Source organism: Gillisia sp. CAL575, from assembly GCF_000403785.1.
Lineage (GTDB): Bacteria > Bacteroidota > Bacteroidia > Flavobacteriales > Flavobacteriaceae > Gillisia.
The window spans coordinates 115,343-173,013 of record NZ_APHJ01000021.1 but is presented as its reverse complement, the minus strand read 5'-3'; the positions used below and the strand labels follow the sequence as shown (position 1 = coordinate 173,013).

The 57,671-nt window shown below is 34.8% G+C and carries 48 protein-coding genes, 1 tRNA gene and 2 pseudogenes (2 of these 51 running past the window's edge); 43 read left to right on the top strand and 8 right to left on the bottom strand.

Going from position 1 to position 57,671, the window contains the following annotated elements; all coding sequences use genetic code 11:
• From I130_RS03605 to I130_RS03570, 8 genes are all read left to right on the top strand, one after another.
• On the top strand, positions 1-816 hold the 3' portion of the coding sequence (locus I130_RS03605) for a class I adenylate-forming enzyme family protein (protein WP_034919598.1). 708 nt of this gene lie to the left of the window's left edge; 816 of the gene's 1,524 nt are visible here — the last part of the coding sequence; its start codon lies beyond the left edge, outside the window; the stop codon is at positions 814-816.
• The gene (locus I130_RS03600) at positions 794-1,726 is read left to right on the top strand and encodes an alpha/beta fold hydrolase (protein ID WP_051119600.1); all 933 of its coding nucleotides are present in this window, start codon (positions 794-796) and stop codon (positions 1,724-1,726) included. Before I130_RS03605 ends, I130_RS03600 begins: the two co-directional genes overlap by 23 nt.
• Positions 1,723-3,159, top strand: coding sequence for a hypothetical protein (locus I130_RS03595; RefSeq protein WP_034919581.1), 1,437 nt, complete (start codon positions 1,723-1,725; stop codon positions 3,157-3,159). The genes I130_RS03600 and I130_RS03595 overlap by 4 nt, the downstream gene beginning before the upstream one ends.
• 126 nt (positions 3,160-3,285) lie before the next feature.
• A complete protein-coding gene (locus tag I130_RS03590; protein ID WP_034919576.1) occupies positions 3,286-5,769 on the top strand; it encodes a TonB-dependent receptor in 2,484 nt (827 codons plus the stop codon).
• Between the two features lie 16 nt (positions 5,770-5,785).
• The gene (locus tag I130_RS03585) at positions 5,786-6,577 is read left to right on the top strand and encodes an alpha/beta fold hydrolase (RefSeq protein WP_034919573.1); all 792 of its coding nucleotides are present in this window, start codon (positions 5,786-5,788) and stop codon (positions 6,575-6,577) included.
• A complete protein-coding gene (locus I130_RS03580) occupies positions 6,574-7,344 on the top strand; it encodes a 3-hydroxybutyrate dehydrogenase (RefSeq protein WP_034919569.1) in 771 nt (256 codons plus the stop codon). Before I130_RS03585 ends, I130_RS03580 begins: the two co-directional genes overlap by 4 nt.
• Before the next feature lie 183 nt (positions 7,345-7,527).
• Positions 7,528-8,754, top strand: a complete 1,227-nt coding sequence (locus tag I130_RS03575; protein ID WP_034919566.1) for a metallophosphoesterase — start codon at positions 7,528-7,530, stop codon at positions 8,752-8,754.
• A gap of 76 nt (positions 8,755-8,830) precedes the next feature.
• Entirely contained in the window at positions 8,831-9,127 is a 297-nt protein-coding gene (locus I130_RS03570) for a thioredoxin family protein (protein WP_034919561.1), read from the top strand.
• On the opposite strand, the gene I130_RS03565 is transcribed toward I130_RS03570, so the two are convergent.
• Positions 9,124-9,762, bottom strand: a complete 639-nt coding sequence (locus I130_RS03565) for a polysaccharide deacetylase family protein (RefSeq protein ID WP_034919558.1) — start codon at positions 9,760-9,762, stop codon at positions 9,124-9,126. The two genes, I130_RS03570 and I130_RS03565, sit on opposite strands and share 4 nt — an antisense overlap.
• A gap of 17 nt (positions 9,763-9,779) precedes the next feature.
• Positions 9,780-13,073 carry a protein O-mannosyl-transferase family gene (locus I130_RS03560; RefSeq protein WP_034919554.1) on the bottom strand — a complete coding sequence of 1,098 codons (3,294 nt, stop codon included), beginning with the start codon at positions 13,071-13,073 and terminating at the stop codon, positions 9,780-9,782.
• Between the two features lie 191 nt (positions 13,074-13,264).
• On the opposite strand from I130_RS03560, the gene I130_RS03555 reads away from it, so the two are divergent.
• A tRNA-Gln gene (locus tag I130_RS03555) sits at positions 13,265-13,337 on the top strand.
• A 302-nt stretch (positions 13,338-13,639) separates the two neighbouring features.
• On the opposite strand, the gene trxA is transcribed toward I130_RS03555, so the two are convergent.
• Positions 13,640-13,939 carry a thioredoxin gene (gene trxA, locus I130_RS03550; RefSeq protein ID WP_034919550.1) on the bottom strand — a complete coding sequence of 100 codons (300 nt, stop codon included), beginning with the start codon at positions 13,937-13,939 and terminating at the stop codon, positions 13,640-13,642.
• A gap of 519 nt (positions 13,940-14,458) precedes the next feature.
• Between trxA and I130_RS03545 the strand changes: the two genes are divergently transcribed.
• The 28 genes and pseudogenes from I130_RS03545 (at position 14,459) to I130_RS03410 (ending at position 43,435) form a co-directional block, all read left to right on the top strand.
• Entirely contained in the window at positions 14,459-14,932 is a 474-nt protein-coding gene (locus tag I130_RS03545) for a UpxY family transcription antiterminator (RefSeq protein WP_034919547.1), read from the top strand.
• Positions 14,933-15,233: 301 nt separating this feature from the next.
• Entirely contained in the window at positions 15,234-16,235 is a 1,002-nt protein-coding gene (locus I130_RS03540) for a mannose-1-phosphate guanylyltransferase (RefSeq protein ID WP_034919542.1), read from the top strand.
• A gap of 2 nt (positions 16,236-16,237) precedes the next feature.
• Positions 16,238-16,579, top strand: coding sequence for a phosphomannose isomerase type II C-terminal cupin domain (locus I130_RS03535; RefSeq protein ID WP_034919538.1), 342 nt, complete (start codon positions 16,238-16,240; stop codon positions 16,577-16,579).
• Positions 16,580-16,582: 3 nt separating this feature from the next.
• Positions 16,583-17,695, top strand: coding sequence for a GDP-mannose 4,6-dehydratase (gmd, locus tag I130_RS03530; RefSeq protein ID WP_034919534.1), 1,113 nt, complete (start codon positions 16,583-16,585; stop codon positions 17,693-17,695).
• Positions 17,696-17,730: 35 nt separating this feature from the next.
• Positions 17,731-18,117 carry a GxxExxY protein gene (locus tag I130_RS03525; protein ID WP_034919531.1) on the top strand — a complete coding sequence of 129 codons (387 nt, stop codon included), beginning with the start codon at positions 17,731-17,733 and terminating at the stop codon, positions 18,115-18,117.
• Between the two features lie 141 nt (positions 18,118-18,258).
• Positions 18,259-19,209, top strand: coding sequence for a GDP-L-fucose synthase family protein (locus I130_RS03520; RefSeq protein ID WP_034919527.1), 951 nt, complete (start codon positions 18,259-18,261; stop codon positions 19,207-19,209).
• Between the two features lie 62 nt (positions 19,210-19,271).
• Positions 19,272-20,666, top strand: coding sequence for a UDP-glucose 6-dehydrogenase (locus I130_RS03515; RefSeq protein ID WP_034919524.1), 1,395 nt, complete (start codon positions 19,272-19,274; stop codon positions 20,664-20,666).
• 54 nt (positions 20,667-20,720) lie between these two features.
• Complete coding sequence (locus I130_RS03510) at positions 20,721-22,250, top strand: MATE family efflux transporter (protein WP_034919521.1); 1,530 nt, start codon at positions 20,721-20,723, stop codon at positions 22,248-22,250.
• 46 nt (positions 22,251-22,296) lie between these two features.
• Positions 22,297-23,301, top strand: a complete 1,005-nt coding sequence (locus I130_RS03505) for a hypothetical protein (protein ID WP_034919515.1) — start codon at positions 22,297-22,299, stop codon at positions 23,299-23,301.
• A gap of 64 nt (positions 23,302-23,365) precedes the next feature.
• Positions 23,366-24,346: a hypothetical protein gene (locus tag I130_RS03500; RefSeq protein ID WP_034919511.1), complete on the top strand. Its 981-nt coding sequence runs from the start codon at positions 23,366-23,368 to the stop codon at positions 24,344-24,346.
• A 10-nt stretch (positions 24,347-24,356) separates the two neighbouring features.
• Positions 24,357-25,130, top strand: a complete 774-nt coding sequence (locus I130_RS03495) for a hypothetical protein (RefSeq protein ID WP_198012030.1) — start codon at positions 24,357-24,359, stop codon at positions 25,128-25,130.
• A gap of 93 nt (positions 25,131-25,223) precedes the next feature.
• Positions 25,224-26,165, top strand: coding sequence for an acyltransferase family protein (locus I130_RS03490; protein WP_034919501.1), 942 nt, complete (start codon positions 25,224-25,226; stop codon positions 26,163-26,165).
• A complete protein-coding gene (locus tag I130_RS03485) occupies positions 26,152-27,288 on the top strand; it encodes a glycosyltransferase family 4 protein (RefSeq protein WP_198012029.1) in 1,137 nt (378 codons plus the stop codon). The genes I130_RS03490 and I130_RS03485 overlap by 14 nt, the downstream gene beginning before the upstream one ends.
• Complete coding sequence (locus tag I130_RS03480; protein WP_051119599.1) at positions 27,288-28,595, top strand: hypothetical protein; 1,308 nt, start codon at positions 27,288-27,290, stop codon at positions 28,593-28,595. The genes I130_RS03485 and I130_RS03480 overlap by 1 nt, the downstream gene beginning before the upstream one ends.
• A 23-nt stretch (positions 28,596-28,618) precedes the next feature.
• Positions 28,619-29,428, top strand: coding sequence for a glycosyltransferase family 2 protein (locus I130_RS03475; RefSeq protein ID WP_034920458.1), 810 nt, complete (start codon positions 28,619-28,621; stop codon positions 29,426-29,428).
• A complete protein-coding gene (locus I130_RS03470) occupies positions 29,419-30,300 on the top strand; it encodes a hypothetical protein (protein WP_034919498.1) in 882 nt (293 codons plus the stop codon). The genes I130_RS03475 and I130_RS03470 overlap by 10 nt, the downstream gene beginning before the upstream one ends.
• Positions 30,301-30,324: 24 nt before the next feature.
• Entirely contained in the window at positions 30,325-31,530 is a 1,206-nt protein-coding gene (locus tag I130_RS03465; protein ID WP_034920456.1) for a glycosyltransferase family 4 protein, read from the top strand.
• A 7-nt stretch (positions 31,531-31,537) separates the two neighbouring features.
• Positions 31,538-32,482 carry a glycosyltransferase family 2 protein gene (locus I130_RS03460; RefSeq protein ID WP_083932857.1) on the top strand — a complete coding sequence of 315 codons (945 nt, stop codon included), beginning with the start codon at positions 31,538-31,540 and terminating at the stop codon, positions 32,480-32,482.
• Positions 32,479-32,682 (top strand): annotated as a pseudogene (locus I130_RS16980) (hypothetical protein); the annotation flags it as partial. The gene I130_RS03460 and the pseudogene I130_RS16980, both read left to right, overlap by 4 nt.
• Before the next feature lie 120 nt (positions 32,683-32,802).
• A pseudogene (locus tag I130_RS16975) lies at positions 32,803-32,982 on the top strand (acetyltransferase); the annotation flags it as partial.
• 124 nt (positions 32,983-33,106) lie between these two features.
• Positions 33,107-33,868, top strand: coding sequence for a WecB/TagA/CpsF family glycosyltransferase (locus I130_RS03450; RefSeq protein WP_034919492.1), 762 nt, complete (start codon positions 33,107-33,109; stop codon positions 33,866-33,868).
• A gap of 39 nt (positions 33,869-33,907) precedes the next feature.
• Positions 33,908-35,251, top strand: coding sequence for an exopolysaccharide biosynthesis polyprenyl glycosylphosphotransferase (locus I130_RS03445; RefSeq protein WP_034919488.1), 1,344 nt, complete (start codon positions 33,908-33,910; stop codon positions 35,249-35,251).
• 104 nt (positions 35,252-35,355) lie between these two features.
• On the top strand, positions 35,356-36,405 hold the full coding sequence (locus I130_RS03440; RefSeq protein WP_034919485.1) for a hypothetical protein: 1,050 nt from the start codon (positions 35,356-35,358) through the stop codon (positions 36,403-36,405).
• A 315-nt stretch (positions 36,406-36,720) separates the two neighbouring features.
• Complete coding sequence (locus I130_RS03435; RefSeq protein WP_232224016.1) at positions 36,721-37,476, top strand: YjbH domain-containing protein; 756 nt, start codon at positions 36,721-36,723, stop codon at positions 37,474-37,476.
• The gene (locus I130_RS03430) at positions 37,457-38,584 is read left to right on the top strand and encodes a YjbH domain-containing protein (RefSeq protein ID WP_034919477.1); all 1,128 of its coding nucleotides are present in this window, start codon (positions 37,457-37,459) and stop codon (positions 38,582-38,584) included. Before I130_RS03435 ends, I130_RS03430 begins: the two co-directional genes overlap by 20 nt.
• 99 nt (positions 38,585-38,683) lie before the next feature.
• The gene (locus I130_RS03425) at positions 38,684-39,478 is read left to right on the top strand and encodes a polysaccharide biosynthesis/export family protein (protein WP_034919472.1); all 795 of its coding nucleotides are present in this window, start codon (positions 38,684-38,686) and stop codon (positions 39,476-39,478) included.
• Positions 39,479-39,480: 2 nt separating this feature from the next.
• On the top strand, positions 39,481-41,853 hold the full coding sequence (locus I130_RS03420; protein WP_034919468.1) for a GumC family protein: 2,373 nt from the start codon (positions 39,481-39,483) through the stop codon (positions 41,851-41,853).
• A 1,192-nt stretch (positions 41,854-43,045) separates the two neighbouring features.
• Complete coding sequence (locus I130_RS03410; protein ID WP_034919462.1) at positions 43,046-43,435, top strand: hypothetical protein; 390 nt, start codon at positions 43,046-43,048, stop codon at positions 43,433-43,435.
• Positions 43,436-43,651: 216 nt separating this feature from the next.
• Here I130_RS03410 and I130_RS03405 read toward each other — a convergent pair whose 3' ends face one another.
• The 3 genes from I130_RS03405 to I130_RS03395 form a co-directional block, all read right to left on the bottom strand.
• Complete coding sequence (locus I130_RS03405; protein WP_034920454.1) at positions 43,652-43,981, bottom strand: hypothetical protein; 330 nt, start codon at positions 43,979-43,981, stop codon at positions 43,652-43,654.
• Between the two features lie 136 nt (positions 43,982-44,117).
• Positions 44,118-44,744 carry a metallophosphoesterase gene (locus I130_RS03400; RefSeq protein WP_034919458.1) on the bottom strand — a complete coding sequence of 209 codons (627 nt, stop codon included), beginning with the start codon at positions 44,742-44,744 and terminating at the stop codon, positions 44,118-44,120.
• Positions 44,745-44,859: 115 nt separating this feature from the next.
• Positions 44,860-45,087 (bottom strand): hypothetical protein, encoded by a 228-nt coding sequence (locus tag I130_RS03395; RefSeq protein WP_034919455.1) that lies wholly within the window; start codon positions 45,085-45,087, stop codon positions 44,860-44,862.
• 190 nt (positions 45,088-45,277) lie between these two features.
• Between I130_RS03395 and I130_RS03390 the strand changes: the two genes are divergently transcribed.
• Positions 45,278-46,816, top strand: a complete 1,539-nt coding sequence (locus I130_RS03390) for a hypothetical protein (protein ID WP_034919452.1) — start codon at positions 45,278-45,280, stop codon at positions 46,814-46,816.
• Here the strand turns inward: I130_RS03390 and I130_RS03385 are convergent.
• Entirely contained in the window at positions 46,813-47,643 is an 831-nt protein-coding gene (locus I130_RS03385) for a universal stress protein (RefSeq protein WP_034919449.1), read from the bottom strand. The two genes, I130_RS03390 and I130_RS03385, sit on opposite strands and share 4 nt — an antisense overlap.
• 156 nt (positions 47,644-47,799) lie before the next feature.
• Here I130_RS03385 and rimP point away from each other — a divergent pair, with 156 nt between their 5' ends.
• The 3 genes from rimP to infB are packed head-to-tail and all read left to right on the top strand — an operon-like array spanning position 47,800 to position 52,462.
• Positions 47,800-48,261 carry a ribosome assembly cofactor RimP gene (gene rimP, locus I130_RS03380; RefSeq protein ID WP_034919446.1) on the top strand — a complete coding sequence of 154 codons (462 nt, stop codon included), beginning with the start codon at positions 47,800-47,802 and terminating at the stop codon, positions 48,259-48,261.
• Between the two features lie 12 nt (positions 48,262-48,273).
• Positions 48,274-49,503: a transcription termination factor NusA gene (gene nusA, locus I130_RS03375; protein WP_034919443.1), complete on the top strand. Its 1,230-nt coding sequence runs from the start codon at positions 48,274-48,276 to the stop codon at positions 49,501-49,503.
• Between the two features lie 58 nt (positions 49,504-49,561).
• Positions 49,562-52,462: a translation initiation factor IF-2 gene (infB, locus tag I130_RS03370; RefSeq protein WP_034919439.1), complete on the top strand. Its 2,901-nt coding sequence runs from the start codon at positions 49,562-49,564 to the stop codon at positions 52,460-52,462.
• A 681-nt stretch (positions 52,463-53,143) separates the two neighbouring features.
• Here infB and I130_RS03365 read toward each other — a convergent pair.
• Positions 53,144-53,536, bottom strand: a complete 393-nt coding sequence (locus I130_RS03365; protein ID WP_034919436.1) for an SPOR domain-containing protein — start codon at positions 53,534-53,536, stop codon at positions 53,144-53,146.
• 234 nt (positions 53,537-53,770) lie between these two features.
• Between I130_RS03365 and I130_RS03360 the strand changes: the two genes are divergently transcribed.
• Both I130_RS03360 and I130_RS03355 read left to right on the top strand, forming a co-directional pair.
• A complete protein-coding gene (locus I130_RS03360) occupies positions 53,771-55,108 on the top strand; it encodes a cytochrome c3 family protein (RefSeq protein ID WP_034919433.1) in 1,338 nt (445 codons plus the stop codon).
• Positions 55,109-55,166: 58 nt separating this feature from the next.
• Positions 55,167-57,671, top strand: the 5' portion of a protein-coding gene (locus I130_RS03355) for a TAT-variant-translocated molybdopterin oxidoreductase (RefSeq protein WP_034919429.1). 576 nt of this gene lie beyond the right edge of the window; only the first 2,505 of its 3,081 coding nucleotides appear in the window; the start codon lies at positions 55,167-55,169; its stop codon lies off the right edge, out of view.

Genomic DNA, 57,671 nt, shown 5'->3' with positions numbered 1-57,671 from the left:
TATCTGGAGAGCGAACCTATTTCTTTGTTTTTGGCGGTTCCTACTATGCTTAGAATGATGGCTAAAAACAAGGCTTTTTCAAATTTCACTCCGAATAAGTTGAAGTACATCGTGGTGGGAGGGGAGCCACTCTCAATTCCACTAATTGAAGCATGGGCAGAAAAAGGAATTTTACTTAGCCAAGGTTACGGATTAACTGAAGCTGGCCCTTGCATTACTTCGCTTCATTATCATGATGCATTATGGAAAAAAGGTTCCATTGGCAAGCCTAATTTTTACGTAGATATTAAAATAGTTAATTCAGAAAATGAAGAAGTTGCAATTCAGGAAGCTGGGGAGATCTGCTTGCGGGGAAATATAGTAACTCCTGGGTATTGGAACAATTCTGGTTATTCGCTTAATAAAATAAGGGAAGAGTGGCTGTATACTGGAGATATGGCTAAATATGATGAAGATGGTTTTATTTATGTGCTAGGAAGGAAAACCCAGCTTTATATTTCTGGAGGAGAAAATATTCACCCATCCGAGATCGAACATATTTTATATAAGTATGATCTTGTTCGGGAAGCAGCAGTAGTAGGAATCGAAAATGAAAATTGGGGCGAGATAGGTGTTGCTTTTATAGTTTTAAAAAGCGAGAATCTGGATGTCACAGATATTTTAAGTCATTTAAAAAAGTACCTAGCAGGGTACAAAGTTCCAAAAGATATTATTTGTCTCGATTCTTTACCCAAATCTGGCATTGGGAAGATAGATAGAGAAAAACTCAAAGCATTATATAAAATTCTAGATCATGATAAGAAAAATGTTGTTTAGCATCCTGTTCATCTATAGCTTAAGCATTACCGCACAAACGACCATAAGTGAGACCCTAAATTATGATACTGCCGTGAAAAAGATTCAAATAAAATCAGAAGAAATCGCCTACCTCGAAGAAGGTGCAGGAGATAATGTGTTGTTATTTGTTCACGGACTTTCCAGTAATATGGAAGCATGGAGCAAAAATATAGCTAAGCTTAAGGAAAATTATACAAGCATAGCAATAGACCTTCCGGGTTATGGAAAATCAAGTAAGAATTCCAATCATTATTCAATGGCAGATTATGCTTGCTTTATTAATGAATTCATTCAGCAAAAGGAACTTAAAAATGTCAGCCTAGTTGGGCATTCTATGGGTGGTCAAGTTGCTATACATTCAGTTTTGAATCATCCCGAGAATTTTGAAAAACTTATTCTAATTGCTCCAGCAGGAATTGAAACCTTTAGTCCGCAAGAAGCAGGTATTTTAAAAGTTTCTTATACCGCAGAAATGGTTCAGAATGCTACTGAAGAGCAAATAAGGAATAATTTTAAAATGAATTTCTATGAATTTCCTGCTGAGGCAGAATTCATGGTAAAGGATAGGATTGGAATGAAAGAGGCAAGTGATTTTAAAGAGCATTCTATAATTATCGTGAATAATATCGCAGCTATGTTAGATGAGCCTGTTTTGGAAGATCTTAATAAAATTAAAATGCCTGTACTTATGATATTTGGCAAGGAAGACGCTTTGATCCCGAATAGGTATTTTCATCCAACTCTAGATTTACTGAATTTAAGTAAAACGGCAAAAGAACATATGCAACAGCTAGAGGTAAAGATCATTGAAAAAGCTGGTCATTTTGTGAATTTTGAAAAAGCTGCTGAAGTAAATCGTGAAATTGAAGATTTTATGAATCAGGAATGAAATCTAAACTAAAGATATTTAATGATTTTGCTGAAGGAATTCTCCCTCATGAGGCATCTTTTCTTTTAAAAGAAAACAGGATTAGAGATGAGGAAAAGGAATCAATACTTAAGAAGGTATGCATTAATGCGGAGAGATTTGATAGCGTTGAAAGTTTTGATGAAGACATTGATAAAAGGAAATATGCCTACATCAAAAAATGGATCAACACTAAGCTGGGAACGGTAGATGTAGATGCGCATTTGGAATATTTATCCTTTACCGAAAAACAGATAATCACCGATACCATTACTCCTAAGGAAGAACAAGAGCTTCTGAGTCATATTTCAACTTACAATAACACTTCTTTTTACTTTCAGAAATTTTACGAGCTTTTAAAAGAATTTCAGGACTACTTATTAATTCGTTTTAGATACCAGGACTGTAAGTTCACCGAGAGTTTTCTTCAGGAAAACAAGAAGTTTTACGAAGAGTCTATAAAGGTGAAAGAGCAGCTCTTTTATGCAACTAAAGATCTTACACAGGAATATACGAGCGGCACTTTAAACACGATGCATTGGGAGCAACAATTGCTTTCTTATTTATACAGTGAAGAGCTGGATGGAAAAAACAAATACAATTCCTTTATAAGGTTGGTGTTCCTATACTTTAATTATAAAGAATACCAGAAAGCGATGTTGGTTTTCGATTATATAGATGAATGCTTCAGCGATGGTAAGATGTATTCTAAAAGAGTGCTTTTTAACTATTATGCAAACAGAGTTATTTTACACTCCAATCTGGATGATGCTGAAAAAGCAGAATATTATGCTCATCTTTCAGTAAAACAGGAAAACAGCGATAAGTTATTCTATTTAAATAATCTCATCGCAATTCTATTGAAGCGGGAGAAGAATAAACAAGCTTTAAACATTCTCACAGAGAATTACGCACTGTTTAAAAAGTCCAATAATAATCATCAAAGATTAGGGTTTGCAACGCATTATATTAGAACGCTGGTTAGAAATAAGCGTTTAAAGATCGCGGAAACTTTTGCAGAAAATTTCCTTTTTAATAATAAGCAACATGTCTTCGAGCACCGCTGGAGACATTTCTTTTCCAATTATTTAATGCTGCTCACCGCTACAGAAAAACATGTAGAAGTAGTGAAAATGGTCAACAAATACGAGCTGCTAGAACGAGAGTTGGAAGTGATGAATAAGGAGGATTTCATCCCTAAAATTCATTGGTATTTTTTTCTGGCTTTATACATGAATGGATCTATTCCCGAAGAAAAATTATTAGAAGATCTTATAAATACAACATCAAATTTTAAGCTTACAGATAAAGGAAAAAAAGATCTTTTTGCCTTTGTTAATAGGCTGACTTTTATCCTACCAGATGTCTTTTCTAAAATTAAGTCGCACCTTAAAAAGCAGCTTGTAAGCGCTTAAAAAGTCTAATTTATTAACTTTTCTAATTATAATTTTGTTTTGGTCGCACTTAACTAAAGCGAATCCAAAGATTCAAAAGCGGTTCTACTTGTTAATTTGGTCTTAAAATAATTAAACAATCAACTTATGAAGATTAAAATAATGATGCTTTTAAGCATTTTTTTCAGCCTTGCTTCATTAGCCCAAACGGGTAGTATTAGCGGAACTGTACTGGACGCAGTCACTCAAGAACCTCTTGAGGGAACAAGCGTTGTAATTAGGGGTACAAATACGGGTGTTTCGGCAAATGAAAGTGGAAATTACAGTCTTAAAGATCTAAAGGCAGAAACATATACTATAGATGTATTTTTTATTGGGTATAAATCTGTATCGAAAGAAATAGTAGTAACAGAGGGAGCTGCAATTACAATGAATTTTAGTTTAGAGGCTTCTTCCTCCATGATGGATGAGGTTGTGCTTTCTGCAAACAGAAGACCTCAAAAAGTTACAAGAGCGCCTGCAACTATAGCAATTATTGGAGCACAAGAAATTTCCAATTATGCTGGAAGTGTGGGAGAATTAGCCTCAAGACAAAAAGGGGTAGATTATGTTAGAAGTGGAGTGCAAGGTACAGGAATCAATATCCGTGGATTTAACTCTGCTTTCAATTCAAAGAATTTACAAATTGAGGATTCAAGAATTTCTTCTCTGGTAGCTACTGGCTTACCATTTGGTTCTTTTACAACTATTACAAAAGATGATATTGAAAGAGTAGAGATTATTCTTGGTCCCAATGCGGCATTATATGGGCCAAATGCCCATAATGGATTAGTTGCTACGTTAACAAAAGATCCTAGAACATCTGAGGGTACAGATGTAGCTGTTTCAGCAGGAAATCAAAGTGTATTCAGTGCGAGACTGAGACATGCAATGAAATTAAATGATAGTTTCTCCTTCAAGGTTTGGGGAGAGCACACACAAGGTGAAGAATTTGATTATGTAGATTCTGTTTATGTGGGCACAACTGCGTACCCAGAATTAGAATTAGATAAAGATTTTTCTACAACTAAATACGGAGGAGCTGTTTATTATGGTCTTTCAGATAAAACAGATATTATTGCTTCTTATGGGCACAGTAATAATAGTAACCTAGGAGTTACCAATGCTGGTAGAAACCAGATTAAAGATTGGTCTATAGATTATGCACAGGTAAAATTAGTTTCGCCACATTTTTACGCCAATTTATATCATACTTGGAGTAAGACAGAAGATACTTATGCTATTAATCAGAGAACACAGAATTATGTTTCATTTATTAATAATGGTTTTACTGAGCAAGAGGCACTTCAACGTTCGTTTACAGAGCAGTGGTTCCCAATAGAAGGAATTCCAGATGGAGGAATAAGTTTACCAAGAGGAAGTGTTTTTAAAGATGCTTCTAGAAGATTTAATGCAGAAGCTCAATACAATAATAATCTTGGTGCCCTTTCTTATGTAGTAGGAGCACAATATCAGCAAGATAATGCCGATTCTAAGAACACTTATTTATTAGACTCAGACGGGGCAATTGTTATAGATCAAACAGGAGTATATGGTCAATTGGAATATACTTTTGATGATGCAGATGTAGATTTATTATTTGTAGGTAGATATGATGATCATGAATTATATGGAGGGAATTTTATTCCGAAAGCAGCCATCGTTAAGAACTTCGATTTTGGAAGTTTTAGAGCAACTTATGGAAAAGGAATTGCTGCGCCTTCAATTTTAAACTTAAGCGGAAACCTATTTGGAGGTCTTGTATTAGGAAATGGAGAAGGATTCACTTTAGAAAATGGAACCGTAATAGATCCATTAAAAGTAGAGACCATCAATTCTTACGAGATTGGGTATAAAGGTAAGATCGCTGGAGATAAATTGCTCTTAGATGTAAATGCTTATTACAATCAATCTGAAGATTTCTTAAGTCCACTTATTAATATTTCTGCTACTTCTCCTGTTGCCACAAGAGGAGATACTCCAATTGGAGAATTGATTCCTGGATCTACAGGAGCTTTTGTTTTGACATACTTAAATTTTGGATCTGTAGATACTTATGGAGCCGATCTGGGATTAAATTATTATTTTAATGATAAGCATAGAGTGTCATTTAATTATTCCTACTTCGATTTTGATTTAGATGAAAATGACCTTGCAAACGATGCTAATAAAGATGGAGTGGTTACCAAGACCGATCTACCAATAAATACTCCTAAAAACAAAATGGGATTAGGGTATTATTATTCTTCAGATAAGTTTTACGGATCTGTATATGGTAGATATGTTGAGCAGTATGACTTTTTCTCCGGAATAAATATCGCTGCAGAAACACAAGATCTTAATGGAGATGGTACAAATGATATTTTTGAAAATGCAAGAAATGGAAGAACCTGGAACTATGGTCCATTAGGGGATTTCGTGAATGTAGATTTAAACGTAGGTTATCATATTACTGAAGATCTTGCAATTGGTGCAAGCATCACCAACTTGTTTGGATCTGAGGTTAGAGAATTTGTGGCTTCCCCAACAATAGGGAGATTGTTCCAAGTAGAATTAAAATATCATTTGCCAATTGAAGCTTTACGCAAGTAATCTTAAAGCGGTATAAATGATTAACAAAAAGAAGTTATCAAACGGTATTAGTATAGAATATCTAGACCAAGGAGCAGGGGAAGTAATGCTTCTTCTCCATGGTTTGGGTTCTACTAAAGCAGATTGGGATTTCCAAAAGGAGGCTTTTTCTGAAGCTTTCAGGGTGATTGCTCCAGATCTTAGAGGACATGGAAATTCTACTAAGCCCAGTTTGAAAGAAGACTATGGAATCTCTCAATGTGGAGAAGACATGAAATTGCTCTTGCAGTCTCTTAATATTGAAAAATGCACAGTAGTTGGTTTTTCAATGGGAGGTGCAATCGCTTTTGATATGGCTGTGAAATATCCATCAATATTTAATAAAATGGTGATAGTAAATACAGCACCAGATTTTAATAATCTAGGTGAGTTTGGAGAGCAAATGATTCAGGAAAGGACAACTCTATTAAAATCTGAAGGAATGCAAGCAATGGCCAAGAAAGTTTCTGAGGGTATGTTTCCAGATCCTGAGCAAAAAGAGCTTCAGCAGATATTTTATAAGAGAGCCAGCGAAAATAGGCTGGATCCTTATTATAATTCTTTTATAACATTAATGGAATGGGGATTAGGAGATAATATCGAAAAGATTGCAATTCCAAGTTTGGTGATTGCTTCAGAATTAGATTATACTCCAATAGATTCTAAAGTAAAATATGTTGAAAAAATGAAGAATGCCAAGTTGGAAATTATTAAAAATTCTAGACATGGAGTTACAATGGATCAACCCACAGAATTTAATAAAGTAGTTTTAAACTTTATGAACTCATGAAAAAGACAGCGCTAATAACTGGAAGTACTAGTGGAATTGGACTAGCCATAGCAAAAACCTTTGCAGGTGAAGGTTATAACATCATGTTTCATGGTTTAGAAAAGAATGGCGAGGAAATTTCCCTAAAAGTAGGGAAAGAAAACAATGTAAAAACTGCATTTTCCAATGCAAATCTGCTAGAACCCGAAGCGATAAAGCAACTGGTGGAAGCCGCTATTTCTAATTTTGGAAGTATAGAGGTTCTAATAAATAACGCTGGAATTCAATATGTATCTCCAGTAGCCGATTTTCCTTTAGAAAAGTGGAATGCCATCATTGCAATTAATTTAAGCTCGGTATTTATAGCTTCTCAAGCAGTGTGGAAATCTATGAAAGAAAATAAGTTTGGGAGGATTATCAATATCTCTTCTGTTCATGGGCTACGAGCTTCAGAATTTAAGTCGGCTTATGTGGCGGCAAAACATGGAGTGATAGGTTTAACTAAGGTTTTGGCACTAGAAGGCGCCGGAGATAATATTACTTGTAATGCGATATGCCCGGGATATGTGAAAACACCTCTGGTTGAAGGACAAATTAAAGATCAGGCGAAAGCTCATAATTTATCTGAAGCTGAAGTTGTAAAAAAGATTATGCTTAAAAAGCAAGCTGTAAAAGAATTTATTCCTGAAGAAAAAATAGCTGAATTAGCCGTATTCCTAGCTATGGATAATGCTTCATCAATAACCGGTTCGGCCTACACACTAGATGGAGGATGGACCGCACAGTAATGTTGAGTGATTGTTTTAAGTTTGAATTATTTTTAAGAGCAGATTCATTTTGAATCTGCTCTTTTATTTTCCTCCTTTTCATAAGGATTCTAAGCACTCAAGGCTTTTTTGGCGTTAATTTATCTATAAAATCAAAACTTAAAGCAGTGATTAAAAGTATCTTCGCCAAAAATTGAATACCCCATGCGTTGGTTCCTATTTATTTGTTTTTACATACTAGTTGATATTTATGCTTTTCAGGCGGTTAAAACACTTACCAGACATAATTGGATTCATATCTCTTATGTAATTCTTTCTTTACTTGTATTGGGAAATCTTATTTATCAGTTCTCACAACCAAATCCTAGCGGTGGCTTTGGAAGTGGGAGAGGTTATGCTATGGGAATTGTGCTTGCTTTTGTGGTGAGCAAAATTCTTCTCACATTGTTTATGTTTGGAGAGGACATTGTTCGTTTTGTAATAGCAATCTACAATAAACTGTTTTCCACGAAAGCTGCTTTTGATATGCCTTCCAGAAGAGTTTTCTTAAGTCAGATCGCATTAGGAATTGCGGCAATTCCTTTTGCTTCTTTGCTCTACGGAATGTATAAAGGAAAGTATAATTATAAAGTGCTTAATTATACCTTATATTTTGAAGATCTACCTAGCGCTTTTGACGGTTATCGAATAACCCAAATTAGTGATATTCATAGCGGAAGTTTTGATAATAAAGAGAAGATAGCATATGCAGTAGATCTTGTTAATGAACAAAAAGGAGACACCATTTTATTTACGGGAGATCTGGTGAATAACAAGGCTACTGAAATGGATCCTTGGATGGATACTTTCTCTAAACTTAGTGCAAAAGATGGAGTATTCTCGGTACTCGGAAATCATGATTATGGGGATTATGTACAATGGGAGAGTGATCAGGCAAGATTAAATAATGTTGCAGAATTAAAAAAGGTGCATTCTAAGATGGGCTGGGACCTTTTGCTTAACGAACACAGATTCCTAGAACGAAATGGGGAAAGAATAGCTTTAGTGGGAGTAGAGAACTGGGGAGCCGGCGGATTTAAGAAAATGGGTGATCTGGATCTTGCAGGGAAAGGATTGTCACCACAAGAGTTTAAAGTCTTAATGAGCCATGACCCTTCCTATTGGCAGGAGAAGATAAAAACCGATGGTAATAATTATCATTTAACCTTAAGTGGGCATACTCACGGAATGCAGTTTGGAATTGAAATCCCAGGATGGTTCAAATGGAGCCCGGTGCAATATAGATACGAGAATTGGGCAGGAATCTATGAGGAATTCGGAAGATATATTAATGTGAACCGTGGCTTTGGATATTTAGCATATCCAGGAAGGGTTGGGATCTGGCCGGAAATTTCAGTTATAGAACTTCGAAAAGGCTCAAAACCCGCATAATTCAAAGAAATTACTATATTTGATCTTAGTACTCAACTAGGTATTAAGATCTAATTTAAATTTAGCTTTTAATTTTATGTCAAAATTTGGTGAATTAATAGATTTAAACATTCCGGTGTTATTGGATTTTTATACCGAATGGAACGAAGCCTCTAATGCTATGCACCCTGTTCTTAGGGATGTTGCTGCAGCTTTGGGAGATAAGGCAAAGATCATTAAAATAGATGTAGATAAGAATGCTCAGCTGGCTGAAGCGCTAAGAGTAAAAGGTCTTCCTACGCTTATGATCTATAAAGGAGGAGAAATGAAATGGCGACAAAATGGCGAACAAGACGCCAATACGCTGATTGGACTTTTGCAAGAATACATTTAAAGCCCTTTAAACGTAAATCCTTTGCTTGAATAATACTCCAATACTCTTGGGAGTACAGATTTCAATTTTTTTGAAGCTTTTTCGCTATCATGAAAAACAACAATACTTCCTGCTTTAGTATTTTCAATTACATTGTTATAGCACTCCTCTGCAGTAATACTTGGGTCGAAATCTGCGCTTAAGGCATCCCACATTACAATCTTATAATCAAGTTGTTTCAATCGTTTTGCCTGAGAATGTTTTATTTTTCCATATGGAGGTCTGAAAAACTTTTGATGATTCATGATTCCAGAATAATTGGAAATAGCATCTTCAGCTTTTAGTGTATTCTCAAGATAGTTGGAAGTTGACGTTTCCCAACCTTTCAGATGATTGTGAGTATGATTTCCAAAGGAATGGCCTTCAGCAATTATTTGCTGGAACACCTCAGGAAATTGCAAAATATTCTCTCCTACACAAAAAAAGGTGGCCTTTGCATCATAGGCTTTTAAAGTATTTAGAACCCTTGGAGTGATCTCGGGATGAGGACCATCATCAAAACTAAGGTAGATGGTATTAGTATTGCGTGGCATATTCCATAAAAGGGAGGGAGCTAGAAGCCTCCCTAATTTGGAAATATTTTTTAAGTATGCCATTGCTTTTCTCGCAATTACTATAGTGTACTATCTAATTCTGGTAAGCTTTGCTCTGTTTGAAATTCACTTTCTATAGCAGAATCTGTTGGCAAGGTTCGGGCATCACTTTCTTCTTCACTTTCATCATAGAATCTTGGGAACAGTTTCAAGTAATTATTGAATTCTTCAGCTTTCTCCCTAGCAAATTCTTGCTCTCCATTTCTAAATAATAGATCTATTAAAGATCTATATCTCTCCATGTCTGTAATGATATCATCAGCAAAATTATACTGTCTCTCTTCATCCCAACCGCTATAATATTTAAGGTTCTCTTGGTATTTGGCGGCGATCCTTGTCCATAGTTCCTTTGCTTTTTCTGGTTCACCTACTTCAAAATAACCGTTTATATAAGGTTCAAGAAGAGTATAATATCCATAATAATCTAAAGGCATTTTCTCCATTGCTAGATCTATCATTTCCTTTGCTCTGGCAGTGTCATTCTCAATTAAAAGCTGCTCGATCAACCTTCCTATATTACCTCTATAAGTAATGGAATTTTTTCTGGTTTCAGGGTCATGATAAATGCTAGTGTCTTCCATATTCCCCCAATCCCAATTCTTTGCGATCTTATACATTTTATCTGAATCTACTCTTCCCATTTCATACTGGAAGCGAGGATTTACTTTAGTTTGAATTGGAACCAGCTTATAAGCTACTCCGTCCAACTGAAGGTAATCTTTCATCCATAAATAATCGTCGTCTCCATAACTACCACCTGTAAAGTAGATTGGACGTTCCCAATTATTATTTGCGATAATATCCAGCATTAGTAGTCTGTTCTTGTAGATCACATTTCCATTAAGCTCTAAAAAGATATTATCTACAATAAGATCTGCATCTTTCTGTGCTACAATTCCATTCTTAAGAACAATATTCTTATCTACTGGGATACGAATATTCTTGGTAGGGAAGGTATTCACTACCTGTCCGCTTTGTAGCTGACCTTGAGTTCCAGGATTGTCACTTGCAATCCAATTCATCCAATTCTGGATAGCCATGGTGTCTTTAGTAACCTGCTGATACATTACAAATTCGTTTGTACCCGCTCGGTACTGCTTATATTCTAATTGGCTCGGAATAGGATCACTATCCCATGCTTTTCGCTTCATTTGAGAGATATACCAGTCAGTAGCAAAGAGGCTGGTGTTTACAATGCGCACATCTCTCCTATAGCCTTCAATTTGCTGGGCATACCAAAGAGCAAAAGTGTCATTATCTCCAATAGTAAATAAAATGGCATTTTCATCTACAGAATCCAGATACATTTTAGCCATTGCTAAGGCAGAATACCTGTCCGATCTATCATGATCATCCCAGTTTTGAGACGCTAATACTGTTGGCACAGCTAAAAAGCAGACGGCAATTGCAATTGGAGCAGCAAAGGATGGTTTTAGGTGTTTCCTAATAGAATCAAAGATCGCATAGACCCCAAATCCTATCCAGATAGCAAATACATAAAAAGAACCTACTAGGGCGTAATCACGTTCTCTAGGTTCGAAAGGGCGTTCATTTAAGTAGATCTTTAAAGCGATCCCAGTAAATAGGAAAAACACCATAAGAACCCAAAAACCTTTTTTATCTTTTTTGAAATGAAAGAATAGTCCGATAAGTCCTAGTATGAAGGGCAGGAAGAAATAGGTGTTTCTCGCCTTATTATTCTTCATGTCTGAAGGCAGATCGTCCTGCGATCCTAATCTCATTTCATCTATAAACTTGATTCCGCTTAGCCAATTTCCGTCGGAATCGGAGTACTGACCTTGAATATCATTTTGTCTTCCTGTGAAATTCCACATAAAATAACGCCAATACATATAACCGAATTGATATTCTAATAAGTAGCTTAGGTTAGATCCAAAAGAAGGCTTTTCTATGTTTAAATATTCACTAAACTGATTTAGGAATTGGTGATAAGCTTCGTTGTCTACCCTTCCTAAAGCAATATTTTTTCTAAATTCAGAAATAGCGGTAAGCAACTGGTCTTCACTTTGGTATTCTGGTTTAACGGTAAATTCCAGTGGCCCGGTAAATTGCATATAGTTAGCAGCATGCTGTGTGCTCCACATTCTAGGAAGCACTGTTTTGTGGCTATCGTCTAAGTTTTGTCTTGCGTTTTTATAATCGTTTACAATTACATATTTACCTAGTTCTTTATCCTTTTCGTAGTTTGGAGCATCATCCAAATATGGGTTATCTGCATCCAGTCCGCTGTACATTTCAGAGAATTGAGGACCGTAGAACAAATGAGTTTCTCCATATTGCTCTCTGTTATAATAAGCCAGTAATTCACGGGCATTATCTGGGCTGTTCTCATTGATCACTGTATTTGCATTCGCACGAATAGGAAGCATAGTCCAACTCGAGAAACCAATCAGAATAAACAGAATAAAAAGAAGTAAGGTGTTAAGCTGAAAGTAACTTTTCTTTCGGGTATATTGAATTCCGAAGTAAAAAATAGCGACAATAGCTAAAAGTGCTATAATAGTACCTGAATTAAAAGGAAGGCCAATAGAATTGGTAAAGAAAACTTCAGAAGAAGCAAAAAATGTAAGCGTGTAAGGTAGAAGGAGTTTGAAAATAAACATTAGAACCGCCACTACTGCGAGATTGGCAATAATGAAATTCTTAATAGTTATCTTCTTATAATTCTTAAAATAGTATAAAAATCCAATTGCTGGAATGGTAAGAAGACCCATAAAGTGGATCCCAAAGGAAAGACCAACAACAAAAGAGATGAGAATTACCCAACGATTTCCTCGTGGTGCAAACATATCTCGTTCCCAGAGTAGTCCCAGATAAAATAAAATAGACATCATACAAGCAGCCATGGCATAAACTTCGGCCTCTACAGCATTAAACCAAAAACTATCTGTAAAAGTGAAGGCTAAAGAACCAACAAGGGCACTACCTAAGATAGCCATTTTCTTGCTATCGCTTAAGCTTACTACCGGGCCTGTAACCTTTTGGAGTAAGAGTACAATAGACCAGAACATAAAAAGAATAGTAAAAGCACTAGCTAAGCCAGACATCATGTTTACTAGAAGTGCAATGTTGCTTGCTTCTGGTGCAAAAGTGGCAAAAAAGGCGCCCATCATTTGATAAAGCGGTGCTCCCGGAGGATGTCCTACTTCCAAATTGGCTGCAGTAGCTATATATTCCCCAGCATCCCAGAAGCTTGCCGTGGGTTCAACGGTTAACCAGTATGTAGTAAGAGAAATTACAAATACCAGCCATCCTAGTATTTTGTTCCATTTACCAAAGTTAAAATCTGTCATATTATGCGCATATTGAGTATGATGAGGCGAATTTAAGAATAATTACAAGAAAGTATTTATAACGGGACTTAAAAGCGAATATTTTCTGTTGAGAGAGGAAAAAATAAAATCCAAAAATAATTTATAAAAAAGATGAAAAAATGTTTGCGTAAAATAAAGTTTGTTTTAAATTTGCACCCGTATTGAAATACTGGCCTATGGTGTAACTGGCAACACGTCTGTTTTTGGTACAGAAGAGTCTAGGTTCGAGCCCTAGTAGGCCAACTTCAATAGAAAACCCGCACATTTTTTGTTCGGGTTTTTTTGTGTTCAATTTTGTTTGGTGAGATCTCGATAGTTATCGGAACTCCGAGCGCAAACTAGGAGCCTGACCTTAGTCTAGAAGGAGCTCTAGAGATTATTTTCAATAAAAAAACCCCAAACATTTTTGTTCGGGGTTTGTGTGTGTTATTATCTAATTAGAAATATGTTGTAATTTTTAGGAACTTGAGCAAGTAGAGTACGAGAAAGCCTTTTTTTTTCTAGAAAGACTCTTCATTCTTCACTTTTGTCTCTTCACTCCTCATTTAAGAATGTGACTCAATGATTCTAACGATTTCCTGTTTTGGGACAACTCCAGACTGTCGCCAAAGTTGTTTTCCATCTTTAAATAGTATTAATGTGGGCACACCTTTTACCTGATACTGGGAAGATAGCTCTTGGTTTTTGTCTACATCTATTTTTACGATCTTCACTTTATCTCCAAGAGAAGACTTAGCTTCTATTAAGATAGGAGCCAAAGTTTTACAAGGACCACACCAGTCGGCATAAAAATCTACCAACACAGGAGTCTCTCCTTTAATTATTTCACTAAAATTACTTTTCATTATATGTTTTTTTTACTGAATTAAAATTACAAATTTTAAGTGTGGAGATATGTTGTGGGGATGTTAAAGTGGGAATTAGCCGAAATATGATTAAACCTCAGAATCTATCAAAACCCAGGTTTAAATTAAACCAGATGCTGAAACAATTCCGATAGCTATCGGAACAGCATGACGATACAAGTGAGCTCTTTATACTGTTCGATAGGTATGGAATTTTCAAATTCTAGACAATACTACCCATACATTTCGTCTCTTGATCCCTAAAGATTTTGTGTTATCACTCAAGTTTGTTTATAGAAATATTCGTGCATTCGTGGCAACATTAATCACATTGTATTAAAATATTCAAAACACAATAAATTAATACTCTCAGGATCAATTTTCGAGGATTATTAAAACTTTGTTAATACCTTCGCGCTAGAGAAATAAACTTTTGTTTTTCTCACTCTTTTCGAAGCCCTACTCCGAAATATTTTAAACGAATGCTAACTCACAATTTTGTGAAGAATAAGGAATACTATGCCGTGGTTTGTAATATGCACCAAGTTTAAATCTGAATTTAAAGTGGCAGAAACTTTAGAAAATAATGGGTTTGAGGTTTACTGCCCAAGCATAACTACAGAACGCCAATGGAGCGATAGAAAAAAAAGGGTGAAAACCCCCTTGTTCAACTCCTTTGTGTTTATCAATATTGCCGAAAATTCTCGGGAAAAGGTTTTTGATTTTATCAATAACTCCCGATACCTATTTTGGTTAAGAAAACCTGCGATTGTAAGGGATTCTGAAATTGAAGTTTTAAAGGAATGGATGAGCAATGATCAGGTGGATGAAGCTCGAGTTTTGCAAATTAGCGCTGGCGATAAAATAATAATTGCGAATGGTAATTTTAAGGAACAAGAAGCTGTAGTTAAGGAAATTGGGAAGCAGCGAATGAAACTTATTTTACCATTATTGGGTTTTACCATCAATGTTAAAATTAAAGAAATCGTTTGAGTTGATAAATAGCTTTAAAAGTTAAAATATTTAACATTTAACAATAGTTGATTCTTCATTTAAAATATAGATTTGCCGACTTAAAAAATCATGTCTTTTTATATTGCGGTTATCCGTAATAGTTTTGATGTAAATACGTATAGTTTTGCCTTTTACTATAAAAAAGGAAATTAAATAAACAGATTACCTAAGCCCAAAAAATGGGACTTAGAACGGCGAAGCCGTGAGATTAGCATCCTAAATTTATTATTTTTCATTCTTTTGTTAGCCCTACTTTCAAAAGATTAGCCTACTTTCTAACATGCAACAAATTATTCACGTTCTCCTTACCGGAGGCGTTGGGAGCAGATTATGGCCCCTTTCTAGGCAATCACGGCCTAAACAATATCTTCAACTTTTTTCTAACAATTCTTTATTTGAACTAGCTGTTCAACGAAATTCGGCTTTTTCAAATGGCCTTGTTGTGGTTGGGAATCAACAAAACACGGAACTTTCAGAGGCTAGTTTAAAAAAGCTGAACGTTTTAGATTATACCAATATTGTAGAATCTACTCCACGTAATACGGCTCCTGCAATTGCTTTTGCAGCTTTTGCTGTAGCACCAGAAAGTATATTGCTAATTACCCCTGCAGATCATATCATCAAAGAAGGTGAAGAATATACCAAATCTATAGAAAGAGCTATAGAGTTAGCAAAAGAAGGTTCCATTGTGACTTTTGGAATAGAGCCATCGAAACCTGAAACTGGATATGGTTATATCGAGCATGATGCAGAGAAGGTGTTATCGTTTAGAGAAAAACCGAACAAAGAAGATGCTTGTAATTTTATAGAAGCCGGAAACTTTCTTTGGAATAGCGGGATGTTTTGTGTTCAGGCGGGAGTCTATTTGGAAGAATTAAAAAAATATGCACCGGAAGTTTATAATAAATCTTTAGAGGCATGGCAAGTATCAGAAAATGCACTTTTAGATCTAAATGCCTCCTTGGCAATTCCTTCTGTGAGCATAGATTATGCAGTGATGGAACATAGTGAGAAGATAAAAGTAGTTAAGTCTTGCTTTGAGTGGAATGACATGGGGAGCTTTGAAGCTGTATATGATCATTTAAAAGAAAATGGACAACCTGTAGATGAAGCTGGAAATATGGTAATTGGAAGCGATAAATACACAGCCTTTGTTGGCTTAGAAAACTCCATCCTTGTTTGTACTCCAGATGCAAATCTAGTATTGACTAAAGAAGCCTCTCAAAAAGTGAAAGAAGTTTATCAAATCTTGGAGGATGCTAGTTCTCCACTAATAAAATAAGTATGGAACACGACATAAGACCTTGGGGACAGTATTGGGTGTTGGAAGATGCAGATACTCACAAAGTTAAAAGAATAGAAGTAAATCCAGGTGGAAGACTTTCCTATCAATATCACCATAAACGAGCAGAAGTTTGGACTATGGTAAATGGAACAGGAAGAATCACCTTAAATGGTGAAATTAAAGATTATTCTACGGGAGAAGTGGCAATAATTCCTCTAGGCGCAAAACATAGAATAGAGAACCCATTTAATGAACCTTTAGTATTTGTGGAAGTTCAGCATGGGACATATTTTGGCGAAGACGATATCATAAGAATTGAAGACGATTATAATAGAGAGTAAAAAATGAAAGTAGCATTAATTACAGGTGTAACAGGACAGGACGGTGCCTATTTAAGTGAATTCCTTTTGAAGAAAGGATATGTTGTTCATGGTTTAAAAAGAAGAGCATCGCAATTTAATACAGATAGAATAGATCATTTGTACCAAGATCCTCATGAAGAAAACCAACGTTTTATTCTTCATTATGGAGATATGACAGATAGTACCAATTTAATACGTCTTATCCAGCAAATTCAGCCGGATGAGATTTATAATCTTGCTGCAATGAGTCATGTTCACGTATCCTTTGAAATTCCGGAATATACTGGAAATGCAGATGGATTGGGAACTTTGCGAATTTTAGATGCGGTTAGGATCTTAGGTTTAGAAAAGAAGACTAGAATTTATCAAGCCTCCACTTCAGAATTATATGGAAAGGTACAGGAAGTGCCGCAATCTGAAACTACTCCATTTTATCCAAGAAGTCCTTATGCAGTTGCAAAAATGTACGCCTATTGGATCACGGTTAATTATCGTGAAGCCTATGGAATGTATGCATGTAATGGAATATTATTCAATCACGAATCACCAATTAGAGGGGAAACTTTTGTGACCAGAAAGATCACCAGAGCTACTTCCCGTATAGCATTAGGATTACAGGATAAATTTTATTTAGGAAATTTAGATGCACAAAGAGATTGGGGTCATGCTAAGGATTATGTAAGAATGATGTGGATGATCCTTCAGGCCGAAGAAGCTGAGGATTGGGTGATCGCTACCGGAAAGACAACTCCTGTTAGAGATTTCGTTAGAATGAGTTTTGCAGAAGTGGGGATAGAACTTGAATTTAAAGGAGAAGGAGTAGACGAGAAGGCATATGTAAAATCATGTAGCAATCCTGAATTCCAATTGGAAGAAGGGAAAGAAGTTTTGGCGGTAGATCCAAAATATTTTAGACCAACAGAAGTGGAATTGCTTATTGGTGACGCCACAAAAGCAAATACCAAACTGGGCTGGACCCCGGAATATGATCTTCAAGACCTTGTAAAAGACATGATGCAGAGTGATGTGCAATTGATGCAGAAAGAGCAGCATTTGCAAGAAGGAGGATATAATATTTTAAACTACTTTGAATAAATAAAACATTTCACGGATTAAATCAGATTACGCGGATGAGTAAATTACTTTTTGAAGAAGAAACTTACAAGGTGATCGGTGCGTGTATGACTGTTCATAAAAATTTGGGGAGTGGATTTTTAGAGTCCGTATATGAAGAGGCTTTGAGGAGAGAATTGAAAAAAGAAGAAATACCTTTCGAAACTCAGAAAAAGCTAAAAGTTTTCTACGACGGCTCTGAATTAAGCAAATATTTTATAGCCGATTTCGTGTGTTACGAAAAGATCATCCTGGAAATAAAATCAGTTTCTTTCTTAAATAAGAATCTGGAGAGTCAGGTCATCAATTATCTAAAGGCAACAAATAAAGAAGTTGGATTGCTAATTAATTTTGGAGAAAAAAGCCTAAAGTGGAAACGTTTTGTCAACACGACTCACAGTTAGAGCCAATACGCCTCATCAATAGAACCAATCCGCGGAATCATTTTTTAAATCCGTAAACATTCCGCGTAATCCGCATTAATCCGTGTAATCAGAAGAAGATTTGATCAACGGTCAAGACATCAGGCAAAACGTAAAATTAATATGAATAAGGAATCAAAGATATACATAGCAGGTCACCGTGGAATGGTAGGCGCTGCTATCTGGAGAGCTCTTACAGCCAAGGGGTATACTAATCTTTTAGGGAAGACCAGTAAAGAATTGGACCTTAGGGATCAAACAGCAGTAAATCAGTTTTTCGAAGCAGAAAAGCCTGAGGTAGTTATAGATGCTGCAGCGAGAGTTGGAGGCATCCTGGCAAACAGCGAATATCCTTATCAGTTCTTAATGGAGAATTTACAGATCCAAAATAACTTGATAGATACTGCTCATAAATCAGAAGTAAACAAATTTATTTTCCTTGGTAGCTCCTGTATTTATCCTAAAATGGCTCCCCAACCGTTAAAGGAAGAATATTTGCTTACAGATAGCCTGGAGCCTACCAATGAATGGTATGCGATAGCTAAAATAGCAGGAGTAAAGGCTTGTGAAGCGATTAGAAAACAATTTGGAAAAGATTATGTAAGCCTGATGCCTACCAATTTATATGGAAGCCATGATAATTTCGATTTAAAGACTTCTCATGTACTTCCGGCGATGATCCGCAAATTTCACGAGGCTAAGAACAGCGATAATAAACCTGTCGAACTATGGGGTAGTGGAAGCCCTATGAGGGAATTTTTAAACGTGGATGACATGGCAGATGCTGTTGTTTTTGCCTTGGAAAATAAATTACCCGAGCACCTATACAATATAGGGACTGGAAAAGACCTTACGATAAAAGAACTGGCAGAGGCAATTCAAAAAGTTGTAGGTCATAAAGGTGAAATTATCTGGGATAGTTTCAAGCCAGACGGTACGCCTCGTAAATTGATGAATGTAGACAAAATGAAAGATGCCGGTTGGAAAGCTTCGACTGATCTAGAAGAAGGGATTCAAAAAACTTATCAATGGTTTTTGAATAATCAGGACAAATTCAAAGAAGTTAAAATATAGTAATCTGCGCAATCCGCTCAAATCCGTGGTATCCGCTTTAATCAGCGAAATCAGTAAATAAAATGAAGATTAAGAATATCTGTTGTATAGGAGCCGGTTATGTTGGAGGACCAACAATGTCGGTAATAGCTCAGAAGAACCCGGGAGTCAACGTTACGGTTGTAGATCTTAATGAAAAAAGAATCGCTGCCTGGAATGATGAAGATCTCGACAACTTACCTATTTATGAGCCGGGCTTAGCAGATGTTGTAAAGGAAGCAAGAGGAAGAAATCTTTTCTTCTCTACGGAAGTTGATAAAGCTATAGCTGAAGCAGAAATGATCTTTATTTCGGTGAATACACCTACCAAGACCTACGGAATTGGAAAAGGCATGGCTGCCGATTTAAAATATATCGAATTATGTGCTCGGCAGATCGCCCGCGTCTCTACTACAGATAAAATTGTAGTAGAAAAATCTACTTTGCCAGTAAGAACTGCCCAAGCTTTAAAGAATATTCTCGATAATACTGGTAATGGAGTAAATTATCAAATTCTTTCTAATCCCGAATTTTTAGCAGAAGGTACTGCTATAGAAGATCTGCATAATCCGGATAGAATACTTATTGGAGGAGATATGGATTCTAAAGAAGGCCGAGATGCTATGCAGGCACTGGTAGATGTATATGCTGAATGGGTTCCTAAGGAGCAGATATTGACTACTAATGTGTGGTCATCAGAATTATCAAAATTAACTGCTAATGCCTTCCTTGCTCAAAGAGTTTCTAGCATAAATGCGATGAGCGAGTTATGTGAGAAGACTGGTGCCGATGTAAGTGAAGTAGCCAAAGCTGTAGGGATGGATTCCAGGATAGGTCCTAAATTTTTAAAAGCCTCTGTTGGTTTTGGAGGCTCATGTTTTCAAAAGGATATTTTAAACCTGGTTTACATCGCTAAAAGTTATGGGCTTAATGAAGTAGCCGATTACTGGGAGCAAGTTATCATAATGAACGACCATCAAAAAAGAAGATTTGCAGCCAATATTGTGAAAACACTATTCAATACCGTTTCAGGAAAGAAAATAGCTTTATTAGGCTGGGCCTTTAAAAAGGACACCAACGATACTAGGGAATCTGCAGCAATTTATGTTGCCGATTATTTGTTGAATGAACAGGCAGAGATTGTTGTTTATGATCCAAAAGTAACCGAAGAACAGATCTATGCAGATCTGGATTATATTGGAACAAGAAGTGAGGTTGAAAACCGTAAATTATTAAAGGTAGTTAGAACTCCTTTTCTTGCCTGCGAAAATTCTCATGCAATTGCTGTGCTAACTGAATGGGATGAGTTTAAATCTTTAGACTGGAAAAAGATTTATGAGAATATGTTGAAACCGGCATTTATATTTGATGGACGAAAACTTCTCGATCAAAAGAGAATGAAAGAAATAGGTTTTGAGTATTACGCCATTGGGAATTAAAAAAATGAGTTCTAAACTACTTTTTCTTGCATCTAATATTCTAATTGGTTTTGAATGAGCCAGGCTAACAAAGTAGCTAAAAATACCGCATTTCTATATGTCCAGATGGCCATAACGGTATTTGTTTCACTTTATACCACCAGGCTTATCCTATCTTCCTTAGGAATTAAGGATTTTGGCGTATTTAATCTTGTTGGTGGTGCCATCGCGATGCTTACTTTTCTAAATACAGCAATGGCTTCCGCTTCCCAAAGATTCATGTCTTATGCCCAGGGTGAAGGAGTAGAGATAAAACAAAAGCAAATTTTTAATATAAGTCTCCTTCTTCATATAGGGGTTGCTGTTGTAGTTGTAATATTCCTGTATGGATGTAGTTACTTTTTATTTAGTGGGTTTCTAAATATAGAGCCCGACCGTATTGATGTAGCTAAAGATGTTTTCCAGTTCCTTATAATAAGCACTTTTTTTACTATAATTTCTGTTCCTTACGACGCGGTAATTAATGCGCATGAAAATATGCTCCTGGTTGCTATTCTAAGGATTATAGAAGTAGTTTTAAAACTGGCTATAGCGATATACCTTTCTTTTTCTCCTTATGATAAATTGATGACTTACGGATTGCTTATGGCTTCTTTATCTGTTGTATTGCTTATAGTAAGGCAAGTTTACTGTCATAAAAAATATGAGGAAGTAGAAATAGGTATAAAAAAATATTATAACAAACCGCTGTTTAGGGAAATGACGAGTTTTGCCGGTTGGTCTTTTGCAGGTTCCTCTACAAGTATTGTGGCCAATTATGGGCAAGGAATAGTACTAAATATTTTCTTTGGCACAGCTATAAATGCAGCGCAAGGAATTGCAGCACAGGTTAGTGGTCAGCTGAGCGCTTTTGCGAATGTTATGTTAAGGGCTTTAAATCCGATGATAGCGAAAAGCGAAGGGGCGGGGAATAGAAGTTTAATGTTAAAAGCTTCTTTGATAGGCAGTAAATTAGGCTTCTTTTTATTATTGATATTTTATGTTCCCTTTTTAATTGAAACAAAATATATACTTAAGATATGGTTAATAGATATTCCAAATTTTGCAGTAATATTTTGCCAGCTTTTATTGATGAAAGGACTTATTGAGCAATTGTTCCTTACTTTAGTAACTTCTATTAACGCAGTTGGAAAAATAAAATTATTTCAAATTTGCCAGTCTATATTGACAATTTTGCCTTTACCTATTTCCTATTTATTGTTCTGGATGGAATATCCTCCTTATTATCTTTACATTGTCTTTATTGTTTACGCTCTTTTTAAGGGAGGCATTACATTATATTTCACTAAAAAATATTGCAATCTATCTTTACTACATTTTATTAGAAAAGTTATTTTCCCATGCATACTTACATTCTTGATTACTTACCTTCTTTCTTATTCTACAAGTTTTATTTTTTCACAAGGAATTTTAAGATTATGTATTTCTTTAGTGGTTAGCACAATTTCTTTACTAATGTGTGTGTGGATATTCGGATTGGATGAAGAGGAGAAATTAATATTCAGAAGGCTCTCAATAAATATCTCAAAAAGAGTAAGATTCTAATTTAATTTTTGGGTAACATAGTTATTTTTAAAATACAGTATTTTTTATGAATTCATCGGATTTAGTAAGCAAAGTTAAACGTAAACTATGGCAGAAGACTATTCGCTTATTCCGAAAAAATAAGTTGGATATTTTTATTTATAGATCCTTCTGGCATAAAAAAATAAGCAATTATATAAGAATAGTGAAAGGTAATAATGATAATTATTTTTCAGCAGTACCAAATCCTGGTGCAGGTATTGGGCACCAAATGGCAAATTGGATTGCAGGTTATTGGTTTGCAAGATTTTTTGGATTGAAATTCGCTCATATTCCATTCTCCTCAACAAAATGGGAAGATTTCTTGGGATTTGGAGAGAATGAAATTACTGTAAAGCAATTAGTCAAAAAACAGGGATACAAAAAAGTCTTACTTCCTCTTTTTGACGAAACCAGTGCCAAAGAAATTGAAGTGATAGAGAAAATAATAACTTCTTATAAAGGTAGAAAGGTTGTTTTTATTGCCGAACAGGACCAGTTTTACCGTGCGCAACATGGTGTAATTGACGATTTACAGAGGAAATTCTATAGTTCAAGTTCCAGACAGAATGATAATCTTATTTATTCAAAAAATGAATTTAATGTGGCCATTCATGTACGTCGTGGAGATATTGTTATAGGCCAGGAAAACCAGAATCCCAATTTGCTCATGCGCTTTCAGGATAATGCTTATTTTGAAAAAGTATTAATGAAGGTCTTAAATAATATTGAAACTGAGAAGCCAGTTAAAATTTATCTTTTTTCTCAGGGTGAGAAAAAAGATTTTTCTGAATTTCAAAAATTTAGGAATTTAAAGTTTTGTCTTGACATGACGGCTGTAGACTCTTTTCTTCATATGGTTTACGCCGATTTACTAATTACCAGTAAAAGCTCATTTTCCTATAAACCAGCATTATTAAATAAAGGAATAAAAGTTTGTCCGCGAAACTTCTGGCATGGTTATCCTAAGGGGAAGGACTGGATTTTAGCTGATGATGATGGAACAATTACTAACCTACCAATTCTATGCTAATTTTCTATTTAATTATTCAAAAACCATTTTAATATTTTAGAGGCTTCAAATTTCTATAAAACCCATGAATAAACCACTAATATATACACTGAAAGTCTTCCGAAGATTTTATCAAAAAGTTGATAAACAGCCTTTTAAATATGTGCGTGGTATTCAAGAGCAAGAAATGGCTTCAATAAAAATAAGTGAAAAGTTGTTAGCTCCAGAGCCCTGTATGATTGCTCGTTTTGGGGCATTTGAATTACACATGTTATTAAATTATTTAGCTATAAAAAATTATAAGTATAGAATTAGTTCTTATTTAGTTGGTAAAACGGACCAATGGTGGTGGAATAGAAAGCTAATGAATAGTATGAAGAATAATGCAGGTTTTTTTCCAAATGATGAAAAACATATTTCTCAGTTTTGCGAACTGATGCTAAAAGATATAGCTGAGGTGGATATTTTGGGATCGTGGTTATATACAGAGAAAAACGTAGATATATATAGGTCAAAAAATTCTTTAAATATGCATCTTCGTCTATTGGAGCCATTTTGGTCAGAAACACCTTGGACTTCAGCTTTAAAAGGTAAAAAGGTATTGGTTGTTCATCCATTTAGCGAAACCATTGTACAGCAGTATAAAAAAAGAAGTCTTTTATTTGATAAGGAGATATTGCCAGAATTTGAATTAAGGACAATCCAAGCAGTTCAAAGTTTGGGGGGTGACAGTGCTTTTAAAACTTGGTTTGAGGCCCTTGACTATATGAAAGCAGAAATAGATAAACAAGATTATGACGTATGCTTAATAGGAGCCGGGGCATATGGTTTTCCATTAACTGCTCATGTGAAAAGGCAAGGTAAGAAAGCGGTCCATTTGGGTGGTGCTTTGCAGTTGTTGTTCGGTATTAGGGGTAAAAGATGGGAAAATCCAGATTATGGAGTAATAACCTGGGGCATACCTAAAGGCAGCTATAGTAATTTAATGAACGAGCATTGGGTAAGACCTGGCGAAGTAACAAAACCTAAAAATGCTCAAAGTGTTGAAGGGGCTTGTTACTGGTAAATAAGTGAAGGTGAATAGATACGGAAGATTTGCAGTTAATTTTATAAGGACAATAATTTTCAATTTTAAAGTTCTGAACTATAAAGATGCTTTAAAATTACCGTTCTGGTTGAATCAGAAGGTTATTATCCATGGGAATAGCGGGAAAATTCATTTTACAGTTCCTATTAAACGTAAGATGTTTGTTTTCTCAACTATCCATAGTGAAATTCTTGGTAAGGCACCATCACACTGGACAAATCATGGCGAGGTTTTAATCGGTGGTGAAAATATTAGAGTTGGCACTGGAACATGTATAAGTTGCTTCAAAAATGCTAAGATCCAATTTGGAAATAACGTGACGTTTGGGGGTAAAAATAAAGTGATATCGCAGCAGAAAATTAGTTTAGGTATAAATTTAAGAACGGCGTGGGATGTTCAAATCATTGACACAAATTTTCACTATACAATAGATAGTAGATCCAAGGAAGTTGCTTCAAAACAAAAACAAATTATTATTGGTGATGATTGTTGGTTGGCTAATAGATCTAGTTTGATGAAAGGTGCGATTTTACCCGATAAAACTGTTGTTGCAAGTAATTCGATAGTAAATAAAGAATTTAAAGTGCCTGAAGAGCAAGATAGTTTGGTAATTGGTGGTAGCCCAGCTAAAATTATTGGTTATAATATATCAAGATTAAGATTGACAGGGGAACACGAAATGGTTCTGACTTCAGAATTTGAGAAATTAAATTTGGAAAAAATAATAATAAAGGATACTAATACTCTCAAGTTTGATTATTAAATTTTTAAACCTTTAAGTTGTGAAGTGATAATAAAGTCCTTAATTAAAGCTAAAAATAGTAAAAAAAATAATTTAATCTATGTATAAGCATTTATGAATGTAGAGCGCTTAGGATTTGTGGATATTGCAAAGGGATTAGGTATAATATTGGTTGTAGTGGGGCACATCTCTCCAATAAAACAACTAAATCAATTAATATATACTTTTCATATGCCATTATTTTTTCTAATTTCAGGTATGTTTATTAGAACTAATTATAGCACTAAAGAGCTTGCAAAAAAGCATTTTTACAGGTTGATTATTCCTTTGTTATTTTTTAGCTTATTGTTTTTTCCATATCAGATTTTTAATTTGAAGATGGCAGGTGATTTGACTTATAAAAATGCAATTGCTATAAGTCCTATCTTTGGGGGAAATGGTATTACAACAACATTTTGGTTTCCACAGGTTTTATTTATTTCATTAATTTTAATCAATATTCTAAAAATCAGATTAGGAAAAGAAAGATTAATGCTCCTTTTGTTATCAGTAGTATTATTAATTTTTTCACATATTATTTCTACATTTTCCTTCTTAAAATATTTCCCATTTTCTATATCTGTCATTTTATATGCAATTCCCATGTTACTTATAGGTAATTCGTTGAGAGATTTTGATTTTGAAAAATACAAAGCACCTCTGGTTTTCTTGATGATTATTGCTATTGTATTCTTTTTTATGAAATTAAACTATGAATTCGATATGAAAAATAATATGTATGGTATACCCATTGTTTCGGAATTAATGGCAATTATAACCACGGCAGGTGTACTTTCGTTAAGTGCCTATTTAAAAGAAGGCATTTTAGGGACTGCAATAGCTTATATTGGGAATGCTTCACTAGTAATAATGTTTCTTCATCAGTTTATTCAACTAAGTTTGCCTATTGATATGCCATGGGTTGAAATAGTAATTGCTATTACTTTTTCCATACTTATATTTTATTTTTCTGAAAAACATCCCCTCTTAAATTTATTAATAAATGGGAAACGCTAGTATTAGAATGATGAAGGTTTTACACATATTACACGAATTAAAGTATTCAGGTGCAGAAATTATGTATGTAGATGCTGCCCCAGTCTTTAAATCTTTAGGATATGATCTTTCTGTTGTAGCTACAGCTAAAAATTTGGGTGAATTTTCACCAAAATTTAGGGCGGCTGGATATACCGTTTATCATAAAACTATACCTAAAAAAAAAGCTGTTATTCAAAGATTAGGTTACTATTCAAAATTTATAAATTTCATAAAGCGCGAACAATACGAGGTAATCCACAATCACTCAAGTGCTACCTATTGGGGAATGGCACTTTGTGCTAGGCTTGCCGGAATAAAATGTGTGCATACTTTTCATAATGTCTTTCCAACATCGTGGTATAGTAGATGGTATCATATCTGGATGCGATGGACGGCTAAAAACTTATTCAACTGCACTTTTCAAACTATTAGTGACTCCGTCTACCAAAACGAACACGAAATTTTTTTAAATAATACCACCCTCGTTAATAATTGGTATGGTAATAATCGTTTTTATCCGGCTGCTCAAGGAGAAAAAGAAGTCATAAGAAAGGAGCTGAATATAGATACAGATGCATTGGTTCTTATTTCTGTGGGCGGATGTAGTCATATTAAGAGACATTCCGATATTATCAAAGCCTTACCACGTATTATAGAGAAATATCCTAATACCATTTATTTTCATTTAGGGGAAGGAGATACATTATCAGGAGAAGAAAAGTTGGCAAAAGACCTTAAAGTGGCTAAATATATACGTTTTAAAGGTAATCAGAAAAATGTGCGGAAGTTTTTAATTTCTTCAGATATTTATTTAATGACAAGCAAATTTGAAGGAATTTCTTTAACTACCATAGAGGCAATGGCTTGTAAGATTCCTGCAGTTTTATATGATGTACCTGGATTAAGAGACTTTAATTCAACGCAACAAAACGCAGTACTTATAAAAGCAGATATCAGCGAATTGGTACAAAGCATAAATAAGCTATATAATGATAATTTACTTAAAGAGGATATTATAAGTAAGGCAAAATTTTTCGTTGATGAAAAATACAATATGGAAAAAAATGCACGGAGTATTGCTAAATTGTATAACCAAATATAATGAAACAAAAGCAGAATTGGTTAATATGGCTTCTTTTGTTCTTAACCTTGGTTAGGGTAAATACCTATACTGCTCTACAAATTGGAAATACAACTTTATGGTGGGTGATAGAGTTTTTAATTATTCTACTAGTTGCCAATGTTGGTAAAAAAATAGGGCGTATAGATCCTGGAAAAGACGCTAATTCCGTGAAATATCTATTGATCTGGAATACAATTTGTATTATTCGTGGATTTGTTATTGCTGAAAACTATTGGGAATGGAAGAATCTTGTTGGAACAGGTTTTATGTTGCTTATTCCATTAATTGTTTATATCTCCGGTAATCCTTTCTTTATCCAGAAATTATTGCGCAAATGGTTTAAATATATGCCATGGTTGTTCCTTGTATTTATTCCTTTTACTATTGGTGTGGAGCATGGTGCAGATTTATACGGGAAATATTTTGTGCCTGTCCTATTCTTACTGCCCTTCATATTTTTGTTACCGGTTAGGTATAGATTTTTTATATTATTCATTTCGATGCTTGTCATATTATTTAGCCTTGATGCTCGAAGTAATATTATTCGTTTTTTAGTGGCTGGTATTTTGGGTTGTAGCTTTTATTTCAGACGTTTAATTAGGCCTAAATTTTTGAGAATATGTAGTTTTTGCTTGTTTATAATTCCCATTGTACTATTAGTTCTTGGCATTTCAGGACAATTTAATGTGTTTAAAATGAATGAATACATTAATGGAGACTATACCACACGAGTTGTTGAGAATGGAGAGATGAGAGAAGCTTCATTGACGGCCGATACGCGTACATTTTTATATGTTGAGGTTATTGAATCTGCTCTTAAGAACGAATATGCATTGTTTGGACGCACCCCCGCACGTGGTTATGATTCCATAGCCTTTGGAGACTTTTTAGCAGAAGATCTTGGTACTGGTAAAAATGAGCGTTTTGGATCAGAGGTGGCGATACATAATATATTTACCTGGAACGGCTTAATTGGAGTATTTTTATATTTTTTAGTCTTTTACAAAGCTTCTTTTTTAGCATTGTATAAATCAAATAGCTATACTATGAAACTTTTGGGAGTTTTTGTAGCTTTTCGGTGGCTATTTGCATTTGTAGAAGATTTTACAGTATTTGAATTACAGTATATTTTTCTATGGATCACAATTGGTATTTGCTATTCTACTAAATTTAGAGAAATGGATGATTATGAATTAAAACTCTGGGTACGAGGAATCTTTGATAAGCGATACAGAGAATATTATTCTGATATTCCGGAGACCACCTCATACTTAGTGCAGAATTAAATTATATGATTACTAAATATAAAATGGCCGTTCTTTTAACCTGCCATAATAGGAAAGAAAAAACAATTGCATGTTTAAATGCATTATTTTTTGCAGAATTGCCTCAAGAATTTGATTTTGATGTTTTTCTAGTCGATGATGCTTCTGATGATGGAACAGCTGAGGCTGTTAAGATAAAGTTTCCTAAAGTAAACATTATTAAAGGTACTGGAAATCTTTATTGGAACAGGGGAATGCATCTGGCGTGGGAAAATGCTTCCGAAAGTGATGAATATGATTATTTTCTCTGGTTAAATGATGATGTTATAATTCTTCCAAAAGCTATTATTGAGCTTATAGAGTCGGCTGAGAAATGTCATTCAATAATTTGTGGAACTATGAAATCTCCAAATTCAGGAAAAGCTACTTATGGAGGAAGAGGAAATAATGGTAAAGTAATTCTACCCAATGGAGAACTACAGCAGTGTAATGTTATTAATGGCAACCTTGTACTTGTACCGAAAAAAGTTTTTAGTGTAGTAGGTAATCTTGATCCAATTTTTCCACATGCCATAGGAGATTATGATTATGCCCTGCGTGCCAAATCAAAAGGATTTTTAAGCTACGTATCTCCAAATTATATGGGTTACTGTGAGGAGAATGAATCTTTACCTAAGTGGTGTTTACCTGAAGTTCCGTTAAAAGAAAGATATAAATCTTTGTATTCTCCTCTAGGGAACAGTGAGCCTGTTGCATATTTTAGATATGTTAGAAGACATATGGGTTCAACACACGCAATAAAAAGTTACTTATTAATACATACGAGGTTAATTTTTCCAAAACTATGGAAGTAAAGGATCAGCAAATATTTCAGATTGATTCCAATTTTATTAAGGAAGCTCTCTCTCCAGGGAATAATATTAAAATTGTAGAGGAAGAAGGAACGGTTAATACACAGCCTCCAATTTGTGTTATATACTTCAGTAGTAATGAAATCTACTATCCAAATACAGAGTCATCTTTTAAAAATGCTATTCTTGAAAGAAATAAATACGAATGGCAAAATTCCAAATACCCAGGAGCATCAAAGCATATTTTTATTAGAGACATTAAAAAGCAGTGGTATATTGAAGGAATAAATGATCAACTAAATTCTCCTGAAAAATTGAAACAATTCTTAGTTGTCCAAACAGAAGGATATAAAATATACACCATTGGAAGTTCGGCAGGTGGTTACGCAGCGGTATTATTTGGTAGCCTTTTAAAGGCTGACAGGGTTTATGCTTTTAATTCGCAGTTAGATCTAAATATTACCTTAAAAAAAAGCAATTCTTCTATAGATCCTTTACTTTATAGATATAAAGATAGTGACAGATCTAAATATTTTAAAGTTAATTCTTTTTTAATAAACGAGGTAGATTATTTCTATTTTCAGTCTTGTCTTTCAACAATGGATATAGAGCAATATGATTCTGTAAATGATAAAGAAAAATTAACAAAAATATCTTTCAAAACATCTAATCATGGATTTCCATTTTTAAGACATAATATACAGTATGTGTTCTCTTTGCTACCTGAAGAACTAAGGGAATTGTCTAGAAAAACTCTACATCCTTTTAATTTTGCCAGAAAAATAGATGGCATATATAAAACGATTTATATAGTAAGTAAAGCGATTTTGAAAAGAATCAAGAAAAAACTTTATGATGAGAAAAGACATGCATAAATTTTTAATGAGCTTATTGAAATCATGAAAAAAGTATTACTTTCAGCATTCTCTTGTAATCCTTATAAAGGTTCTGAATCTTCCAGCGGATGGAATTGGGCCATAGGACTCGCAAATAGAGGATTTGAAGTACACGTATTTACTAGAACTACAAACAAGAGCGATATTCTGCATTTTGGAAATATCGAAAATTTAATCTTTCATTTTGTAAGCCTTCCATTTGGTTTAGAAAAGTTGTATACCTCTTTTCAACCAGCGATGTATCTTTATTATATGCTATGGCAGTGGAAAACACTTAAACTGGCAAAAAAACTTCACAAATGTATAAATTTTAATCTCGCACATCATGTATCTTGGGGAAGTATACAACAAGGCACTTTTCTTTATAAATTGAAAATTCCATTATTATTTGGTCCTACTGGTGGAGGACAAAAGGCTCCTTTGACATTAAAAAAATATTTTGGCGAACGAAAATGGAAATCAGAAATTAGAAGAGAAAGAGTGAGCTATCTTTTTCTTAATTATAACCCTGCATATAAAAATATGCTCAGAAATGCTAAAGTTATAATTGTTGCAAATAAAGAAACGGCAGAGCTAGTAGAAAAGATTAATAGAAATAATATTCATTTTTCGCTAGATGCCGCTCTTGCAAAGGATTTCTATCCCAAAAATTTTATTCAAAGAACACCTGCAATTGCAAATCTAAGATTATTATGGGTAGGAAGGATGATGCCTAGAAAAGGTCTTTCTCTAGTTCTCGAAGTAATGAAAGAACTTAAAGGATACAGTGGTATAAAGTTGACAATAGTTGGGGATGGGGAAATGAGAAGTGAAGCAGAAAAAATGGTGCAAGAATGGGATATAAAATCTTCTGTCTTTTTTACTGGAGCCATTCCATTTGAAAAAGTTCGAGAGCACTACAACAAAAACGATATTTTCTTTTTCACCTCTTTAAGAGATTCGGGTCCAGCTCAATTAGTAGAAGCTTTCTCTTTTGGATTGCCTATCGTAACTATAGCTGTCAATGGTCAGGATCAAATTGTAGATTCATCGAGAGGTATAAAAGTTAAGGTAGATTCACCTTTATTGGTTAAAGAATTAGGTGAGGCTATATTAAGGATAGGAGGAGATTCAGAATTGTATAACACATTAAGCAGGAATGCTTTTGAGTATGCTCAGCTACAAACTTGGGATAATAAAATTGACGAAATTGTTTCTAAATATTATTGAATAAAACATGTTATTATCTCCTATTTGCCTTTTTACTTATAACAGACTTGACGAAACTAGCCAAACGGTTGACGCCTTGAAAAGAAATTATTTGGCCTGGGATAGTGAGCTTTTTATTTTTTCAGATGGTCCAAAAGATGAAAAAGGAATTATCAGAATTCAGGAAGTTAGGGATTATTTAAAAACTATTACTGGCTTTAAAAGAATAATAATTAGAGAATCGCAAGATAATAATGGACTTGCAAATTCCATTATCAACGGTGTTTCTGAGGTTGTTCAGGAGTATGGAAAGGTGATAGTATTGGAGGACGATCTAATTACCTCACCTAATTTTCTCAATTTCATGAATGAGGCTTTATCGTTCTATAAAGAGGAAGAGCATATTCAGTCAGTTAATGGATACTCCTTGCCGTTATCAAAATTCAATGAAGATTTTTATATTCTAACCAGACCTTTTTCCTGGGGCTGGGCAACTTGGGAGAATAGATGGGATAAGAATATTTTTAATAGGACTAGGCTGCAGAAAGAGATTGACTCAAACCCTGATTTATTGACAAAGTTTGCGAAATCATGCGGTCAGGATACTCCAAAAATGCTCAAAGATTCTATTTCAGGTAAAAACAATTCTTGGTATATCCGCTGGGCTTATGATCATTTTCGAAACCATAAATTTTCTGTTTACCCAGTAAATTCTCTTGTTGAAAATATTGGTTTTAATTCGGATGGAACGCATTGCAACGGCATAGGTGCTTATAATTTTAGGATGAAACCAAGTCCTAAGAGAGAATTTAAGTTTGAAGAATTTGCTTATCCATCAGAAAGAATTACCAACGAATTCCTTTATTATTTTTCAATAAAAAGAAAATTAGAAGTTAGAATCAATGCTTTGAAAACTTCTACCGGGAGAAAGCTTTTATTTGAAGAAATCAAACAAAAGTTAAACACAAGATGATCCAGAAGCTTAAAAAATTACGGGATTATTATTTAACCAATTTTAAGTGGAAACAGCATTCCTTTGGTGATAATTTTCATGCCGGTAGGAGCGTGTTTTTATATGCTAAAAATAAGATTATCATCGGTGATAATTGTTACATAGGAAGATTTTCGCAAATAGAATGTGATGCGGAAATTGGTAATAATGTTTTATTTGCCAACAATGTAGCATTGGTAGGGAGATACGATCATCATTTTGAGCAAATTGGAATACCAATTAGATTAGCTTCGCAAATAAGAGATGACGATTATAATTGGAAAGGCTTAGATTCAAAAGTTATAATTGAAGATGACGTATGGATTGGTTATGGTGCTATAGTGATGAGTGGTGTTAGAATTGCAAAAGGGGCAATTATCGCATCGGGATCTGTAGTAGTGAAAGATATAGAACCCTATAGTATAGTGGGAGGGAATCCTGCCAGGTTTATCAAAAAGCGTTTTAGTGACGAAGAGATAGAACTTCACGAATCAAAAATATATTAATTTCCACTTTTGATCTAATTCTCAAAATAAATCATTTATACTTTTGCTTAATTATAAATTAATCAAATCGATTTCCAAATCAACTCTAGTTCATTATAAAATGAATAAAAAATCATTATTATCTCTGGAAGTTTCCACAGGGAAATATGAAGATTTTATTAGCGTTCTTAGTGAATATGCTGTTGCTAAAAAATCAACCTATACCTGTGTAGCAAATGTTCATATGCTTATTGAAGCCTATAATGATATAGCTTTTGCTTCTATAGTTAATAATGCAGAAGTGGTAACTCCAGATGGGATGCCATTAGCTAAGGGATTAGAACTGCTGCATGGAGAGAAACAGGATAGGGTAGCCGGTATGGATCTCCTACCAGATCTTTTGGGAATTTCTGAAAAGGAAAATTTAAAGGTCTTTTTTTATGGAGGTACCCAGGAAATGTTGGACCAAACTAAGAGTTATTGTAATAAAGAATATCCGCTGCTTGATATTGCAGGGGTGATAAGTCCACCTTTCCGGTCACTCACTTTAGAGGAAGAGAATGAGTACATAGAAAGAATAAATTCTAGCGATGCAAATTTTGTTTTTGTTGCTCTTGGCTGCCCAAAACAGGAAAAATGGATGGCTTCTATGAAGGGTAAGATCAATGCCTGCATGATTGGTATTGGTGGTGCTCTTCCAGTTATGATCGGGATGCAAAAAAGAGCTCCTAAGTGGATGCAAAATGCTTCTTTAGAATGGCTATTTCGTTTTGGGCAGGAACCTAAAAGATTATTTAAAAGATATTTTTATACCAATTCCCTATTTTTATTTTTATTTTCAAAAGAATATATTAAAACTAAACTTAAGATTTCTAATTCTTAAGCTCTTCCCTACAATAGCTTGTTCAAAATTTAACCCCTTATGAAAAGATCTGATCTTATCATCCCAATTTCTATTGTGGCGCATTTATTAATTATAAATGCCATATTGACCTATTTTAGTCCAGTGAATTATTTCGGCTGGCGATCGCTCATCGCTATCAATAGCTTTTGGTTATTGATCTGTTTTTTTATGCAATTTTATCCTACTACGAGAAAGGAGAGTTTTTTTACTAACTTTCACCGGTTCGTCCAGGTGTTCCTACTATTCTGTCTGGGATACTTTACCGTAATGGCTTTTAAGTCTTATGTGTTTAACCGTTATGAGCAATTCTATATTTTAAGTGTTTTATTTGGATGTCTTTTACTGTATAGAGCGATCTTCTTTTTTGTTCGGAATCGCTACAGAGCATTGGGAGGAAATTCGGCTGCAGTAATTGTTATAGGTAGAGATAATAACTTAAAAAAGCTAAAGCAAATTTTTCTAGAACCAGAATTGGGATATCGCTATATGGGTTTTTTCGATAATCAGTTATCCAGTAGTAAGAATTATAAAGGCAAGGTTGCCGATGCTCTTGATTACGTGCTAGAGAATTCTGTTGATGAGATCTACTGTTATGCTTCTCAACTAAATAAAGTAGAACTTCATAATATCATAGCATTTGCCGATAAGAATTTTAAAAAGATCAAGATAATTCCAGATAATAAAGAAGTTTTTACTCGAGCAATGGACATGGAAATGGTGAACCATATTCCTATTTTAAATCTTCGTAAATCTCCTCTTGAAACTAGCTATGCATTGTATGGCAAACGTATCTTCGATTTGGTATTTTCAAGTTTTGTAATCGTTACATTACTATCTTGGCTAATACCTTTGATGGCAATTTTAATAAAGTGGGAATCCAAAGGCCCTGTGTTTTTTAAGCAAAAGAGAAATGGTATTAATAAACAGATTTTTCATTGTCTTAAATTTAGATCTATGGCGGTTAATAATGATTCAGATTTTTTAATGGCCTCTAAAAATGATATGAGGGTAACCAGAATAGGGGCTTTTATGAGAAAAACTAGTATAGATGAGCTACCACAATTTCTAAATGTGTTTATGGGTTGCATGAGTGTAGTTGGGCCAAGACCGCATATGGAAGCACACACAAATCAATACGAAAGTTCTGTAGATAAATATCTGGTAAGACACTATGTTAAGCCGGGAATTACCGGATTGGCCCAGGTGCGTGGGTATCGTGGGGAGATAATGGAGAACCGTGATATCATTAACAGAACCAGGTTAGATATTTTCTATCTGGAAAAATGGTCACCCAGTCTCGACTTAAAAATTATATTCCAAACCCTTACTAATGCTATTGTTGGAGAAGCTAAAGCTTATTAGGCGATACCATTATTTAAAAAAAGTATATTTGCTAATTCTTCAAATAAATAATTTTACCTAAGAATTTTACTAATAATTATTTTACTAATCAAATTAACATTTTTATGAAAACCAATTTTACAAATTTCCCCCAAAACACAATTAAATTCTTTGCACTGGCAATTTTTGCATTGTTATTAGTTAACTGTAGCAATGATGATGGTGCCCCAGAAGTTTTTGAATTCAAAGAATTCGAAAATTTAAGTGAAATGCCTGATGTGGATGATCCCGAAATTGAATTCGCTGAACCAGATTTAGGATCTGTTAACGAGTCGGAAGCAACAAAAGCAATGATTGCAGATTTCGAGAGTGGATCTGGAGACCTAAGTGATGCTACCAAAGAAAATTTAACAGCTGTTGGGAATTTTTCTGATGGATTAACTACAGATTTTCAAGACGAAGCTCAAGCTTTAGATGCTGCTAAAATTGAAGAGCTTCTAAATGCTACAGAATTAACAGGAGATTATGCTGCTTTAGCTGCAGAGCTAGAAACGCTACCTGCAAGTGTTGCTGCGCTTTTCCCAACAATAGCATTTAGTGCAGACTATAACAGAGCACAAGACTTAACTAAAGAAGGAATTGTGATCAATGATCTAATGGCAAATCTTATGAGTCAGGCTGGAACTGGTCCTTGTTTTGATATTGCATTAGCTTCTTACAATAAAGCAATGGAAGCTCCTATCGCAAAACGTGATGAGCAACTAAATACCTTTTCAAGTAACCTTGAAAGTAGACTTGTAACTGTTATTGCTAGATTCGATGATAGACAAACAAATTTGCATACAATAGTTGATAATTATAGATCACTTGCCTCATCTATTTCTACCGCACTTTTAGGTTATGCCAATTCAGCTGATGATAATGATCTGAAATTACAACTTAGACAATTTGCTTTACTAAATACTATACAATCTAGAACTGTTATTAATGAATTCGAGAAAGAAGCTACAGACTTAATCGAAGATAGACAAATTGAGGAAACAGAAACTGTTGAGAATAGAAATAATGAGACAATCGAAGAAGTGAATTCTAATTTTGATGCTGTAAAAGCAGAAGCAGATGCTTTATTAACTGCTGCTTACGCTAAATGTCACAACCAAGGATCTGGTAGCTAGATCCTAATTAAATATAATTTGTGTATCCACTTTAAGTTATATGGTTCTTTCGTCACCCTAAATTTATTTCAGGGTCTCAATTTATCATTCTGATTATTAGTGCTCTAAAATTCTGACACTCCCGAAGCGTCGGGATAGAATGACGTACTTTTTCAATTTATAACACTTTACGGATATACAGAAATAATATACCAGACTTGTCTGTTAAAAGGCAAGTCTGTTTTATTACTTATCTATTAAGTAATCTCTTTTCTAATTATGACTCTTAAGTCTAAATTTTCTTTTTTATTCTGCTTGTTATTTATACTTACAGCTATGAATATTCAGGCTCAGGTTAATATTATGGGGAAACCCGGCTATATGACCACGCCCTCGGCAGACTGGATGGAAGGAAAGCCTCTTGGTTTTACATTTTCTTATGTGCCAAATGAGTATTCATTATTTAAGTCGGCTTTAGATAAGAATACTATTAACTTTTATAATGTAAGGGCAAGCCTTACCTCTTTTATGGAAGTGAATTTAAGTATTGCCTACAGACCGGAAATATCAGATAAAATTGGAGTAGGGGATCGTCAATTAGATTTTAGATTCAGGTTATTAAAGGAAAAAGAGATTTGGCCTTCTATAGTTTTAGGCTGGACACCGCCTGGTTCCAGGTTGCCAATATTAGCCCATGACTATCTTGTTTTAACTAAGAATGTGCAGGCCATAGGTGGAAATTGGAAGTTTTCTGCGGGGTTTGGATCTCCTTATGTTTTTACTAGAAAAGGAAATGAAGACAATACTTTTTGGAAATCTCTAAAAGTTCAAGATAGAAAGGAAATATATGGCAATGATTACTTATATGGTTTCTTTAGTGCTGTTTCTTATAGCCCTTTTAAATATGGAGGTTTAATGCTTGAATATGATTCAAAGACATTAAATGCCGGCGCCTACTTTGCATTGAAAGACTGGTTGTACCTTCAAGCCTATACATTTGAAGGTAAAAAAATCGGCTTTACTACTTCTTTAAACTTTTCACTCGATTTTGGCCCAAAAACTTTAAGACGCTATGAGAAAGATCTGGATTAATTTTTTTTTCTGCTTGTTTACGATAGTTTTTCAGGCCCAGAATATAAAAGACACACTAACTAAAGCTGGTTTTGAGAATGTTCAAATACTTAGAACTAAGGACACTTTAGATCTATTTTTTGAACATCGTGAATTTAGAAATCCTTTCCATAGTATGCGCTATGCAGGACTATTAATTTCTAAAAAATCTCTACAGGATGGCGAAGAATTAAATTTTATTCCAATCTATCACAATGTCCCGATGGGGAAATATAACAGTAAAGACCTTGAATATTCAAGGCTTTCAAGATCGGAGACCGCATATTTCAAGGATCAAAACAAGCTTTTTAAAAACTATAGGTTGAGTTTAAGACTTCATCCGGAAGTGATTTCCAGATTCGGTTTTTATTCAGATCCTTTTGAAACAAAATTCAATATAAACCTGGATACCAGAGTTTATATAGCAAGAGGCTTAAGCGTACAAACAGGAATAGTGATTCCAATTGTGAATAATCTGGATAATCAGAACATGCAATTACGTCTCGCCCCTTCTATGCTGCATTATTTCAATCAGCCCTGGGATCATAATTTTATCTCTGCCAGTGTAGGTAGTTTTTATAATAACAGGTATGGGGTAGATCTTGAATTTAGACATGCCAATTTTAGTAAAAGATGGAGTTATGGAATAGCTACTGGATTAACTGGGTTTTATTGGTTAAACGGCTTGAGCCTTTATAACGAACCTTTAGATGATATTTATGCCACTGCCGATGTGGAATATAGATTGCCTTTAGAAAACTTGAGTATTAAATTAACCGCAGGTCAGTTCTTATTTAAAGATAAGGGGGTGAGGTTCGATCTTATTAAACAATTTGCCGCTGCAGAAATAGGACTTTTCGCTTCTGCAACAGATATAGGTACTACTACAGGCTTTCAATTTGCATTCGCTTTATTTCCGGGCAAAATTTTTAGAAACAGAAAAGTAGAGCTTAGAACCACAGAAGAATTTAGATGGGAATACACTTATAACAATGTAGATGCTGTAGGCCAAAATTTTAGAATTGGAATGCCAAGATTGTCGGATATTTTAAGGCAATACAATCAGAACTACCTCAATTCCTTAAATTAATGATCTATTACAGTCTAATCTTAGCGGGTAGCCATCTTATTATAAATTCTTAAAGTTTAGTTAAATCTAATTAGTTATTTTCGCAGCAAATATTAAAAAATGAAGTTTTCAAATATTTTCCCTAAAGTTATTCTGGCACTTCTGGCCACACTTACCATTACCTCTTGTGTCTCTAGAAAAGAGATCACTTATTTTCAAGGCTTGGATGAAATTCAACAGCAAGCCACTGCCGCAAAGAACGGCTTACAAATTTCCCCTAATGACCTTTTAACAATTTCGGTTTCTGCTTATAATATGGAGGCGGCAATGCCTTTTAATCTCCCCGTAGTTGGAGCCTCTGTTGGAGGTTCAGATGCAGGATTAAGAGTGTCTGGTACTCCGCAGCTGCAGTCATTTTTAGTAGATAGCGATGGGAATATTGAATTTCCGCAATTAGGAACTGTTCAGGTCGCTGGCTTGAATAGACAAGAATTAGCGGCGAAGTTAAAAATAGCTATTAGCGAGTATGTACAAGAACCTATTGTAAATGTGCGTATTGTGAATTTTCAAGTAAGTGTATTAGGAGAAGTGAACCGGCCGGGAACTTTTAGCGTACAAGATGAATATTTAAGTCTTCCTAAAGCATTAGGTCTTGCCGGAGATATGAGTATTTATGGACAACGAGATAATGTATTAGTGATGCGCGAAACAAATGGTGCTAAAACCTATGCGTATTTAGATATGACAGATGCAAATATCATTAATTCCCCTTTCTACTATTTGCAGCAGAATGATGTGGTTTATATAGAACCAAATAATGCCCAAAAACAAGGTGCAGGATATAATAGAAATGCTTCCGTTTATATTTCTGTTGCCTCAGTTTTAATTTCCTTAATCGTATTGATAGCTAGATAATTATGTCCCAACAACCTACACTTTACAATCAACAGGAAGAAGAGATTAACCTGCGAGAAGAATTAGAAAAGTATCTTAGATATTGGCCATGGTTCTTAATTAGTTTAATACTCTGTATCGTTTTTGCGTTTTTATATTTAAGGTATTCTACCCCCATTTACCAAACTAAAGCTACTATCATTATTAAAGATGAAAAGAAAGGCGGTATCATGTCGGAATTATCTGCTTTTGAAGACATGGGAATTCTAAGTGGTATGGGCGGTGGTAATAGCATTGAAAATGAAATGGGAATTTTGCGTTCCAAGCAACTCATTACAGATGTAGCTAAGAAATTGCAGCTGAATGTTCGTTTTTATGCAGAAGGAGATGTAAATACTACCGAGCTTTATGTAAACAAACCTTATGAAATTCAGATCCTTCAAGAAAATCAAGAGGAGTTATTAGAGGCTCAGAACTATAGTATTATTAATGAAACGGAAACGGGTTTAACTTTACAGAATGAGTTAACAGAAGAAGAACTGAATCTGAATTTTGGGGAACCAGTTAGCCTGGATTTTGCAACCATTGTAATTAATAAAGCTGAAAATTTTAAAGGAAAAATTGAAGATCCTTTACAAATAAGTTTTACTACAGTAGCTTCAGTTGCCGATAGTTATAGAGGGAAAATTCACTTAAATCTAACAGACAAAAATTCGAGTTTAATAGAATTAAATCTGGATGATCCTATCAAGGTAAAAGCTCAACAAATATTAGATCAGCTAATTCTGGAATATAACCGCCAGGCTATTGAAGACAAGAATTTAGTAGCTACCAATACGGCTCGTTTTATTGAGGACAGGCTGGATATAATTACTGGGGAGTTGGATTCTGTAGAAACAGGAAAAGAAGAATTCAAAGAATCCAATCAGTTAACAGATATACAGGCAGAATCTCAGTTGTTTATAGAGAATGCTAGTGATTTTAATAAAAAGAGGCAAGACATTAATACGCAATTAGAGTTGAGTAATGCCATGCTAGACTACCTTTCTAAAGATTCAGACTCAGATCTTTTGCCTTCTAATTTGGGTATATCAGAATCTGGAGTGAATGCTGTTATTTCAGAATATAACACGTTGGTATTAGAACGAAATAGGATCTTAAGGGGTTCTACCCTTAAAAACCCTGTGGTTGTAGATCTAAATTCTCAAATAGACCAAATTAGAGCTAATGTCTTACAAAGTCTGTCAAGGATGCGTTCTAATTTGCAAATTGCAAAAGCAGACCTAGATAGTCAAGCAGCTACAATGGGCTCTAAGATCGCTTCTGTTCCAGGGAAAGAGAAGCAATATAGAGGAATTGAGCGTCAGCAAAATATTAAAGAAGCTTTATATTTATTTCTACTTCAAAAGAGAGAAGAAACAAGTCTTTCTTTAGCCGTTACTGCTCCAAAAGCCAAAATTGTAGATAGAGCCTATAGCTTGAGGGAACCCGTATCACCAAAAAGAAAGATAATTTTATTGGCAGCATTAATATTAGGACTTTTAATTCCGTTTTTATTCATCTATTTAAAAAATCTGTTCAATAATAAGATTGAAAGTCAGAAGGATATGCAACGGGCTATAAAAATAATCCCTTTAGTTGGGGAGATCCCAAAAGTTGCTAGAAAAGAGGAGGATCTAATCACCAAAAATGATCGTTCTGTACTCTCTGAAGCATTCAGGATCTTACATACCAACTTACAATATCTTTTAGTTAATGCTGGAGATACTGAGGGAGCTAATGTGTTATTCGTTACTTCTACGGTTAAGGGAGAGGGAAAGACCTTTGCAGCCTTTAATTTGGCATTAACTCTTGCAAACTCTGGTAAGAAAGTACTTATAATGGGTGGAGATCTTAGAAATCCGCAATTGCAACGGTATGAAATGGATTCCAAACAGTTTAAAGGAATTAGTGATTATTTAGTAGATGCTTCACTATCACTAACATCTTTAATAAAGCAATCCCAGCTGCATTCTAATTTAGATCTATTGGCATCTGGAAGTATTCCTCCAAACCCTTCTGAATTATGGAGAACTCCTAAGGCACACAGCATGTTTGAAGATCTAAAATCTGAATATGATTATATCGTGGTAGATACGGCACCGGTAATGTTGGTTACAGATACATTCCTGATCAATAAATACGCAGATCTTACTCTTTATGTAGTGAGAGCTGGATATACTGAAAAGAAACTTATTGAATTTGCTATAGATGCTAAGAAAGATGGCAAATTACATGATGTTAGTTTTGTCTTGAACGATGTAAAACTTGCCAATTTTGGATATGGTAATAAGTATGGCTATGCTTATGGAGTTGAAAAGAAAAGTTTCTTTGAGAAGTTAAAAGGCAGGTTTTAGCGTCATCCCAACCCCAACCTTTCCCAAAATGAAGGGAGGGCTTTAAAAATCTTCATCCTGATTTTCAAGTCACCCTGAATTTATTTCAGGGTCTTTCCATCCTAGGTCGGATCTCATTGGAAAAGAACTCATATTTGAAGATTGAGATTTCTCAGCCGTTCAAAGGCTCTTTCGGAAAAACAATTTAATTCTTTGAATTCAAACTTTTATAATAGTAATCCCCGACGGGCAACTTTCGGGGATTTTTTGGTTTTATATATCACTTAAATGTCATCCCGATATGAGCAACTGCAAGAAGCGATTGAGGGATCTCAATGGAGTAGAGAGTGTTATAAGTGATATAGATTTCTCCTCCACTATGTTCCGTTCGAAATGACAAAGGATTTGAATTGTCAGACCGCCCCGAAGCATCGGGAGTTCGAAGTTGACATTTTTCACTGTCAGACTGAGCCTGTCCAAGTCTAGACAATATAATCCACATTCCGACATCCCTATTTGTCGGAGAATGGGGCAAGCGCGTCAAGCTTTCTTCATAGAAGTATTCGTGCATGCGTGGCAGGATTAAAATCAGATAGTATTAGGTTTCCTTGTTGTCATCCTGACGCAGGAAGGATCTATTCTTATTTATAGCATCTCAAAGATTCTACGACATCCCGATAGCTATCGGGACAGAATGACATTTTACTTTTATACATGTTCTGGCATCTCGACTCTGCTCGATGTGACAATTTGCTTAACACCTCCCGAAGCGTCGGGAGGTTTCAGGGTCAAACAACTCTGTCAAGAATCCAGTTTAAATATTGCTAGCTGCTGAAACAATCACGATTGTTGTCGGAACAGCAAGATGATTAATATTAATTACGTAACCCTTTCCTGACGAATCTGGTGGGGTTATTAATAAATAAAGATTCGATTTTAAACATGTAAGATTTTTCTTCACTTTTTTGTGTCCTATTAAAAACGCTATTTATTGAAAATCTTTCTTTAAGTGAGGTTTTTCATTTTTTAATCTTCAATTAGCCTTAATATCTTTTCTTAATCCCTTCGAATTGGGTAATTAACCTTAATAATTTACCACAGCGACAATTTTCCTTTCAAGGATAAATTTTAACACATCACCCCTTGTTTTAAATCTTAAAATTTTGTTAATTTAGTTTTATTGAAAAATGTATCAACCCTAACATTCTATCAGATGACAGCAGTAGCTTATAAATCTTCAATTCTTTCCTCTTATTACAAAATGGATAATGTTCTTTATGAAATTCGTGATGCTAAAGGCATCGCGATAAATTTGCGATATGAAGCTTGGAAGGAAGAGGTATTGAGGGATTTATTACAGGCGGGTTTTATAAAGATTCAGAAGGATCTTTATACCATTTCTGAAGAAGGAAGGGAAGTGATTCAGCAGGAAAGTTTTTTATATTATAATAAAAGGATAAAATTAAATAAAAGTGAACCTGTTGATACAGATTTAGAAGAAAAATCCAAATTGTTAAGTAAAATCCGAGTTCTTCTTATCTGCGGAAGTGTAATAAGTGTTGTTTTGCTTTGGTTATTGATGAAATCGGGTGTAATGTTTTAACCGAATTGATCTCAAAAATTGTCAAAGAGTCTTAATTGAAAAAAGAACAACTTTAAGATATAAAGTTTCTGGAAAGGAAGTTTGATCTAAAATACTTAAAATAGTAGAACTTAATCTAGCCACAAGATGAGGCCAAATAGAATTTAATAATCTAGAATAAAAAAATCCCCAACTTCTCAGTTGGGGATTTTTTAGTATATAATTAATTTTTGTTTCCTAAGCTGCACTTACAATATTATAATGGGTAAGTAAATTCTGATAGAAATATAAGCTGTTTTCATCTGTTTTAACACAAGATTGAATAAAGCTTCCAAGGTCTAAGCATTCAAAAGTGATAGGAGTATACTTTGCTTTTGCTACAGGTAATTGAAGATCTACGGTCTGATCTGCATAATTAATTTTAACTTTCTTTGCGTCAAAATATCTTTTAATAATTGCTTTGTGTAAGCTTTCAAACTTAGAGTTGTCTACGTCTTGATTCGTAATACTATAAGAGATTAAATTTTTAACATCTTCAAGGATTACGTTTAATGTAAAGTTTGCCATATTCAGGTTCATAAATATTATTAATTACGTAGGGTTGAGAGGCAAAGTTACACTTCATAATGTTAATAAAACCCTAACATCTACTTGATTAGCAAATAATTAACTATCTGAGCTCTTAGGCGGCTATATAAGGACTTTATCGATAAATGAATGAAATGGGGTGGTTTATTATTCTATGGGATTGATCTACAGAGGAAGAATTGACGTATGTTGTTTTTTCCCTTTTCACTTTTCCATAGTCATTATGCACGTGACCAAATATATGATGACTGATATTTAATTTACTTAATCGCATTTTTAGATTTTTACATCCAATCATAGATTTATTATCTACCTCATCTAAGGTGCCAAAAGGAGGGGTGTGGGTAATTAAGATATTTGTGGTTGCAGGGATTTTGCTCCAATGTTGAGAAATAGGTCTACCACGATCTTTTGTAAAAGCCCAGCTATTATCTCCCGGAGTGTAAGGGGAGCCCCAAAAGTTGATATCTTCAATGCTCACGCCAGTATCTTCTAAATAATGAATGTTGGATGGAATGAACTGTTCTAACTTAGAAGATTTCTTTTGCAAATAGAAATCATGATTTCCGGCAATCAATATTTTATGTTTATAAGGAGTTGAAGAATACCATTCAAGAAAATTAGTGGTTTCTTTTTTCGTACCCGCTTCTGTAAAATCTCCTGCATGAACTATACAATCGCCATCAGGAAGTATTAAATCCTCATGTTTATTGTGAGTGTCAGAAATGCAAATAATCTTCATAAGTACTTGTAAAAAAAATCCGATGAAATCAATTTCATCGGATTTTTCAAATTATAGCCATTATCACTTTCAATCTTTACAACAACTTCGACTACAATTTTATTAACGCTTAATTCTATTTTTTGATATATTCTTCAGCAATAAGGTCGTCATTAGGAAACGAGTCTATATCTGAAGGTAAAATTTTATTTGTAAATTTCGTAATAGCAAATGCCACGATAAAAGCTGTAAAAGCGAAAAATAAAAATTTCATGCCCAAGCTGTCTGTCATAACCAAACTGTAAAAGCCAAGAAATACTTCAGTGGCCAGAAACACAATCTTTAATGCTAGTTTAAATATCATTTTTAAAAGGAGTAATAGTTTTTATAAATTCTAAATTTAATTATTCAAATATAATACCTTGAGTCGTTATTTAAATTGAATAATTACATTTTGACTTAAATTTAACGTATAGGTTTTCAGTGTCTTAAAGGAAATAAGTTAAAATATGTATAACACAAATCAAGAAAACTCCTCAGCTTTGTAAATTGGCTTGATAAGTACAGATACCGTGGAGAAGAAATACAAGATTATACTTTATGTTTTTATAGGTCTATTTATTTTATTAGGTCTTGTATTCTTTGCTAATAAAATAGCGAAACAAAAAATTAAGGCGGGAATAGAGCAGGAGTTACTTAATTCTAATGTAGAATATGAGGACATAAGTGTAGATATAATTAGCGGTAGTTCTGTGGTTTCCCGTCCAAGCTTAAAACTTGGTGGTGCAATAATTAAGTCTGAAGAATTAAGTGTTATAAATCTAGACTACAAAGAATATTTCTCCAATAAAAAAATTGTCTTTGATAGGATTATTTTTAAAAAGCCTGAGATTCTAATCACTCCATCTGACACTCTTGAGGACCGAGATAAGGATACATCAAAAAAAGATTTTAAAGAGGATATAAAAATCAGGCACTTGGTGATTCAAGATGGTCAACTAAAAATATCTAAAAATGATACTGTAAAAGAAGACTTATATGTTTCTCTTAAAAGTATGGATATTTATGATCTTCATATTACTAAAAAAAGTCTTAGAAATAAGATCCCTTTCAGATTTAGGGAAGTTTCAATAGAAAGCGACTCTCTATTTTATTCTTTAGATCCAGAACATGAGCTTCACGTTAAAAATTTTCAGCTCGATAAAGGAACTTTGCAGATGTCTGATCTCAGGATACTCCCGATATTTAGCAAGGCAGAATTTGATCAAAGACAAAATATAGAAAAAGATAGATTTGAATTGAAGGTTCCTATTCTTAATATGAAAGGTTTCTCTTGGGGCTTTAATGGAGATAAACTTCAGCTAGAAAGTGCGACAACTTCTTTTGAGAATGCTGAATTTTTTGTTTATAGAAATAAACTTCTTCCAGATGACACTTCTATAAAACCTCTATATAGTAGAAAATTAAGAGAGCTTGATACTAAATTGAAGTTTGATTCTATCCAGATTTCCAATTCCAGTTTAATTTATGAAGAAAAATCTGTGGCAGGAAAACCGCCGGGAAAAGTGATGTTCTCCCATTTAAATGTATCTATTGCCAATGTTTCTAATATAAATATGGAAGCTGAAGGTTTTCCTCTAACCACTATTAAAGCGAAGACTAAGTTCATGGGGGAATCTAATTTGAAATTTAATATGGAATTTGATATTAGAGACCCTAAAGATAAATTCAACTTTTCTGGAAGTCTTGCCGGAATATCTGCAGATGCTATGAATTCATTTTTAAAACCGGCATTAAATATAGTAGTAGAAGGAAAGATATCTTCTATGTTCTTTAATTTCTACGGGAATGATGACAATGCACTAGGGGATACCCGTTTGCAATATCATGATTTTAAAGTGGAAGTGCTCAGAAAAGATGGTGTTAGGAAAAATAAATTTTTATCTGGTATCGCCAACCTAATTTTGAAAAATGAAACTGCAAATAAGAAAATAGACCAACAGAACATTTCTGCAATCAGAGACAAAACAAAGTCATTCTGGAATTTCCTTTGGTTGTGTATTCGAAATGGAGCTCTAAAAAGTTTTCTTTAGATCTTAAAAGTGATCACTGGTCTGTTTGCGTGGTTTACTAGATCTTCACTGATGCTTCCATTAAAGAAATGAGCTAATCCTTTTCTGCCATGAGTGCTAATGCCCACTAAGCCTGCATTGATGCTTTTTGCGAAATTAAGCACGCCTTTTTCAACCGTAACGTCATTATAAACATTAAGAGAATGATGTTCTATATCTTCACCTTTTACAAAATCTTCTAAACATTGATTAGCCTCTATCGAGGTTTTAAAATTATTAGCGGTGTTTATATAGACAAGATGTAAATGGGCATTGATCTTTTTTGCAAATTGGATCGCTTTATTTAGAGTATGTTTATGTTCCAGATCACAATCTGTAGCGAAAACGAAGTTATTAATGTCGAATTTCTCGTGTTCGTTTTTTATTACCAACACCGGAATGGTGGAATTTCGAACAACTTTTTCTGTATTAGATCCAATAAAGACTTCCTTAAATCCGCTGGAACCATTAGAACCCATGACAATAAAATCACAATTATGTTCTTTGCTCACTTCCATAATTCCATCAAAAGCTTGATGAAATTCTACAATATCATGAACTATTATTCCTTCTAAAAATGGGGAGTCTATTAGTTTTTTGAATTTTTGTCTTGCTAACTTCATGAAAAACAATGCTTCAGGCAAGTCTTGGGTGCTACTTCCGCTTACGGGATTTACAAGTTGTAAAGGTAATTCCAACATATGTAGTAGGAATATTTCTCCATCGAAACGCTTAGCAAATTCAACAGCAACTTTTAATGCGTTTTCCGCTTGTACGGAAAAGTCAGTAGGAACGAGGATTCTTTTCATGGTAAAGCTTTAAGAATGATTGTCTTATTAAATTTACGAATTATATTTCATTTACTAAGCTGTTTCAATTCTTCAATTATTTTTATTATATTTGCAGCGTTGAAACGAAAATAAATACAGCGAGGGGACGAAAAGTCCCCTCTTTTTATAACCATTATGTTGCAGGAGAGAGTAGAAAATTTATTGGAAGAAGCCTTTCACGAAAATAATTCCTTATTTTTAATAGCCTTAAATATCAACGATCAAAATCACATAACTGTGATAATTGATGGGGATAATGGGGTTACAGTAAGTGATTGTGTGGCGGTAAGTAGAAAAGTTGAAGGAGAGTTAGACGAAGATGAAATAGAATTTTCATTAGAAGTCGCTTCTGCAGGAGCTACTGAACCTTTAAAATTCCCTAGGCAGTATAAAAAAAATATCGGAAGAACACTGGCTGTCCAAACAAATTCTAATAAATTTGAAGGGAAATTACAGCAGGTTTCAGAAGATGGAATTACCATAACATGGCAGGCAAGAGAGCCTAAGCCTGTTGGTAAAGGAAAAGTGACCGTAGATAAAGAAGCTACGATAGCATTTCAAGATGTTTTGGAAGCTAAAGTTGTGATAACATTTTAATAATAATTTGATATGGAAAATATCGCTTTAATAGAGTCTTTTTCAGAATTTAAAGACGATAAGCTGATAGATCGAGTAACTTTAATGGCAATTTTGGAAGATGTTTTCAGAAGTGCTTTAAAGAAAAAATATGGTGAAGATGATAACTTTGATATCATTGTAAATCCTGATAAAGGGGATTTAGAGATTTGGAGAAACCGTATTGTGGTTGCAGATGGAGAAGTTGAAGATCCAAATCAGGAAATATCACTAGCGCAAGCAAGAAAAATTGAACCAGATTTTGAAGTTGGTGAAGATGTTTCTGAAGAAGTTAAACTAATGGATCTTGGAAGAAGATCTATTTTGGCGTTACGTCAAAATTTGATTGCTAAGATTCATGAGCATGATAATACAAATATTTACAAGCAGTTTAAGGAACTTGAAGGAGAGATTTATACTGCAGAAGTTCACCATATTCGTCATAGAGCAATCATATTGTTAGATGATGAAGGAAACGAGATCATACTTCCTAAAGATCGACAAATCCCTTCAGATTTCTTCAGAAAAGGAGAAAACGTAAGAGGAATTATTGAAAGTGTTGAATTAAAAGGTAGTAAGCCGCAGATTATTATGTCGCGTACTGCTCCTGTTTTCCTTGAGAAATTATTTGAACAGGAAATCCCTGAAGTTTTTGATGGATTGATCACAGTTAAAAAAGTGGTCCGTATTCCAGGTGAAAAAGCTAAGGTAGCGGTAGATTCTTATGATGACAGAATAGATCCTGTTGGAGCATGTGTGGGGATGAAAGGTTCAAGAATCCACAGTATTGTGCGTGAATTGGGCAATGAAAATATAGACGTTATTAATTACACCAGTAACGATCAACTATTTATCACTAGGGCTTTAAGTCCTGCAAAAATTGTTTCTATCAAATTAGATGAAGAGACAAAACGTGCAGAAGTTATACTTAAACCAGAGGAAGTTTCTAAAGCTATTGGTCGTGGAGGTCACAACATTAGGCTTGCGGGTCAGCTTACTGGCTATGAGATTGATGTGTTTAGAGACGGTGGCGAAGAAGATGTAGAGCTTACAGAATTCTCTGATGAGATTGAAGACTGGGTGATCGCGGAATTTGCGAAAATTGGTTTAGATACTGCAAAGAGTATTTTGGAACAAGATGTGAATGATCTTGTTAGAAGAACAGATCTTGAAGAAGAGACTGTACTCCAAGTGATTCAGGTGTTAAGAAATGAATTTGAATAAATATCAATTTTTTTTAAATTGATAATAATAAAATAAGAGGTTAAATTAGAGGCAATTTATGGCTGAAGCAAAAACAATGCGATTAAACAAGGTACTACGTGAATTCAATATTTCGCTAGATCGTGCTGTGGAATTTTTGAATTCCAAAGGACACGAAATAGAGGCACGTCCTACCACCAAAATTTCTGAGGGTATCTATCAAGTCTTAGCTGATCAATTTCAGACAGATAAGAGTAAAAAGGTACAGTCCAAAGAAGTTGGGGAAGAAAAGCGCAAGGAGAAGGAGGAATTGCGTTTAGCTCGTGAGAAAGAGCTTGACGACAAAAGGAAGGATGAAGTTAAGAAGCAAGAAGTTGTAAGTGCTAGAGCTAAATTAGAAGGACCTAAGCAAGTTGGTAAGATCGACTTGGATAAAAAACCTGGAACAGATAAGAAAGCTGAAGAGAAAAAGCCTGAAGTTGAAAAAACTGAGGCTAAAGTTCCCGAGGTTGAAGCTCCAAAGGCAGAAAAAGCTCAAGAAGCTCCTGTAAAAGAGGAAGCTGAAAAGCCTAAAGCTGTTGAAACTGAAAAACCTGTTGTAGAAACTCCTAAAACTGAAGCTAAATCTGAGGAAAAGGAAGTAGTAAAAGAATCTAAGGAAGCACCTAAAGTAGAAACTCCAAAGACAGAAGCTCCAAAAGTTGAAACCGAAAAGACCGAAGAGAAAGTTGCCTCTGGTAAGATTGGTGGAGAACCTGCGGCTGCTAAAGTTGAAGGAGAAGAGGGAGCTGAGAAGGATCCTGAATCTGCTACTCTTAAGACGAATTACACCAAATTAAATGGTCCCAACTTTACTGGACAAAAAATTGATCTTTCTAAGTTCAAGAAACCAGTTAAAAAGAAGGATGATAAAAAAGCTACAGATGACAAGAATAAAAAACGTCGTCGTAGAATAAGTAAAGATGTTAAGCCCGGAACGGCAGCACCTGCTGGAACATTCAGCAAGTCGCGTGCTGGAGGAGGGCCTGGAGGTAAAAGACCAGCAAGGCCTGCTATTGTTAAGGAAGAACCTAGCGAAGAAGAAGTACAAAAACAAGTAAGGGAAACCTTAGAGAAGCTTCAGGGGAAATCTAGCAAAGGAAAAGGAGCTAAATATAGAAGAGGTAAGCGTGATCAACACCGTCAACGTACAGAAGATGATGCTGCACAACAAGAATTAGATAACAAGATCCTAAAGGTAACTGAATTTGTTACTGTAAGTGAAGTTGCTACGATGATGGATGTGCCAGTAACAAAAATTATCTCAGCATGTATGTCTCTTGGAATGATGGTAACGATGAATCAGCGATTGGATGCTGAGACCTTGTCTATTGTTGCGAGTGAATTTGATTATGAAGTGGAGTTTGTTTCCGCAGATATTGAAGAAGCAGCAGAAGAAGAAAAAGATAATCCGGAAGATCTTAAACCTAGAGCACCAATTGTTACGGTGATGGGGCACGTAGATCACGGTAAGACATCTTTATTGGATTATATACGTGAAGAAAATGTAATTGCCGGTGAAAGCGGTGGAATTACACAACATATTGGTGCATACGGAGTAGAATTAAGTGGAGGTCAAAAAATGGCATTTTTGGATACTCCAGGTCACGAGGCCTTTACCGCGATGCGTGCTAGGGGTGCACAAGTTACAGATATTGCAATTATTGTAATTGCAGCAGATGATGATGTGATGCCTCAAACAAAAGAAGCGATTTCTCATGCTCAGGCAGCGGGAGTTCCTATTGTTTTTGCAATAAATAAATCTGATTTGCCAGCGGCGAATCCAGAAAAGATAAAAGAGCAATTAGCTCAAATGAATCTTCTTGTAGAAGACTGGGGAGGAAAAATTCAATCTCACGATATTTCTGCTAAAACAGGAGATGGTGTTAAAGAATTACTTGAAAAGGTATTGTTGGAAGCAGAGATCTTAGAATTAACTGCGAATCCAGACAAACCTGCTAGAGGTACAGTTGTAGAGGCTTTCTTAGATAAAGGAAGAGGATATGTGTCTACTATCTTGGTTCAAGATGGTTCTTTAAAAGTAGGAGATTATGTATTGGCTGGTCGCCATAGTGGTAAGATCAAGGCAATGCAGGATGAGCGTGGTAAAGATGTAGAAATTGCTACACCTTCTACTCCAGTTTCAATCTTAGGATTAGATGGAGCTCCACAAGCGGGTGATAAGTTTAGAGTAATGCTCGATGAGCGTGAAGCTAAAGATATCGCTGCAAAACGTACTCAGCTACAAAGAGAGCAGTCCGTTCGTACTCAACGTCATATTACGTTAGATGAAATTGGAAGACGTATTGCTTTAGGTGAATTTAAAGAGATCAATATTATCTTGAAAGGTGATGTGGATGGTTCTGTAGAAGCATTAACAGATAGTTTCCAGAAATTATCTACTGAAGAGATTCAGGTTAATATTATACATAAAGGAGTTGGTCCAATTACAGAGAGTGATGTGTTATTAGCTTCGGCTTCAGATGCGGTTATCATCGGATTTAATGTTCGTCCTGCAGGAAATGCAAGACAAATAGCAGATAAGGAAGAAATTGATATCAGAACATATTCTATTATCTACGATGCGATCAATGATCTTAGAGATGCGATGGAGGGAATGTTATCTCCAGAGATGAAAGAAGAGATCACAGGTACTGCAGAAATTAGAGAGTTATTCAAGATATCTAAAATTGGAACGATTGCAGGATGTATGGTTACAGCTGGTAAGATCTACCGAAATGAAGGTGTTAGATTGATTCGTGATGGAGTTGTAGTTCACACAGGTGATCTAATTGCTTTACGTAGATTTAAAGATGATGTGAAAGAAGTTGCTAAAGGATATGATTGTGGTATGCAAATTAAAAACTATAATGATATTAAAGAAGGCGATATAATAGAAGGATATAGAGAGATTGCTGTGAAGAAGAAAATGAAGAAGTAAAAGTAATTTCTTATTAATATAAAAAGGCTGTTCGGATTTTATCCAGACAGCCTTTTTTTTGTTTCTACATTTCTGTTTTGTTCTTGTAGTTTAATCTATGACTCCCTGAGCCTGTCGAAGGATTTTAAGCAACGCAAAATATGAAAGTTTCATTTTAAATTCATTTCAGGATCTTAATCTCACTCTTTCAAAACAAACATAAGAAATTCTCAAAGGGGCTCCTTGTGATTTAAGAGGCATCGACAGGATCAGCCTGACAAAACCTTCAAAATGTCATCCTGACTGCCGAAGGATTTAAACTAATTTTAATAACATGAAAGTGTCATTTTTGAACGTAGCCTAGTGTAGTGAAGAATATTTTTGGTGATAAAAAGAATCAAGATTCCTCCTTTCGTCGGAATAGCAAATGAGGCTAATGTGTAAAACGTCATCCTAAATTCATTACATGATCTTAATTCATGGCTATCCTAATTCCAGTATTTGCGAAAAGAACTTGTTATTTTTTAAGAGTCTTCGAGAGGATCAGCCTGACAAGACCTTTAAAATGTCATCCTGACTGCCGAAGGATTTTAAACTAATTTTAATAACATGTAAGTGTCATTCTGAACGAAGGGAAGAATCTCTTCAATAAAAAAAGCCCCATATTTCTATGAGACTTGAGTTTTGCGAAACAAAAAACAATTAACCTCTCTGAGGTTTTGGAATAAATGCGGAAGGAAAATCTCCTTTCACCTTCATAAGTGCACGATCTGCTTCCAGTCGGTTTCTAAAATTCCCGATCCAAACTTTATAGTTAGGTGTTTCATAAATAATTTGTGATGGCCATTCAGAATAAAGTGATCTGAATTTCTTTATCACGTTGCTTGCTGAATTGTTGTCACCATAATACAGCTGAATGTTGTATCGTTCACCAAATTTTCCGTCTTTGGTCATTTCCGATTTCATTTCCAGTAAATTAGGGATATTAGCATCCTGTTGTATGCTTACTTTTCCTGTTTGTCCTACTGCAAATTGTTGCATCCCAAAGAGGAAAAGTCCTATAAAAAAACAATCTTTTATTTTTAATATTCTCATTATAAAATGGTTTGATGTAAAAGTAAAATTAAATAACTGATTGGGGAGTGAATTTATTATTTAGAACTAATATAAATTACGTGTTAACATATATGCAACATTTCTAAAATCGACTTTAAGTGTTACTTTTGTGCCTGAATTTAGGGGTGCGATACATGTATTTTTTAGTAATTATTTATTATTAATAGTTATAAAATATCGTGCCAAACATAAGACGTTAATTCAACTTACAATATGAAAAAGGTGAAATTCCGCCATTCAACATCCAGATTACTACTCTTATCAGTAGTGTTTCTACTTTCATTTACCAATGTTAACTTTGCTCAAGAAGATCCAGCTGCGATTGGAGATGAGCAGGCTACAGAAGCCGTTGCTGCAGAATCTAGTTCTGGCGATGTAGCAAATGGTAAATCATTATTCAATTCTTTGTGTGCTGCATGTCACAAGCCATATTCTAAGTCTATCGGTCCAGCTCTTAATGGAGTTAGCGAAAGACATTCTTTAGCTTGGATAGAATCTTGGATTCAAAATTCAGCTGCAATGATCGCCTCTGGTGATGCTCAGGCAGTTGCTATTTATGAGGAGTACAACAAAACGGCAATGCCGGCATTTCCACAATTAACTCAGGTTGAGATTGGAGATATTCTTGCTTATGTGGAACAACCAAAACCAACGGCTCCTGTTGCTGCGGGGGGCGGTGGTTCAGAAGCTGGTTCATCAACTGGCGGAGGAGTTTCGAATAACGTTATTCTAATGATATTGGCATTTGTTCTGGTAATGCTTTTGCTTGTTTTGTTTTTAGTGAACAAGACACTTAGGAAATTTGCTGCAGCAAGTGGGGTTGAGCTTCCAGTTAAAGAAAAAAGAAAACCATTATATAAATCCTTTGTAGAAAATCAATTCTTAGTATTGGTTACAGCAATAATTGTATTGCTTGCCAGTGGATATATGGTTTACGGATTCTTTATGCAGGTTGGGGTAGATCAAGGGTATCAGCCTATTCAGCCTATTCATTATTCACATAGAATTCATGCCGGAGATAACCAGATAGAATGTAAATATTGCCACTCTTCAGCAAGAACTTCAAAACATTCAGGGATTCCTTCTCTAAATGTTTGTATGAATTGTCACAAATCTATTGGTGAAGTTGCAGAATCTACAGCTACTGAAGAGTATTCAAAAGAATTCTACGATAAAGAGATCAAGAAATTATATGAAGCAACTGGTTGGGATCCTGCGAATCAGGCTTATACTGGAGAAACTAAGCCAGTTAAATGGGTTAGAATTCATAACCTACCAGATTTCGCATATTTCAATCACTCACAACACGTGTCTGTTGCAGGAATAGAATGTCAGAAATGTCACGGTCCAATTCAGGAAATGGAAGTAGTCTATCAAGATGCTCCATTAACTATGGGATGGTGTATTAACTGTCACCGAGAAACTAATGTGAAAATGGCTGGTAATGAGTATTACGAAAAGATTCACGAAGAGTTATCTAAAAAATACGGAGTAGAGGAATTGACTGCTGCTCAGTTAGGTGGTTTGGAATGTGGTAAATGCCACTATTAATATAAAAGTCAGGCCTGAGTAATTGGGTAATTAATTAAGAAGTAATATCTAGATATATATGTCATCAAACAAGAAATACTGGAAAAGTGTTGAAGAGCTAAATGAAAATAGCTCTATTGTTGAGACGATCCAACAAAAAGAGTTTGCAGAAGAGATCCCTACCGATGAATTTTTAGGTGATAAAGATTCTTTAAGTAGTTCTTCCACAACTCGTCGTGATTTCCTTAAATATGTTGGTTTTAGTACGGCAGCTGCTTCTTTGGCAGCATGTGAAGGTCCGGTTATTAAATCCATTCCTTATTTAGTGCAGCCAGAAAGAATTGTACCTGGAATTGCAAACTATTATGCAACTACAATTGCAGATGGTTTTGATTTCTCTAGTGTATTGGTGAAGACTCGCGAAGGACGTCCAATAAAAATTGATAACAATACACTATCTGCAGGAAGAGCTGGTGCAAACGCGAGAGTGAATGCTTCTGTACTTTCATTATATGATAGTAAGAGGGTAAAAAGACCAATGGCGAATGGCCAGAATGTGTCTTGGGAGGATTTTGATAAGCAAGTAGGAACGGCTTTAGAAGGAGTAACTGGTGAGGTTGTTCTTTTAACCCAAACTTTTGCAAGTCCTTCTACATCTAAATTAATAAATGAATTTTCTAGTAAATTTGGGAATGTTCGTCACGTTGTGTACGATACAGTTTCTGAAGATGCCGCATTAACAGCTTATCAGGCTAAATACGGAACTAGAGCGTTACCAAATTACGATTTTTCTAAAGTTGGAACTGTTGTTTCTGTTGGTGCAGATTTCTTAGGAGATTGGCAAGGCGGTGGATACGATGCTGCTTTTGCAAAGACAAGACTTCCAGAAAACGGAAAAATGTCTCGTCATATTCAGTTTGAATCTAATATGTCTTTATCTGGAGCAAATGCAGATAAGCGTATTCCTGTTACTCCAGCACAGCAACGTGCGGTATTAGCAGCATTATACGGATATATTTCTGGAGCTTCAACTAGTGGGGATCTGCCAGGGAAATTAGATGATGCAGTTGTAAAAGCTGCTTCACAATTAAGAAAAGCGGGAAGTAAAGGAGTAGTTGTTTCTGGACTTCCAGATGCAGATGCTCAGACTTTAGTTTTAGAGATTAATCAGGCTTTAGGTAGTCAGGTGATGGATTCTGCTAATCCAAAAATGACCCGTCAGGGTAATGCTGCTGCAGTTACCAAATTGGTAGAGGATATGCAAAATGGAAGTATCGGTGCAATATTAATTGCAGGGGTAAATCCAGCGTATAGTTTGCCAAATTCAAAAGAATTTGTAAAAGCATTAAAAGATATTGATGTTTCTGTCGCTTTCTCTATGAAAGAAGATGAAACTGCTAAGTTGTGTAAGTTCATTGCAGCTACGCCTCATTATTTAGAGAGCTGGGGTGATGTTCAATTCACAAAGAATAATTTCAGCTTGATGCAACCTACTATCAGACCTTTGTTTGATACTAGACAGTTTCAAGATTGTTTGTTGAAGTGGAATGGCTCTGATAAATCTTATTATGAGTATATCAAGGAAACTTGGAGCTCTTTAGGTACAGATGCATGGAACACTGCTTTGCATGACGGTGTTTTTGAAGGAGCTTCTCCTGCTACAGCTGAGACTTCTGCTTCAGAATTTGTAGGTAGTACAATAAATACAAGTTCTGCAGTTCGAAATTTAAGTGCAACTTCAGAAGCTAAAGGTTTTCAATTAAGCCTTTATACAAAAGTAGCAATGGGAGATGGGCAACAAGCCAATAACCCTTGGTTACAGGAAATGCCAGATCCTCTAACTAGAGCATCTTGGGATAATTACTTAACAATGTCTAGAGAAGATGCAGATAAACTGGGTCTTATCAATGAGAATGTTGCGAATGGTGCCTTGGATGGTAGTTACGTAAATATTACAATGGATGGTGTTGAAGTGAAGAAGGTTCCTGTTCTTATTCAGCCGGGTCAAGCAAAAGGATCTGTAGGTCTTGCTTTAGGTTATGGTAAGAAAGAGGCAATTCAAGAAGAAATGCAGGTAGGTGTAAATGCCTATCCTTTATATAAAGATTTTAGTTCTGTTCAATATGTAAATATTGAAAAAGCGAGTGGAGTGCATGAGTTTGCATGTGTTCAGTTACAGAACACGCTTATGGGACGTGGGGATATTATCAAGGAAACTACCTTGGAAGTATTCAATACTAAAGACAAGAATGCATATAACAAGACTCCAGAAGTTTCTTTAAATCATGTTGAAACCATGGTTACTTCTCCAGAAGTAGATCTTTGGGAAAGTTTTGATAGAGAAGTGGGTCATCATTTTAACTTGTCTATAGATCTTAATTCATGTACTGGATGTGGAGCTTGTGTAATTGCTTGTCATTCTGAAAATAACGTTCCTGTTGTTGGAAAAGAAGAGATTAGAAAATCTAGAGATATGCATTGGTTGCGTATAGATAGATACTATTCTTCTGAAGATAGTTTTACTGAAGACATTGAAAAGAAAGAAGATATTTCAGGATTAGGTGAGTCATTGACTCAGTTAGCT

Bases quoted from the DNA above. Each gene is read 5' to 3' on its own strand.
- I130_RS03600 (WP_051119600.1), top strand. From the start codon at position 794: ATGATAAGAAAAATGTTGTTTAGCATCCTGTTCATCTATAGCTTAAGC.
- I130_RS03595 (WP_034919581.1), top strand. From the start codon at position 1,723: ATGAAATCTAAACTAAAGATATTTAATGATTTTGCTGAAGGAATTCTC.
- I130_RS03590 (WP_034919576.1), top strand. From the start codon at position 3,286: ATGAAGATTAAAATAATGATGCTTTTAAGCATTTTTTTCAGCCTTGCT.
- I130_RS03585 (WP_034919573.1), top strand. From the start codon at position 5,786: ATGATTAACAAAAAGAAGTTATCAAACGGTATTAGTATAGAATATCTA.
- I130_RS03580 (WP_034919569.1), top strand. From the start codon at position 6,574: ATGAAAAAGACAGCGCTAATAACTGGAAGTACTAGTGGAATTGGACTA.
- I130_RS03575 (WP_034919566.1), top strand. From the start codon at position 7,528: ATGCGTTGGTTCCTATTTATTTGTTTTTACATACTAGTTGATATTTAT.
- I130_RS03570 (WP_034919561.1), top strand. From the start codon at position 8,831: ATGTCAAAATTTGGTGAATTAATAGATTTAAACATTCCGGTGTTATTG.
- I130_RS03565 (WP_034919558.1), bottom strand. From the start codon at position 9,762: ATGGCATACTTAAAAAATATTTCCAAATTAGGGAGGCTTCTAGCTCCC.
- I130_RS03560 (WP_034919554.1), bottom strand. From the start codon at position 13,073: ATGACAGATTTTAACTTTGGTAAATGGAACAAAATACTAGGATGGCTG.
- trxA (WP_034919550.1), bottom strand. From the start codon at position 13,939: ATGAAAAGTAATTTTAGTGAAATAATTAAAGGAGAGACTCCTGTGTTG.
- I130_RS03545 (WP_034919547.1), top strand. From the start codon at position 14,459: ATGCCGTGGTTTGTAATATGCACCAAGTTTAAATCTGAATTTAAAGTG.
- I130_RS03540 (WP_034919542.1), top strand. From the start codon at position 15,234: ATGCAACAAATTATTCACGTTCTCCTTACCGGAGGCGTTGGGAGCAGA.
- I130_RS03535 (WP_034919538.1), top strand. From the start codon at position 16,238: ATGGAACACGACATAAGACCTTGGGGACAGTATTGGGTGTTGGAAGAT.
- gmd (WP_034919534.1), top strand. From the start codon at position 16,583: ATGAAAGTAGCATTAATTACAGGTGTAACAGGACAGGACGGTGCCTAT.
- I130_RS03525 (WP_034919531.1), top strand. From the start codon at position 17,731: ATGAGTAAATTACTTTTTGAAGAAGAAACTTACAAGGTGATCGGTGCG.
- I130_RS03520 (WP_034919527.1), top strand. From the start codon at position 18,259: ATGAATAAGGAATCAAAGATATACATAGCAGGTCACCGTGGAATGGTA.
- I130_RS03515 (WP_034919524.1), top strand. From the start codon at position 19,272: ATGAAGATTAAGAATATCTGTTGTATAGGAGCCGGTTATGTTGGAGGA.
- I130_RS03510 (WP_034919521.1), top strand. From the start codon at position 20,721: ATGAGCCAGGCTAACAAAGTAGCTAAAAATACCGCATTTCTATATGTC.
- I130_RS03505 (WP_034919515.1), top strand. From the start codon at position 22,297: ATGAATTCATCGGATTTAGTAAGCAAAGTTAAACGTAAACTATGGCAG.
- I130_RS03500 (WP_034919511.1), top strand. From the start codon at position 23,366: ATGAATAAACCACTAATATATACACTGAAAGTCTTCCGAAGATTTTAT.
- I130_RS03490 (WP_034919501.1), top strand. From the start codon at position 25,224: ATGAATGTAGAGCGCTTAGGATTTGTGGATATTGCAAAGGGATTAGGT.
- I130_RS03485 (WP_198012029.1), top strand. From the start codon at position 26,152: ATGGGAAACGCTAGTATTAGAATGATGAAGGTTTTACACATATTACAC.
- I130_RS03480 (WP_051119599.1), top strand. From the start codon at position 27,288: ATGAAACAAAAGCAGAATTGGTTAATATGGCTTCTTTTGTTCTTAACC.
- I130_RS03475 (WP_034920458.1), top strand. From the start codon at position 28,619: ATGGCCGTTCTTTTAACCTGCCATAATAGGAAAGAAAAAACAATTGCA.
- I130_RS03470 (WP_034919498.1), top strand. From the start codon at position 29,419: ATGGAAGTAAAGGATCAGCAAATATTTCAGATTGATTCCAATTTTATT.
- I130_RS03465 (WP_034920456.1), top strand. From the start codon at position 30,325: ATGAAAAAAGTATTACTTTCAGCATTCTCTTGTAATCCTTATAAAGGT.
- I130_RS03460 (WP_083932857.1), top strand. From the start codon at position 31,538: ATGTTATTATCTCCTATTTGCCTTTTTACTTATAACAGACTTGACGAA.
- I130_RS03450 (WP_034919492.1), top strand. From the start codon at position 33,107: ATGAATAAAAAATCATTATTATCTCTGGAAGTTTCCACAGGGAAATAT.
- I130_RS03445 (WP_034919488.1), top strand. From the start codon at position 33,908: ATGAAAAGATCTGATCTTATCATCCCAATTTCTATTGTGGCGCATTTA.
- I130_RS03440 (WP_034919485.1), top strand. From the start codon at position 35,356: ATGAAAACCAATTTTACAAATTTCCCCCAAAACACAATTAAATTCTTT.
- I130_RS03435 (WP_232224016.1), top strand. From the start codon at position 36,721: ATGAATATTCAGGCTCAGGTTAATATTATGGGGAAACCCGGCTATATG.
- I130_RS03430 (WP_034919477.1), top strand. From the start codon at position 37,457: ATGAGAAAGATCTGGATTAATTTTTTTTTCTGCTTGTTTACGATAGTT.
- I130_RS03425 (WP_034919472.1), top strand. From the start codon at position 38,684: ATGAAGTTTTCAAATATTTTCCCTAAAGTTATTCTGGCACTTCTGGCC.
- I130_RS03420 (WP_034919468.1), top strand. From the start codon at position 39,481: ATGTCCCAACAACCTACACTTTACAATCAACAGGAAGAAGAGATTAAC.
- I130_RS03410 (WP_034919462.1), top strand. From the start codon at position 43,046: ATGACAGCAGTAGCTTATAAATCTTCAATTCTTTCCTCTTATTACAAA.
- I130_RS03405 (WP_034920454.1), bottom strand. From the start codon at position 43,981: ATGGCAAACTTTACATTAAACGTAATCCTTGAAGATGTTAAAAATTTA.
- I130_RS03400 (WP_034919458.1), bottom strand. From the start codon at position 44,744: ATGAAGATTATTTGCATTTCTGACACTCACAATAAACATGAGGATTTA.
- I130_RS03395 (WP_034919455.1), bottom strand. From the start codon at position 45,087: ATGATATTTAAACTAGCATTAAAGATTGTGTTTCTGGCCACTGAAGTA.
- I130_RS03385 (WP_034919449.1), bottom strand. From the start codon at position 47,643: ATGAAAAGAATCCTCGTTCCTACTGACTTTTCCGTACAAGCGGAAAAC.
- rimP (WP_034919446.1), top strand. From the start codon at position 47,800: ATGTTGCAGGAGAGAGTAGAAAATTTATTGGAAGAAGCCTTTCACGAA.
- nusA (WP_034919443.1), top strand. From the start codon at position 48,274: ATGGAAAATATCGCTTTAATAGAGTCTTTTTCAGAATTTAAAGACGAT.
- infB (WP_034919439.1), top strand. From the start codon at position 49,562: ATGGCTGAAGCAAAAACAATGCGATTAAACAAGGTACTACGTGAATTC.
- I130_RS03365 (WP_034919436.1), bottom strand. From the start codon at position 53,536: ATGAGAATATTAAAAATAAAAGATTGTTTTTTTATAGGACTTTTCCTC.
- I130_RS03360 (WP_034919433.1), top strand. From the start codon at position 53,771: ATGAAAAAGGTGAAATTCCGCCATTCAACATCCAGATTACTACTCTTA.